Below are 57,116 nucleotides of genomic sequence, written 5' to 3' on the forward strand. Positions count from 1 at the left end.
GAGAGCCGTTCGACCATGGCGCCCCGGAACGGCGCCTCCGCGGAAGCGCTGAGCACCGTGATGTCCGGCTCCAGCGCCGCTCAAGTCGTCTGTCGGAACATGCTCATGTGACTGATAACGCCTCGGAATCGAAGCCTCCCTCCCGCCGCACCGTGCTGCAGGGCGCCACGGCGACAGGCGTCACCGCGATCGTCGGTGTCACCGCCACGTCCTGCGCGCCCACCACGCACTACACCCCCGGCGCCGTGCCCACGGAACCGGTCTCGCTCGGCAAGCCCAGTGACGTGCCGGTCGGCGGCGGAAAGATCTACGCCGACCAGAAGGTCGTCGTCACCCAGCCCAAGAGCGGCGAGTTCCGCGCCTTCAGCGCGATCTGCACGCACCACGGCTGCCTGGTGACGAAGGTGAAGAAGGGCGCGATCCACTGCCCGTGCCACGACACCGACTTCGACATCGCCGACGGCTCGGTGAAGCACGGACCCGCCAAGGATCCGCTGCCCGAACTCAAGCTCACCATCGACGGCGACAAGATGACGGCAGAGTCCAAGTAGCCGAACTCCCCACAGGCCGACCGGCGTCGGCCCGGACCTCACCCCCGTGGTCCGGGCCGGCGCCGCGTCGTTGTGGGCGGCCTCCGGTCGGGCCGGCGGGTCGTCCTGCTCGCCGCGGGCCGGGCCGCCGGGCCGTCCTGCTCGCCGTGGGCCGGCCGTCGCGCTGTCGCGGGCCGGTGCCGGTGTGGGCGAGAACCGCGGGCGGAACGACCCGGCGGGAAGCGGGCCGGTGATACGCGGGTGGACATTGCCCCCACCGCGGGCCCGAAACGGCGCCGCTCCGGCAGCAGGACACCGGGCGGGGCAACCCCGCTGCGGGGCAAGGCCGTTGATACCGGAGCTCGCACGTCTTCGGCCCGGCGGGAAATCCGGAAAATCCCCGCGGAATATCATGTGCGAAGCCGAGAGAATACCCGCAGGCAGGGCGGATTCCGCGGCAGATCGACGGCGAACGGGCATCGTCGAAAATCGAACCGGGCCGCCGCAGTCCGATCGCCGCAGGCGCGGGCCGTCTCTTCGCATGCGTGGTATCGCCGATCGCTTCGCGGACGGCGGGCAACCCGTTGTTGCGGCACGGCGTGATTGCGCTCGACTGCCGGTGTCCACCCCGCTGCAAGCGCCTTTCCCGCCCGGTCGGGCGCCGGCCGGTTCCTCCCGCCGAACGTCAGCCCGCCATGGGCGGGTTGAGGCGGGCGAAGCCCTCCTGGCGGCGGTAGGGGAAGTAGGGGTACGGCGCGTCGCGGGTGCTCACCGCGTCGAGCCGGGCCACCTGCTCGGGCGTCAGCTCCCAGCCGACCGCGCCGAGGTTCTGCCGGAGCTGTTCTTCGTTGCGGGCGCCGATGATCACCGAGGAGACGGTGGGCCGGCGCAGCAGCCAGTTGATCGCGATCTGCGGGACGGTGCGGCCGGTCTCCTCGGCGAGCGCGTCCAGCACGTCCACCACGTCGTACAGCAGCTCCTCGTCCACCGGCGGGCCGTAGTCCGCGGTGGCGTGCAGGCGGCTGTCGGCGGGGAGCGGGGCGCCGCGGCGGATCCGGCCGGTGAGGCGGCCCCAGCCGAGCGGGCTCCACACCAGCGCGCCGACGCCCTGGTCCCGGCCGAGCGGCATCAGCTCCCACTCGTAGTCCCGGCCGATCAGGGAGTAGTAGACCTGGTGGGCGACGTAGCGGGTGCGGCCGTGCCGGTCGGCGGCGTCCAGTGACTTCATCAACTCCCAGCCCGCGAAGTTGGAGACGCCGGTGTAGCGGATCTTCCCGGCGCGCACCAGGTCGTCCAGGGTGGCCAGCACCTCCTCGACCGGGGTGCCGGCGTCGAAGGCGTGCAGCTGGAACAGGTCGATGTGGTCGGTGCCGAGCCGGCGCAGCGCGGCGTCCACGGCGGTGGTGAGCCGGGCCCGGGAGGTGCCGGCGTCCAGCGGGCCGTCGCTGGTGGGCAGGCCGGCCTTGGTGGAGATCAGGACCTGGTCGCGGCGGCCCTTGATCGCCTGGCCGAGGACCTCCTCCGACGCGCCGTCGGAGTAGACGTCGGCGGAGTCGAACATGGTCAGCCCCGCGTCGATCGCGATGTCGAGCAGGCGGCGGGCCTCCCGGGCATCGGTGGCGCCCCAGTTGGCGAACAGCGGGCCGCGGCCGCCGAAGGTGCCGGTGCCCAGCGAGAGGGCGGGGACGACGAGGCCGGATGCGCCGAGGCGGCGGTACTCCATGACAGGTGCTCCTTCACTAACGGGACTGCGGTGCCGTTAAGATGGGGAGACCGTAACACGCCGGGCCGCGCTAATGGAACAGGAGTCCCGTTAATGACATCATCGACCCCCGCCGGCATGCAGAGGCCGGGCGGCCGCACCGCCCGGGTCCGGGCCGCCGTGCTGCGCGCCGCCGAGGACGCGCTCGTCGAGGTCGGGTTCGCCGGGTTCGACCTCGGCGACGTCGCCCGGCGCGCCGAGGTCGGGCGCACCACCGTCTACCGGCGCTGGGGAACCGTCGGCGCGCTGCTCGCCGACGTGCTCACCGGCATGGCGGAGCAGTCGCTGCCGCGCGCCCGCACCGGATCGCTGCACGGGGACCTGCGCGCCAACGCCCGCCTCGTCCGGCGCACCCTGGCCGATCCCCGGCAGGGCGCGCTCTTCCGGGCCGTGCTGGTCGCCGCCGCCGGCGACCCGGCCGCCGCCGAGGCGCTGCACCGCTTCTACCGGGTCCGGGTGGCGGAGTGGGCCCCCTGCGTGACCGAGGCCGTCGAACGCGGCGAGGTGCCGGCCGGCACCGACCCGGAGGAGGTCGTCCGCGCCGTCTCCGCGCCGCTCTACTACCGGATGCTCACCACGGCCGAACCGCTGGACGAGGCCGCCGCCGACCGGGCCGCTGCCGCCGCCGAAGCCGCCGCCAGGGCGGGCGCCTTCCGCGTCGGCTGACCCGATACGCGGTCAACTCCGTTTGTGTCAAAGGGATTTGACCGATGTTGTGGCGGCCCTGTGCCGCGGCTGTACCGCCGCTGTGCCGCCGCTGTACCGCCGTGTCGACGTTTCATGAAGTTCTCATCGACGGGGAGTGGAAGGGCGGTCGCCGGGACAAGGATCGAGGCAACCCCGATCGTCCCGATGATCCCTGGAGGACCACGTGCGCAAGAGGTTGATCGTTTCTGCTGCCAGTGCCCTGAGCCTGTTCCTGGCCGTCCCCGCCTCGGCCTCCGGCTTCCAGCCGGGTGCGGACGGCGTGGGAGACCCGTACCTCCCCACCGCGGGCAACGGTGGGTACCGCGTCTCGCACTACGACATCCGGCTGAAGTACCAGCCCGCCACCGACGAGCTGGAGGGCACCACGACCATCCTGGCCACGACCACCGAGAACCTCTCCCGGTTCAACCTCGACTTCGTGCTGAAGGTCTCCGAGGTCCTGGTCAACGGGCGGCCCGCGACCTTCGCCACCAGCGGCGACCAGGAGTTGGAGATCACCCCGGCCCGGCCGCTGCCCAAGGGGACCCCGGTCACCGTGGTGGTGCGCTACAAGGACGTGCCGTCGGCCGCGACGTTGTACGACTACAGCGCCTGGCACCGCACCCCAGACGGCGGGGTGGTGTCCGGTGAGCCCTACGGCTCCACCTGGTGGTTCCCCAACAACGACCACCCGAGCAACAAGGCGACCTACGACGTCTCGGTGATGGTGCCGAACGGCACCCAGGTGGTCAGCAACGGCGTGCTGACCAGTGCCACGTCGCAGGCGGGCTGGACACGGTTCAACTGGCGCGAGAACAAGCCGCAGGCCACCTACCTGACGACCCTGGCGATCGGGAAGTTCGACGTCACCCAGGACACCTCGTCCAAGGGGGTGCCGATCTACAACGCCTACAGCAAGGACCTCGGGGAGGACGCGGCCGCGGCCCGGGCGAGCGTGGAGCGCACCGGCGAGCTGGTGGACTGGCTGAGCGACTACTTCGGCGCGTACCCGTTCAGCTCGGTCGGCGGCCTGGTGCCCAACATCCCGTCCAGCGGCGCCCTGGAGACCCAGACCCGGATCGTCTACGGCCCCGGCCTGTTCGCGGACGGCTCCAACACCTCGGTCGTCGTGCACGAGCTGGCCCACCAGTGGTACGGCGACAGCGTCTCGCTCTCCCGCTGGAGCGACATCTGGCTGAACGAGGGCTTCGCCGAGTACGCGCAGTTCCTCTGGTCCGAGCACGAGAACGAGGGCACCGCACAGGAGCTGGCCGACTACGCCTACGCCCGCTACCCGGCCGACCACGTGTTCTGGACCGTCAAGCCGGGCGACCCGGGGGTCGATCACCTCTTCGCCTGGCCGGTCTACCTGCGCGGCGCGATGGCCCTCCAGGCGCTGCGCAACACCGTCGGGGACGAGACGTTCTTCCGCATCCTGAAGGGCTGGCCCACCGAGCGCCGGTACGGCAACGCCACCGTCCAGGACTTCCAGGCGTTCGCGGAGCGGCTCTCCGGCCGGAGCCTCGCCGACGTGTTCACCACCTGGCTGTTCACCCTCGGCAAGCCCGCCGTCGGCCCGGTGCCGAACGCCGCCGCGGCTGCGGCGGCGACCGCGCGCCCGAGTGAGGGGGCGCTGCCGGCGGAACCGAAGTCCTGGAAGAAGATCCAGGACGCCAGCTCCGTTCACGCCGACCGGAAGTGACGTCCACACCCCCGGGCGCGGGCCCCGCGCCCGGGGGCGGTGCGGCGGGTCGTCAGGCGCCGGTGGGCGTGACCACGCAGTGGTCGGCGGAGACCTCTTCGAGGTACTTCTCCGCGAGACACTGCCGTTGCTGTCGGGGTTGAGCGTGTCCGGTGGCATCGAGCGCTGGGTGAACGGCGTGCCGGGGTCGGAGATGTAGCCGCCCTTGAGCTCGCCGAAACGGTCCAGCTTGGTGCCGACCGGGACGGTCCACCTGGTCTGGTCGACCTTGCCGTCGAGCCGCTGAAAGCCGCGGTCGGCAGGGTACTCCCAGTCGCCGGTGTCCGCCTTGGCGTACAGCTTTACGAAGTTGGTGGCACTCAGCCCGCTGCGGGGATGCCGCCGGAGGCCCTGTCGGATCACCCGGGTGGGGTAGTGGGCGTAACCCCGGGGGGTGGGGGTCGTTGGTCCGCCGAGTTGCCACCGTTTGTCACCGCTTGCCGACGAGAGAACGGGAGAATGCCGACCTCATGACGACCGCTGTCCGCGGCACCCTGCTGGCCGCCGCTCCGTTGCTCTCACTGGTGCCGTTGATGGCCGACGCCTATGCCCGTACCGGTTCCGACGCGCCGACGACCGATGCCACGTGCGTGTTCAACGGGCACGGGACGTTCGCCGATGCCGTGGAGCCGGGGGGTGTCAGGGTGCCGGTGGCCGACACCTTGGTCGTGACCGGGACGGTGAGCTGCGTGGACCAGGGCGGTGCGCCGGTGGCGTCCGGGAAGTTCGCGCGGACGGTGACGGTGCCGGCGGCGCGGTGCACGGGGGACGAACACGGCGACACCTCCAGCACGACCGTGTACTGGAGCGACACCGCCATCTCCACGTTCGAACTCGACCGGACCGAGGTGGTGAAGGTGAACGGCACCGCCTCACTGGACGTCAGCGGTCATGTCGCCGCGAACAGCGCGCGCTTCGCCGACGACACCGTCCGGGGCCTGGGGACCAGCACCGGCGCCGGCTGCGGGACGTCGGCGGGCGAGCGCGCCGTCGACTCGACGCTCGTGCTCCGCTTCGGCCGCTGAGCCGAGCTGAGCCGAGCTGAGCCGAGCCGAGCCGAGCTGAGCCGAGCCGAGCCGAGCTGAGCGGCGCTGAGCCGAGCGGTGCTGAGCCGAGCGGCGCTGCCGGGCCGCCCGGTCGGGCGGGGTCGGAGGTGGTTAGGGTCGGGGTATGAGTGCTCGCTACCTGCTTCCGTACCCGCCCGAGGAGATCGGGGGTCTGCCCGACGGGCTCGACGCCGTGGTGTGGGACGGGGGTGGGCCGGCGCCGTCGGACGAGGCGGTGCGGGCGGTGGAGTTCTTCTGCCTGCCGTACCTGCGGCATGCCGTCGCGCTTCCGGTGATCGGGCGGCTGCCGGCGTTGAAGGTGGTGCAGACGCTGACGGCGGGGATGGACGATGTGCTGCCGCACGTGCCGGACGGGGTCGTCGCGTGCAATGCGCGCGGGCTGCACGACGCCAGTACGGCCGAGCTGGCGGTGACGTTGATCCTCGCCTCGCTGCGTGGCGTGCCGCAGTTCGTGCGCCGTCAGGACCAGGGGCTCTGGAGGCAGGAGTTCCACCGGTCGCTGGCCGACCGGACGGTGCTCATCCTCGGCTACGGCTCGATCGGGCGGGCGCTCGCCGCGCGGTTGGAGCCGTTCGAGTGCGAGGTCGTGAAGGTCGCGCGGCGCGCCCGGCCCGAGGAACGGGTGCACGGGGTGGGGGAGTTGGCGGAGCTGCTGCCGGCCGCGGACGTCGTGGTGCTGCTGACGCCGCTGACCCCGGAGAGCCGTCATCTGGTGGACGCCGGGTTCCTGGCACGGATGAAGGACGACGCGCTGCTGGTCAACGTCGCCCGGGGGCCGGTCGTCGACACCGCGGCGCTGCTGGCGGAACTCTCCGCGGAGCGGCTGCGGGCGGCGCTCGACGTCACGGACCCGGAGCCGCTGCCCGCCGACCACCCGCTCTGGCGCGCGCCGGGGGTGCTGATCACCCCGCACGTCGGCGGCCCGAGCAGTGCGTTCCTGCCGCGGGCCAAGCGGGTGCTGCGCGAGCAGATCCGGCGCTTCGAGAAGGGCGAGCCGCTCGCCGACGGACGCTGACCCGCGCGGTCTCCGCACGAACCGTCCGGGTGATGCCGGGTGATGCCGGGCGCGCCGAAATCGGCGTACTGGTGCGTAAGTTGTGTTGACGCGGGGGTCGGGCTGGGCAACACTTGCTGGCGGTCGTGTCATGTGCGCGACCACGGCAGATTCGGTCAACCGCACGGCGCCCGGTCACCGGATGGTTGCGGTGACCTGCCCCGCGCTCTTGTCAGGAGGACCCTCCATGGAAGCTCCTACCCTGCAAGCGTCGCCGGCCGGCACCCTCGTCCTCGACGAGGCGTTCGACCTGGTGATCGGCGAACTGGAGCAGCTCGCCCCGGAGTACGCGCCGAGTGCCACGACCTGTGGCCTGCACCTCTACTGCGTTCTGCAGTAGGCGTTCTCCGGGTTCGCCTTCTCTCGAAACAGCCCCCCCGCGCAGCGTCGGGAGCCGAATCCGTTCGGCCCCCGACCGTCGCCGCGCCACTTCTACCGACAGGGGAAACATCGATGGAGACTACGACCGCGCAGCCGCCGCAGGGCGACACCCTCGTCGCCGACGCGGAGTTCGACCTGGTGATCGGTGAGCTGGAGCAGGGCGCGCCGGCCCACCAGCAGTCCACCTGGCCGACCTGCACCCGGATCTACTGCTCCCCCGACTTCTGAGTCGAGGCAGCTGGGCAGCGACGCAGCATCACGCCGCCGCGCGGTGCCGGCCCGGCCGGCCGCGCGGCGGCGTGCATCGACCACCTGACGAGGGGCTGAATGGAACTGCGCGACTTCGGCGGCGCCACCCGCGCGCCCGAACTCCCGTCCGGTACGCGGCGGTTGATGGAGGCGCTGGCCGAGGGTCGGGTGGGCCGGGCGTTCCCGCCGGTGGTCGTCCCCGGGCCGGACGGCACGCTCGCCGTCGACCGCATGCTGGGTGGCCCGTCCGACGCGCGGGCCCTCGCGCATGCGCTGGCCGACGGGCGGTTCGCGCCGCTGCACGAGGTGCTGCGGCGGATCGAGGACTGGTCCGCGGGCGTCGAGGTCGACGCCCGGCAGGTCGATCCAAAGGTGCTGCGGCTGGAGAACGCCGACCTGTTCGGGCCGCTGCTCACCGAGGTGCTGGAGACCTGCGCGGACGGACGGCCCGAGTGCGCCGCGGCCTTCGCGGCCCGGCGGGTGGGCCAGTTCCTGGGCTCGCTGATGCTGTTCCTGGAACGGCTGGCCCGCGACCGGCCCTCCGAGCACCCGGTCACCGGCCTGTGGGCGAGCGGCGAGGAGACCCACAACGGCGGACAGCGGGTGCTGCGCGTCGACTTCGCCGACGGCTCGCGGCTCGCGTACAAGCCGCGACCGGCCACCGGCGAGACGCTGTTCCTGAACGTCGAGGACTCGGTGTTCGCCCTGCTCGACGCGCTGCCCCCGGCGTCCGGCCCGATCCGGCTGCCGACCCTGCGGAGCCGGCCGGGCAGCGGCCCGGACCGGGCCTGCTACTCCTGGCAGGAGTGGATCGAGCCACCGGACGCGTGGGGCGTGCTGCGCGCCGACGGCGGGACGGTCATGCGCGGCGCCGTCCTCGAACCCGGGTCGGCGGCCCGCTACTGGCACCGCGCGGGGTCGCTGGCCGCCGCCGCGTTCGCGTTCGGGATCACCGACCTGATCGACGGCAACGTGCTGATCGGTCAGCGCCCGGAGGACGGCGAACCGCTGCCGTTCCCGGTCGACCTGGAGGCGTACTTCGCCGACCCGAAGCGCCTGTTCGAGACCGGGCTGCTGTTCGACCCCGCAGTCTCCACGCACCACCACGCCGGGCTGGAGAACATCGCGCGCTGGTGCGAACCGGACGGCCCCGCGACCTGCTGGCGCACCCGGCCGGACGGCTCGCTGCGACTGGAACGCCGGACCCGGTCGCTGACCCGGACCGCGACCCGCACGGTGGTCGGCGACACCGAGGGCCGCACCGGGTACGGCCCGCACCTGACCGCCATGCTGCGCGGCATGTTCGACGCCTGGACGCTGATGTGCCGCAACCGCGCCCGGATCGCCGAGTTCCTCGCGGAACGGGCCGCCGGACACGTGCTGCGAGTGATCGCCCGCCCGACGGCCGAGTACCCGGACGGCGGCGAAGTCCCTTTCACCACCGGCGAGTCGGAGCAGCTCGGCCGCGGCGACGTGCCGTACTTCTTCCGCACGGCCGACGGCGGTCCGCTGCTCGCGATGCGGATGCCGCCCGGCCGCGAACTGCGCACCGAACCGGCCGACGCCCCGACGCGGGGCGAGGGAGCCCTGCCGCCCGTCGCCGCCGTCCGCGAAGGCGGGAAACTGGACCTCGCCGGCCTCGGCATCGCCCTGCGCGACGCCGTCGAACACGTCCACGGCGACCTCGATCCGCAGCGGACCGAACTGCACGACCCCGACCGCGGGGTGCGGCTCGTGCTGCGCGGCCCGCGCGAGGGCGAAGCGTCCTTCGACTGGCCGGCGGCCTCCCGCCGCATCACCTACCGCTGGAACGAGACGACGCTGCGGCTGCACATCGACCCGCTCGGCGACCCGCACGCCGACGAGATCCGCGACCGGCTGCTCCGGCTGGGCCGGCTCGACGCCTCACTGCGCACCCCCTGGGCCGCCGGGGGCTTCACCGACCCCGAGCTGGAGGCGAAACTCGACCGGCTGACCGGCACCGGGATCGCCTGGCTGCGCGGCGTGGTCGCCGAACACGGCTGGCCCGGCCGGAGCCTGGTCGGCGCGGAGGCCGCCGCGGCGGCGAGCGCCCTGCTCCAGCACCACACCGGCGACCTCGTGTTCCTGCGCGCCTGCCTCACCCTGATCGAGGCCGCGGCCGAACGCGGCGACATGCTCCGCAGCGACGTCGCCTACCTCACCGACTCGCTGCGCCGGGCCGAGGGCGGCCGCCAGCTGTACGGCACCAAGTTCGAACGGGCGCCGGGCGGCGAACTGCGGCCCTGCCCGATCGAGGACGCGGACCGGGTGGACGAGCGCCGCGCCGCCGCCGGCCTCGGCCCGCTCGCCGACTACGCCGCCCTGCTCGCCGCGAAGTACCCGGCGCCCGAGCCCGAAGGAGCCCGGGCGTGACCGCCGCCGCCGACCGGACCGGACCGGCCCTGGCCCGCGTCTGGGGCAAGGAACCCGCCCTGCTCCCGGCGGCCGCCCCGGCGGACCCGGCGCACCTGCACCGCACGATCGTCGCCGCCTGCGAGCCGTTCCGGGCCGGCACGGTGTTCCGGGCCCTGCCGCAGGTCCGCCTGCAGACCCCGTTCGGCTGGCTCGGCGCGCCCGGCCGGCTGCTGCCCGACGCCGCCGAGAGCGCGGCCGACCACCGGGCCAGGCTGCGCCGCGAACCGCCCGGCAGCGGGACGGACGCCGGCTACCTGCTGAGCGTCCGTCAAGGCCTGCACCTCGACGCGGCGCTGTGGTCGGCGGTCCGCGACGCCCTGGCCGAACTCTGGCGGCACGTCGGCCGACCGTGCCTGCCGGTCGAGGCCGAGCTGACCGAGGGGGACGACTTCACCCGCGTCCGGGGCCTCGCCGCCCCCTCCGGACACGCCGTGCTGACCTGGGTGACGGCCGGCGTCCTGGAGGCCGAACTGCACGGGGAGGACAGGGAGTTGCGCGTCCTGCGGGCCACCGCGGGCGAACTGCTGTACTGGCCGGAGGGCACCCGCTGGCGCGAGCGCCACCTCGACGGCTGCCTGACGCTGCGGATCTCCGTCCCCCGCGCGCAGCACCTGGCGACCGGCGCCGTCAAGGACCTGCTGGCCGAGGAGGTCCGGGGCCGGCTGGCGTACGACGGCACGGTGCCGCACCTGCCCTGGCCGCCGCCCGCCGACCGGCCGCCCGGCCCGGCCGCGCCGGTGAGCGCCGTCGGCGAGGCGATCCGCGCAGCCGCCGGGGGCGAGGAACTGGCCGCCGCCCTGCGCGTCCGGTGGGCGGCCTGGTGCTCCTCGGCCGGGCTGGACCCGGTGCCCGAGCCGCGCGCCGACGTCCCCCTCGCGCCCGGGCAGCGGCTGCGGGTGGTGAGCGACATCGTCCGGGTGCCGGACGGGCCCGGCCGGTGGATCTGGGCCGTCAACGGGCACGCCTTCCCGATCGGCGGGGCCGCCGGGGAACGGATCGCCCGACAGCTGGAGCCCGGCCGCGAACCGACGGTCGGCGAACTGTGCCGGGCGGTCGGCGCCGATCAGCACAACGGCGCCGTGACCGCCCTGCTGCGCACGCTCCACCGGCTGCGCGGGATCGACCTGACGGACGGCGGGAGGACGGACGGATGACCACCACACCCGTGAGCGACCTGGACGTCGTCCGGGGCCCGCTCGACTGGGACGAGTTCGCCGCACGCCACTGGGACCGGCGCCCGGTGCTGATCAAGGCCGTCCGCCCGGCGCCGTTCGAGCTGCCCGAGGTCTTCGCCGCCGCCACCCTCGCCACCCGTCCGGCCGGCCCGTACCTGCTGCCGCCGAACGCCCAGTTCGCCGTCGGACGCTTCCAGCAGACCGAGCCCGCCGACTGGTTCCCGCGCGCCGAGGACGGCGCCTTCGACGGCTACCGGCGGCGGCTGGACGGCGAGTTGGCGGCCTTCTCGGCGGAGCGGCGGTACGCGCTGGTCGTGCACGCCTTCCACGCCTTCCACGCCGGGCAGTGGGAACGCCAGCGGGCGTTCCTCGAACCGCTGTGGGAGCGCGCCGGGCTGCCGCTGTCGGGGGCGATCACCACGCTCTTCCACGGCAACTACGAGCACACCCCGGTCGGCGTCCACCAGGACCGCTTCGCCACCTTCATGTTCGCCGTCGAAGGCCGCAAGCGGATGCGGTTCTGGCGCCGCCGCCCGTGGACCGAGCCGGTGACCACCAAGCTGGACTACCGGGCCCACCTGGCCGACTCGTTCACCGCCGAGCCGGAGCCAGGCGACCTGCTGTACTGGCCCGCGGACTACTACCACGTCGGCGAGAGCGTCGACGGCCGCGCCGCGACCAGCGTCAACGTCGGCGTGCCGCGCGGCGAGCACCGCGCGGTCTACGACGTGGAGGACCTGCTGCTGGGCAGATCCCCGGACGCGATGGTCGACCCGGACGCCGCCCTGGTGCGGCTGCCCGCCGCCACCGCGCCGCTGTCGGCGCCCGAACCGCCGGCGGACGGCGCGCTGCCCGAAGCGCTGGAGCAGACCCTGCGCGTCTTCCGCGGGTACCTCGACCCCGACCGGATGCGCGAGCAGGTCGCCGCCGCCTCGCTCGCCACCTGGAGCGCATCCGGCCTCTGCCCCGCCCCGCCGCCCGGGACGCCCCGCCCGCTGGCCGACACCACGACGGTCCGGGCCCGCGCCCGGGTGCTGTACGAGCCGCTCGGCACCGCCCTGCTGTGCGCCGCCAACGGGCACGTGCTGCGCAGCCCGCTGACGCGACAGCAGGCGGAACCGCTCCTGCACCGCCTCGCCGCACGGACGCCCGTCCCCGTCGGCGAGCTACTGGCAGGCCTGCCGCCGTCCGCCCGCGAGGACGGCCGCAACCTGCTGGAGACGCTGGAGTCCTTCCGTGCACTGACCCGCGACCGGTGAGCGGGCGCCGGCCCCTCGCGAGCAGCCCGTGAGGGGCCGCCCGCGGGGGGAGGCGGTCAGCCCTTGATCGCGCCGGCGGTGAGGCCGGAGGCGAGGCGGCGGTGGACGGCGAGGAAGAACAGGACGACGGGGAGGGCGGTCAGGGTGGCGCCGGCCATCAGGCCGCCGTAGTCGGTGCCGAAGCTGGTCTGGAAGGAGACCAGCCAGATGCTGACGGTCTGTTTGGTCGGGGTGGACAGCAGGATGTAGACGAGGACGTACTCGTTCCAGGCCTGGACGAGGGCGAACACGGAGGTGGCGACGATGCCGGGGGCGAGCAGCGGGAGGACCACCCGGCGGAAGGCGCCGAGGCGGGTGCAGCCGTCGATCATGGCGGCCTCCTCCAGTTCGACGGGGATGCCGGCGATGAAGCCGCGGAGCATCCAGACGGTGAAGGGCAGGGTGAAGACCAGGTAGGTGAGGACGACGCCGACCAGGCTGTCGGTCATGCCGGCGTCGTTCAGGAGCAGGTAGAGCGGGATGATCAGGGCGGTCAGCGGGACGGTCTGGACGATCAGGATCACCACCACGAAGGCCTTCCGGCCGACGAAGCGGAACCGTGCCAGGGCGAAGGCGGCGAGCGCGCCGACCACCAGGGACAGCACGACGGTGCCGAGCCCGATGACCGCGCTGGAGCGGACGTTCGCCCAGAAGGTCTCGCTGTGCAGGGCGCGGGAGAAGTTGCCGAGGGTGGGTCGGCCGGGCCAGAACTCCGGTGGCACGCTGAGGATTTCGGTGGCCGGGCGGAAGGCCGTGAGCACCATCCAGTAGACCGGGAAGCCGATCACCGCGGCGACCAGCAGCCCCAGCAGGTCGTGGCCCGGCGAGCGCTGTCGTCTCATTCGACCTCTCCCGTCCGGAACATCTGACGCAGGTGGACCACCGATCCGGCGAGCAGCAGCACGACCGTCACCAGGGCGATCGCGGCGCCGACGCTGTACCGGTTCACGGCGAAGGACTCGATGAAGGAGTAGACGCCCAGCAGGTAGTACTCCCGTTCGGGCTGGCCGCCGCGCATCATCCAGACCTGGTTGAAGACCCCGAAGTCCCAGATCGCCGACAGCGTGGTGACCATGACGAGCACCGGCCTGATCGTCGGCAGCGTGATGTGCCGCATGATCTGGAACGGCCGGGCCCCGTCGAGGACCGCCGACTCCTCCAGTTCGGGCGGGACTTGGGCGAGGGCGGCCCGCAGGGTGATGGCGGCGAACGGCAGCGAGCCCCACACCACGACGGCGACGATCACGGCGAAGCCCTGCCAGGGGTCGGTGAACCAGTTGTGGCGGGACATGTCGACGCCCGGCAGCCGGGAGAGCAGCCAGTTCACCACGCCGTAGTCCGCGTCGAAGAGCCAGCGGAAGATCGACGAGGCGACCATGACGGGCATCGCCCAGACGGTGACCAGCATGCCGGCGATGGTGGCGCGCACCCACGGCGAGACGCGGTGCATCAGCTGCGCGGTGAACAGCCCGCAGAGCACGGTGAGGGCGACGCACACGGCGGTGAAGACCACCGTGCGCGCCACCACCGTCCAGAAGAACCCGTCGCCGAGGATCCTGCGGAACTGGTCCAGCCCGGCCCACGGCGGCGAGGAGCCGCTGAACAGCTGCTCGCGGGTCATGTCCTGGAAGGCGAGCACGACCATGTCGACCAGCGGGTAGCCGAGGACGAGGACGAGCGCCAGGACGGTGGGGCCGATCAGCAGGTAGGGCAGCAGGTAGGGCAGCAGGCGGTGCCGGCGCCGCCCGCGCCGGTCAGCGCTCATTGATCACTTCGTCGATCCGCTTGTCGGCCTCCGCGGTGGCGTCCTGCACCGAGGCCTTGCCGTTGGCGATCCGCTCCAGCATCTCGGGCAGCACGTTGGACTTCTCCACCGAGGTCCAGCCCGGCGCGAACGGGGTCATCCAGCCGCCGGTGGCGGCGGCCCGGGCGGCCGGGCCGTTGATGCCGCCGGCGGCGACCTCGGCCAGCTGGGCGGTGTTGTTGGGCAGGGTGTTGGCGGCGATCAGCGCCTGCTGCGACTGCCGGTCGGTGAACAACTTGATCCAGTCGGCGGCGAGTTGCTTGCGCGCCGACTTGGCGGGCACGGCCAGCGTGGAGCCGCCGAGGAACGGCGGCAGGAGCTTCCCGGACGGGCCGGGGAACGGGAAGGTGGCGAACGTGTCCTTCAGCTTCGGGTCGCCGCCGGAGAGCGGGTCGGCGGCGGAGTCGGCCTCCCAGGTGTTGCCGTAGAAGACGCCCACCCGGCCCTGGGCGACGACGCCGGGCTGGTCGCCGTTGTCCTTGGCGCGGTCGCCGACGTAGTAGGTGTCGATCAGACGCTTCCACTCGGTCAGCCCGGCGACGGACTTCGGCGAGGACAGCGACGCCTTCCAGTGGTCGCCGTCCTTCACCGCGATCTCGCCGCCCGCGTCCTTCACGAACGCCATCGCCGCGTACCAGTACCGGCCCGGCAGGTACAGGGCGGAGAAGTTCGGGTCCTTGGCGCCGTACGTGGCCTTCAGCCGGTCCAGCGCGGAGAGCAGCTCCGGGTACGTCTTCGGCGCGCCCGTGACGCCCGCCTCGGCGAAGTAGTCGGTGCGGTAGATGCCGACCCGGGCCCCGACGTAGTACGGCACGCAGTAGGTCTTCCCGTTGGCGCGGCAGGCGTCGGCGAGGGCCGGCAGCCAGGCGTCCGACTGCTCGTACCCGGCCGGGTCGAGGGCGGAGAACGCGCCGTTGACGATGTAGTTGGTGGTCTCGCTGTTGCCCATCTCCACCACGTCGGGCACGTTCTTCCCGGCGAGGACGGCGTCCAGCTTCTGGTTCTTCGTGGTCCACTGCTGGTACTGCACCTCGACCTTGACCCCGGGGTGGGCCTTGGCGAACCGGTCATTGGTGGACTGGACCAATTCCGGCCAACTCTCCTGGGCGTCCACGGCCAGCCACACCGTCAAGGTGCCGCCGGCGTCGGAACCGCCTCCCGGGCCGGAGCTGCATCCGGTGGCGGCCAGGGCCAGGAGTGCCGTGAGTGCGAGGGGGCGGAAGCGCGCGCGAATGGTCATGCGGGTCTCCAAAATCACTGTGGGGGTAGTGATGTGAGTACCCATCAGATCCCTGCTCTTTACAGAGGTCTAGACATTTGGCCGGAAGATTGCGCTGGGCGTCCGCAGCGGTCCGGTCGCACGGTCTCGGCGGAGACGTTGCGCCGGGGCGGTACCGGTTCGGAGACTCGCAGTGTTGTCCGTCGAGGCTTTTCCTTCTCGTCCTCAGGAGCATGATGAACACTCGTCCTTCCCCCCGACTGGCCGCGGGCGCGGCCCTGGTCACGGTGATCCTGTGGGCCTCCGCCTTCGTGTCGATCCGCAGTGCGGGCGCGGCGTACTCGCCGGGCGCGTTGGCGCTGGGGCGGCTGCTGGCCGGGTCGCTGATGCTGGGGGTGTTCTGCCTGGTGCGGCGGGAGGGGCTGCCGCCCCGCTCGGCGTGGCGGGGCATCCTGGTGTCCGGGGTGCTCTGGTTCGGCCTCTACATGGTGGTGCTGAACTGGGGTGAGCGTCAGGTCGACGCCGGGACCGCCGCGTTGATCGTCAACGTCGGGCCGCTGCTGATCGCGCTGCTGGGCGTCCGGCTGCTGGGCGACCCGATGCCGCCGCGGCTGTTCGCGGGGCTGGCGGTGTCGTTCGCGGGCGCCGTGACCGTGGGGCTGTCGATGTCGGGCGGCGGCGGCTCGTCCATACTCGGCGTCGCGCTGTGCGTGGTCGCCGCGATCACCTACGCCTCCGGCGTGGTCTCGCAGAAGCCGGCGCTGCGGACGGCGAGCGCGCTGCAGGTGACGACGTTCGCGTGCTTCGTCGGCACGGTCGCCTGCCTGCCGTTCGCCGGGCAGCTCGTCCACGACGCGTCCGCCGCGCCGCTGTCCGCCACGCTCAACATGGTCTACCTGGGCGTCTTCCCGACCGCCGTCGCGTTCACCACCTGGGCCTACGCCCTGGCCCGGACCACCGCGAGCCGGCTGGCCGCGACCTCGTACGCGGTGCCCGCGCTGGTCGTCCTGATGTCCTGGCTGTTCCTCGGCGAGGTGCCCGCGCTGCTGACGCTCGGCGGCGGCGTGCTCTGCCTGGCGGGCGTGGCGGTCTCGCGCTCACGGCCGCGACGGGTGCCGGCGGCGGAGCCCGCGAGCGCTGAAGACCCGAGCTGAAAGAACTCCGCCGGCTCGGCAGGCTCCCGAACCCGCCGCACCGGGCGCCCGGGGCCCGTACCGGTACGCGGTGCGGGCCCCGGCGGCGGCCGTGACAGCCTGGTGCGGTGAACGACGTCCTCCACGCCGCCCTGTCCCGCGCGGCCGGCCACCAGCAGCGGTTCGAGCACCGCTTCGCCGCGTACTTCGACTCCCTGACCGACCCGGACGGCGGGACGCCGACCGCGCCGCCGCACGGCTCGTACCCCGCCGACGCCCTCGCCCTGGTGCGGGAACTCTCCCTGCGCGGCGGCAAACGACTGCGGGTGGCCCTGCTGCACGAGGCCGCCGCCCTGGTCACCGACCGGGCCGTGCCCGGGCTGGACGCCGCCGCCGTCAGCATCGAACTGCTGCACACGCACGGGCTGATCCACGACGACATCATCGACGACACGCCCGTGCGCCGGGGCGGCCCGTCCACCTACTACGCCTACCGCAGCCGCTTCCCCGAGCGGCCCGACACCGCACTCGCCCTCGCCGTCCTCGCCGGGGACCTGGCCGCGTTCCTGTCCGTGCGCGTCCTGCTCACCGGCGCGCTGCCCCCGGAGCGGGCCCTCGCCATGGCCGCCGTCACGGCCGACGCCGGGGCCGCCGCCGTCAACGGGCAGATCCTCGACCTGGAACGCGACTTCCGCCCCGACGCCGGCACCGAACTCCTGCACACCGTCACCGAGTTCAAGTCCACCCGGTACTCGGTGCTGGCGCCGCTGCGCCTCGGCCTGCTCGCCGCCGGCGCCGAACTCGGCCCGTACGAGCAGGAGTTGCGCGACTATGCGGGCGCGGTGGGGATCGCCAACCAGATCCACGACGACTGGCTGGACCTGTTCGGCGACCCGGACACGCTCGGCAAGCCCGTCGGGACGGACATCCGGGCCGGCCGCCGCAACTACGTCGTGCACGCCCTGCTGGCCGCCGCCGACGAGCGCGGACGCGCCGAACTGGAGGCCGTCCTCGGCGACCCGGACTGCGACGACCGGGACCTCGACCGGATCCGCCGCACCGCCCGCGCCCACGGCGTCGACCGCGCGGTGCGGGCCGACGCCGACCGCCACGCCCGGGAGGCCGCCGCGCGGGCCGCGGGCTGGTACGGGCACTGGCGGCGGGACGCGGTGGCGTTCTTCGCGCACCTGCCGGCCTGGTCCGTCGCCCGCGAGCGCTGAGCCCCCGTCAGCCGGCGGGGTGCAGGCCGCGGGTGAGCTCGGCCAGCGGGACGGGGGCGCCGAGGATGTGCTCGGCGGCGCGGTGGCCGGAGAGGAGGGCGCCGTGCACGGTGGCGGGTTCGTGGCCGTAGGTGGCTTCGCCGGCGAAGTGGAGGGCGCCGTCGACGGGGGTGGCCATGGCGTCGTGGTCGGCGTGGGAGGAGCCGGTGGCGACGTACGAGTAGGAGCCGAGGGCGAGCGGGTCGGAGGCCCAGCGGGTGATCCAGTGGGCGACGGGGGCGGGGACGGCGTCGCCGTGGATGCCGCGCAGGGCGTCCAGGACGGAGGCGACGATCTCCTCGTCGCTCTGCTGCTCGATCGCGCGGGCCAGGTCGCCGCCGGCGAAGGTGAGCAGCATCGGGTGGCCGCTGACCGCGGAGACGTCGTACCAGGAGTGCCAGGGGAGGCTCGGGCGGCCGTGCTGGCGGATCGCGTAGACGTCGTCGGGCCAGAAGCGTTCGGGGAAGCGGAGGAAGACCTTGTTGAAGGCCCCCATGCCGAGGCGGGCGATCGGGCCCGCGACGGTGTCGGGCAGCGCGGGGGTGAAGGCGATCGCGCCGGCCTTCAGGACGCCGAGCGGGACGGTGACGATCGCCCGGGCGGCCTCGAACTCGCCGCCGTCGGTGGTGACGCGGACGCCGGACGCGGACCGGTCGACGGCGGTCACGGTGGTGTTCAGACGGATGTCGAGGCCGTCCGCGAAGGCGCGCGGGACGGCGTCGTAGCCGCCGGGGAAGATCACCTCGTCGCCGTCGATGGCGTCCTCGTCGAGGGCGTGCGCGGCGACCTGCTCGATCTCCGCGCCGCACTGCTCCTCGGTGCGGTGCCGGTAGAACACCCGGACGCGGTCGGCGCGTTCGGCGTCCCAGCCGGTCCTGGCGAGGGTGCGTTCGGCGGCGTCGGCGTAGCTCTCGTCGTCGCCGGAGCCGGCGATGGTGTCGAGGAAGAGCGCGTCGGCGGTCTCGACGTCGGCGAGCCACTGCGCGGTGGCGGCCCGGTCGAAGCGGCGGCGGGACTCGTCGTGGTCGGCGATCGGCCGGCCGCCGGCCTGGAAGCTGCCGACGGTGAACTCGACGGTCTCCAGGCCGAGTTCGGCGACGATGTCGGTGAGCGGGTTGTCGGTGAGGCCGTGGATCCAGGAGGCGCCGCGGTCGACGGAGAACCCGGCCGTGCGGTCCGTCCACATCCGGCCGCCGACGCGGTCGCGCGCTTCGAGGACGACCACCCGCTGTCCGGCGGCGTGCAGGAGGCGGGCGGCGGTGAGGCCGGCGATGCCCGCGCCGACGACGATCGTGTCCAACATCTTCACTGCTCCAGGGAGTTCGGGGGCCGCGGGGGCTCGGGGAGAACCGTGGGGGAAGGCCGCCGGGGTCAGTGGGCGTGGCCGAGCTGGGTCAGGGCCAGGTCGAGGGTGTCGGCGAAGAAGTCCGCGGCGGCGGTGTCGAGGCACAGCGGGGGCTTGATCTTCAGGATGTTGAGGTGGTCGCCGGTGGGCTGGACGACCACGCCGAGGTCGAGCATGCGGTCGCAGAGCTCGGCGGTCTCCTCGGTGGCGGGCTCCAACGTGCCCCGGTCGCGGACGAGTTCGAGCCCGAGGTAGAGGCCGGAGCCGTGCACCGCGCCGACGATCCGGTGCCGGTCGGCGAGCGCCCGGAGCCGGTCCTTCAGGTGGTCGCCGACACGGACGGCGTTGCCCTGGAGGTCCTCGTCGCGCAGCGCGTCCAGCACCGTCAGGCCGACCACGCTGGAGACCGGGCTGCCGCCGGTGGAGGAGAAGAAGTAGCCCTGCTCGCGGTACCGGTCGGCGATCTCCTTGGTGGTGACGACCGCGCCGAGCGGGTGCCCGTTGCCCATCGCCTTGGCGACGCAGACGATGTCGGGCACGACCTGCTGCTGCTCGAAGCCCCAGAACCAGTGCCCGAGCCGGCCGTAGCCCGCCTGCACCTCGTCGGCGACGGCCAGGCCGCCGTGCCGGCGGACCGCCGTGTACACCGCGGCGAGGTAGCCGTCCGGCAGCGCCACCCCGCCCGCGTTGCCGTAGAAGGTCTCGCTGACGAACGCGCCCGCCGGGCGGCCGGCGGCGGCCAGGGCGTCGATCGCGGCGACGGCCTCGGGGGCGTAGCGGGCCGCGTCCGCGCCGCGGCGGCGACCCCGGTAGGAGTTCGGCGAGTCCACCGTGTGCACCCAACTCGGCCGGGTGGCAAGGGCGTTGGGGTTGTCCTGGAGGGAGGTGGAGACGGCGTCGGAGGCGTACGTCCAGCCGTGGTAGGCCTCGCGGAGCGCGACCACGTCGGGCTGCCCGGTGGCGCCGATGGCCAGGCGCAGGCCCAGATCGACCGCCTCGGAGCCGGAGTTGACCAGGAACACCGTGTCGAGGGGGTCGGGCAGCAGGGCGGCGAGGCGCTCGGTGAACTCCACCACCGAGGCGTAGTGGAAACGCGAGTTGGTGTTCAGCCGGCGCAGCTGACGGGCCACCGCCTGCTCCACTCGCGGGTGGGCGTGGCCCAGCGGGGTGACGTTGTTGACGATGTCGAGGTAGGCGCGGCCGTCGGTGGACATCAGGTGGTGGCGCCAGCCCCGTTCGATCCGGGGCGGGGCGTCGTAGTAGTGCCCCTGCACCGTGGCGAACACCGCGCCGCGCCGCTCCAGCAGGTCGTCCGGCCCGTTCGCCGGGGCGTCGGGGGTCAGGCCGAGCAGTGGGGCGGGGTCGGCGGTGAGCGGCAGCCAGCCCGCCGCGTACTCGGGGCGCACCAGCGGCGGGACGTCCGGGGCGTCGGCGTCCCGCAGCGCGAGGCGGACGGTGGCGCCGGCCGGCAGGCGGACCAGGTCCGCGCCCGCGTCGAGCTGCGCGCCTTCGGCCACCAGCGGGGTCGTCCCGGGGGCGAACGACAGCGTCAGAACCCGTGCACCGCAAGTGAGTTCGAGCCTTCCTGGCCCGGCGGACAGCACCCGGCCGGCCTCGGGGGCCTGTGCGACGGCGGCCGGGCCGAGCCACAGGTCGACGCCGGTGGCGACGGTGGCGGGGGAGACGGCGGACAGCGCGGGCGTCCGGGAGAGGCGGGCGCCGCCGTGCGGGGTGCGGACGGCCGCCGGGCCGCCGGCCAGCGCGGCGGCCGCCGCCCGGTCCTCGACCCCGGCCTCCAGCCAGGCCCCGCCGTCCATCGCGTCGGCGTCGGTGGACAGGTCGAGGACGGCGAATCCGTCGGCCGGGACGTCGCGCAGCAGGGGGTGCGCGGGCGGAGCGACCGGGGCGGGCGCGGCGGCGAAGCCCGTCGCGTGGGCGACCAGGTGGGTCATCACCGCCAACGGCAGGCGGGTGGCCTGCTCGAACACCCGCCACTCCCGGTCCAGCGCGGCCGTGGCGTACGCGTTGTCGGCGTCGACCGCCGCCTGCTGCCGCCCGCTGACCACCAGCACGGCCGCGCGCAGCACCACGAGCGGCCAGAGCGCCCCGGCCTCGGCGGCGGACAGCGGCCGGACGGCGTGGAAGGCCCGGACGGCGGGCAGCACCCGGTGGGGCTCGAAACCGTCGTGGTGGAGCATCGAGGAGAGCTGCACGGCGAGCTCGGCGACCGCCCAACTCGTCGTCAGATCACCGAAGTCGATGATCCCGTCGGGCAGCGGCGGACAGCTGCCGGGGCGGCGGATCAGGTTGTCGTCGGTGAGGTCCAGGTGCACGGCCTGAAGCGGCAGGCCGTCGGCGAGCGCCTCGACGCGCGACCAGGCCTCGGCGGTCGCCGCCAGTACGGCGTCCCGCCGCTCGGGCTCGGCGACGTGCTCGGCGAGCCTGGCGACCACCCGGTCGGCGTGCCGCAGGTCCCACTGCAGGACGCGGTCCAGGCCCGGGTGGCGGAAGTACCGCAGCGTGGCGCTGACCTTTCCGGCGAGCGAGCCCATCGCGGCGACGGTCGTCGCGGACAGGTGCCGGGGGCCGGACAGCGCCCCGCCCGGCAGGTGGCGCAGCAGCCGGGCCGTCGTCTCCGCGCCCCCGACCCGCACCGCGGCGCGGCGCGGGGCGCCGTCGGAGTGGTGCAGCACGGTGGCGACCCGCAGCTCCGGGTGGGCGGCCGATATCAGGTCGGCGGCGGCGTCCTGCGCCTCGACCTCCAGCGCGCCGAAGGCCGGATTGGCGATCTTCAGGACCGCGAGGGCGGCCCCGTCGGCATCGCGCAGCAGGAAGTTGGCGTCCTGCTGGCTGCCCAGCGGCTCGGCACGCCCGGGGAGGCCGAGCCGCCCGGCGGCGAGGAGTTCGGCCTCGGCGGGGGTGACGACCGGCACGGGAAGCGCGTCCTCGGCGAAGAAGTCGACGGTGCGGTGCTCGGGGTGGGGCATGGCGAGGTCCTCGGCGTGGTGCGGGATCGGGGCGGCGGGAGGGAGGGGGAGGGGCTAGCTCACGTGCCAGAGGAAGCGGTGCGTGTGGATCGCGAAGTACGGGAAGTTCTCGACCGCGGCGACGCCCTCGACGGCGCGCACCACGTCGTTGACGAAATCCAGCAGGTCGTTCGGGCGGTCGCACACCACCTCGACGAACAGGTCGAAACCTCCGGCGGTCAGTACCGCGTACACGACCTCGTCGTGCCGGGACAGCTCGTCGGCCACCGCCCGGGGGTCGCCGTCGACGTGCAGGCCCAGCAGGGCCATCGACTGGCGGCCCATGGTCATCGGGTCGGTCACCCCCACCACCTGCACCGCCTTGGCGTCGATCAGCCGCTGCACCCGCTGCCGGGCGGCGGACGGCGACAGCCCGACCTTCGGCCCCAGCTCGGCGTAGGGGATCCGGCCGTCCACCTGGAGCTCCCGCAGGATGGCCCGGTCGATCTCGTCCATGAAGCACCTCTCCGCTGCGGAAACAGCAGGCCGGAACGCTGTGAGGGACACCATGCCGGATTCGGACGCTCGAATCAACGGTTCGGACGATCGAATCGAGCGTGGGGGCGCGCGGATCGAGCGCCGGTCGAGCGGTGTGGAATCTCAACTACCAAGGAAAGCGGCGGACTTGATCCAGTCCGGTGCCCGGAGCCGCCCGTTTGCACCTGCCGGACGGGCGGTTGCGTTGGGTGGAACGCGCAGGTGGGCCGGAGCGGGACGGCCGTCACGGGGAGCAGCCTGAGCTACCCGAACCGGCCCGCGCACCCGAACCGGCCGCCCCCGGCGACGCGCGCCAGCACCCCCCGCCGGGTGCGTCCGGTTCGGGCGCCGGGAGGCGGGTCTCGTGCGGACGTCCGTTCGGGTGGTTCCGGTGGCCGGGCGGCGGCGCGGACCGCGCGTTGCCGGCCGCCGGGTGGGAGGCGGTCAACGGGTATGGCATTGTGCCGAATCGGGTCCGTCGCGGAGGCGTGGACCGGCCGGCGCACCGACACCCGAGACCAGGAGCCCAGATGACGACCTCTCGCGAGACCGACCGCCCCCGCCCGCTGTCAGTGACGAGCACGGGCGGCGCCGCGGATGTCTGGTTCCAGGTGCACCGGCGGGCCCGGCCGCCCAGGCTCCGGCTGCTCTGCCTGCCGCACGCCGGGGGAGCCGCCACGTTCTTCCAGGGCTGGTCCCGGCTGCTGCCCGACGACGTCGAGGTGCTGGCCGTCCGTTACCCGGGCCGGCAGAGCCGCCTGCTGGACCCGTTCGCCCCCGACCTGCCCACTCTCGCCGCCGACATCCACGCCGCCCTGGACCCCTACCTGGACCGGCCGTTGGCGCTGTTCGGGCACAGCATGGGCTCCGCCGTCGCCTACGAGATCGCGCTCCGGCTGGAGGACCGCGGCCACGCCCCGACCCGCCTCCTCGCCTCCGGCCGGGTCGCCCCGCACCGGGCCGCCCCCTCCGACCGGCACACCCGCGACGACGAGGCCCTGATCGACGCCGTCCGCCGCCACGGCGGCCCCGGCGTGTCGGTCTACGAGGACCCCGAGCTGCGCGAACTCACCCTCCCCGCCCTCCGCGCCGACTACCGCCTGATCGAGACCTACCTCCCCCGCGACCCCCGGCCCCTCCGCACCCCCATCACCGCCTACGCCGGCGCCACCGACCCCGACTGCACCCCGGCCGGCGTCCACGCCTGGTCCGAACTCACGGCCCCCGGCCGCTTCGACCACCGGTGGTTCCCCGGCGGCCACTTCTACCTCACGCCGTCCGAACCCGAACTCCTCGCCGACATCGCCACCCGCCTCGGCTGATCCCGCCCCGGCAGATCCTGCCCCGGCCGATCCCGCGACGGATCACCCGCCGCCGGTCAGCGCCGTGATCGCCGCCGTGACGGTGGCGCGCAGGCGGCCGGGGTCCGCGCCGGCGCGGGAGCGGAGGTTGACGCCGTGGGCGAGCAGGGCCAGCACGTCCGCGGCGGTCTCCGGGTCGGCGTCGTCGGCGAGTTGACCGTTCCGCCGGGCCGCGAGGAGGGCGGTGTGCAGGGCGGTGCGCAGGCGTCGGTGCTGGCGCTCCAGGACGGCGCGGACGGCCGGGTCGGCGTTCTCGGCGCCCGCGTGGGCGTTGGAGACCATGCAGCCCCAGCGGGCGAACTCGCCGGTGCAGCGGGTGTCGATCAGCCGGGCGAAGAACGCGTGGACGGCGGGCAGGCCGCGCCCGTCCTCCTCCAGCGGGCCGAGCAGCAGCTGCGACCGGCCGTGGGCGTAGCGTTCCAGGGCCGCGCGGTACAACTCCTGCTTGCCGCCGAACGTCGCGTACAGGCTGGAGCGGCTGAGGCCGGTGGCCGCCACGACGTCCTGGACGCCGGTGGAGGCCGCGCCCTGCCGCCAGAACAGCCGCATCGCGGTGTCCAGCGCCGCGTCCGGATCGAAGTGCTTGACGTCCGGCACCCTCGCCACCCCCTTCTTGGACCGATGATTCCAAGATATCCCGCGCCGGTCTTGACCGGAGGAGCACCGTCACCACTATCTTGGAATGACCGTTCCAGGATGTGCCACAGGAGGAGACCCATGAGCGTCAACGCCGAGCTGCGCGCCTTCTACGACAGCCGCCGCGAGCAGATCCCCGCCGACGTCCGTGCCGTGATGCAGGAAGCCGCTCAGGAGCTGGCCGATTCCGGTCGGGCCGAGCGGGCCCTGACCGTCGGCGACCGGGCCCCCGGTTTCACGCTGCGCTCGGCCACCGGCCGCAGCGTCGATTTGGCCGAACTCCTCGCGGACGGGCCGGTGGTGCTCACCTTCTACCGCGGCGCCTGGTGCCCGTACTGCAACATCGCGCTGCGCTCCCTGGGGGAGCACCACGAGGCCGTCACCGCCCGCGGCGCCCGCCTGGTCGCCGTCTCGCCGCAGAACCCGGACGACTCGCTGACCCTCGCCGAGAAGCACGAACTGGCCTTCGACGTGCTCAGCGACCCCGGCTGCGACACGGCGAAGCAGTACGGCCTGGCCTTCGACGTGCCGGACGCGCTTGCCGCCGTCTACACCCGGATGGGCATCGACCTGGACCGCTACCACGCCGGCCACCCGCGCACCCTGCCGATCCCGGCGACGTACGTCATCGACCGTGCAGGCACGATCCGTTGGTCCTTCGTCGACCCGGACTACATCACGCGGGCCGAGCCGGCCGACGTGCTGGCCGCGCTCGACGGGCTGAACTGACCGGGCGTTCCGCGACCCGGCAGTCCGTCCACGAGCGACGGTTCCTTGTGCACACCACCTGACGGGCAATCGTCACATCGGGCACGTTCTACCGGCGGCGGACGGGCGTTCGCACGGCGCACCCGCTCCGGGTGCGCCGAAACCGCGCCGGGGATTCCGGTTGTGTCCGCAGAGTGGTCGCGCGGTGACCGAGTGGTCGGCGCGGGAAAAGGGCGGAGCGGGTCATTCCGGAGGATTCCTAGCGAGCCGCGGCCTGCGGGATGCGTCTCGCTCCGTCGAGTTCCGGCAATGCCAAAAGGATCGGCAGGTCGAGCGCCGTCACGTCGCGCAGCTGCACGTCCGTGCTGTACGCCCGGCCGCCGCGGGCCCGCACCGCCCAGCCCGACCCGACCAGCCTGGGCGGGCGGATCAGCAGCTGCCCGGGGGAGTCGTCCTCGGTGGCCACGGCGGCGGCCCGGATGAACCACAGGCCGTCGGGCACCTGGAGCCGGAACGGGCGGGCCTCGTCCAGGACGTCGCAGGCCTGCGGGTAGCCCTCCACGATCGGCGTGTTGAACGCGCCCACGTACACCCGGACCGGGCCGACCTCGGACGGCGGGAAGTACAGCTGCCCGGTGACGACCGACAGGCCGTGGCAGCTCCGGGCGGCCGGCGGGGTGAGCGGCGGCAGGTCGTCGCCCTGCGCCAGCGAGCGGTAGCGGGTCGGCGAGACCCCGACGCTGCGGGTGAAACGGCTGGTGAACGTGCCCAGGCTGTTGTAGCCGACCCGGTAGGTGATGTCGGTGACGCTGTCCGGGGTCTCCAGCAGGTGCCGCTTCGCCATGTAGATTCGGATTGCCGTGAGGAAACGCCCGGGTGACGTGCCGGTCAGCTGATTGAACATGCGGCAGTAATGGAATTTGCTGTAGGCGGCAATTTCAGCCAACTGCTCCAGGGAAATTGGATTTGCATGGTGCTGCCACATGACATCAATGCTGCGCTCAATCGCCGCCGCAATCGGCATTCGGATCTCCCCCGCCTGGGCTCGTTGGTGTCTCGCTTGCCGTGGATCCGTGGTCCATCTCTGGTCTTCGTGGGCCGTGCCTCGGCCGCTCCGGCCCGGTGCGGGCCCTGCCGGGGGGCTCGACCGGCCGGATGTGGCGCAAGACACATCGTTTTGCCAAAGGGGGACTCTCGCACCTTCTGGATTGCGGTGTGGTCCACAGTGTCGGAACTCGGCCATCTGTGGCGCAGACCCGTACGTCCCTGAATGTCCGGGGCCCGGAACGGGGCGGCACGCATGGAGAAGCACACGCCGGTGACGCGTTCGGAAAATGGACGCGGAACCGGATTGAACACGCCTCACCGGGGAAGGGAATGCCGACATGACCGCAATGCAGGACGTCTGCGTGGACCTGGCTGCAGAAGGCTCCGAACTGGCCCGGCTGGTGGCCGGACTGTCGCCCGGGCAGTGGTCCGAGCCGACCCCGGCCGCGGGCTGGACGGTCCGGCACCAGGTGGCACACCTGGCGCTGGTCGCCCGCCTGATCGACCTCGCCGTGCGCGAGCCGGCCGCGTTCACGGCCGAGACCGCGCCCGTCCGCGACGACCTGGACGCCGGCCTGACCACCCTGCTCGCCGCCCACCTCGCCGAGCCCGTCCCCGAGTTGCTGCGGCACTGGGCCGAGTGGCGCGCCGCCGCGGAGAAGGGCCTCGCCGCGACGCCCCGGCGCGAGGAGGTGCCCTGGCTGGTCGGCCCGCTGCCCGCGAGCGTGCTCGCCGCGGGCGGGCTGATGGAGCTGTTCGCCCACGGCCAGGACATCCGCGACGCCCTGGGCGTCCCGGTCGACCTCACCGACCGGATCGGCCACATCGCCTACCTCGGCACCCGCACCCGGGACCTCGCGTACCGGGTCCGCGGCCTGGAACCGCCCGCCGAGCCGTTCCGGTTCGAGCTGACCGGCCCGTCCGGCGTCGCCTGGGCGTTCGGCCCGGAGGACGCCGAGCAGCGGATCTCCGGCCCCGCCGCGGACTTCTGCCTGCTCGTCACCCGCCGCCGGCACCGCGACGACCTCGCGCTGACCGCCGTCGGCGCGGTCGCCGACCACTGGCTGGGCATCGCGCAGACCTACGCCGGCCGGCCCGGACCGCCGCCCCGGCGCATTGGGCAATATCGCGTATAGATGGGCCGGTCGGCGGCCTGGTTTCCTCGCTGTCGGGCCGGTTCGGGCCCGACCGCCACGAGGGACCTGGAGGTACCGTGCCGGAACACCGCACGAGTGGGTGGCTGCTGGCCCGTCGGGCCTGCACCACCGCGGCCATCGTCACCGGACACCTGATGGCCGCCCTGCCGCACCTGGGAACCCGGGGCGGTCGGGCCCGGCTGGCCCACCGCGCGCCGCGGCTGCTGACCGCGCTCGGCCCGTTCTTCGTCAAGGCCGGGCAGCTGGTCAGCACCCGCCGCGACCTGCTCCCCGCGCACGTGTGCGACGCGCTCGCCGGACTCGCCGACGACGTCCGCCCGCCGAGCCGCGCCGACGTCGCCCGCACCCTCGCCGAGGCCGGACTCGCCGACGCCTACGCCGAGTTCGAGTGGGAGCCGGTCGCCTGCGGCAGCATCGCCAGCGTCCACCGCGCCCGGCTCGCCGACGGCACCGAGGTCGCCGTCAAGGTCCAGCGCCACGGCATCCGCCCGGTGCTGGAGGCCGACCTGCGGCTCGCCCTGCTCGGCGCCCGCGCCGGACGGGTGCTGCCGAGCATGCGCGACCTGCCCGCCGAGGAGATGATCGGCCAACTCGGCGGCGCCGTCCTGCACCAGCTCGACTTCCTTGCCGAACGCGACTCGCTGCTGCTGCTGCGCGCCAACCTCGCCGACCATACCGACCTGCGCATCCCCGCCCCCGTCGACGGCCTGTGCGGGCCCCAGGTGCTCACCATGGAGTTCGTCTCCGACCTGGGCCGTTTCCGGCCGCTCGGCATGACCATGGAGCGCCGCCGCGAAGTGGTCCGCGACGTGCTGCGGGCCGTCTACCGGATGCTCTTCGTCGACGGCCTGGTCCACTGCGACCTGCACCCGGGCAACCTCTGCCTGGACGGCAAGGGACGGGTCGTCGTCCTCGACGCCGGGTTCGTGGTCCGGCTGCCCGACGCCGTCCGGCGCTCCTTCGCCGGCTTCTTCCTCAACATGGCGCAGGGCAACGGCCCCAAGTGCGCCGACATCGTCCTCGAAAGCGCCGCCCGACTGCCCGAGAACCTCGACCGGGAGGCCTTCCGGACCGCCGTGACGGAGCTGGTGGACGAGGCGTTCGGGGCGCTCTCCAAGGACTTCGAACTCGGCGCGTTCGCCCCCCGCCTGTTCCAGCTCCAGCGCGACCACGGGGTGTTCGCCGCATCGGAGTTCGCCTTCCCGCTGCTGTCGCTGCTGGTGCTGGAAGGCATGATCAAGGAGTTCGACTCCGAGGTCGACTTCCAGGCCGAGGCCGTCCCCGTGCTGATGGCGTCCTTCGCCAAGGACGTCCAGGTGGACGCCGAACGCCGCACGGAGGCCGAGCACTCGCAGGACCGGGCGTGAACGCCCCCGCCGACCCCGTCGGCCCCGCCGCCCACGCCGGCCGGACCACCCCCGCCCCCGTCGTCGCCGTCACCGGCGGCACCGGCTTCCTCGGCGCGCACACCGTCGCCGCCCTGCTCGCCGCCGGGGCCCGGGTGCGGCTGCTGGTCCGCGACCCGGCCCGGGTCGCGCCCGCCCTCGCCCCGCTCGGCCTCGACCCCGACGCCGTCCGGACGGTCGTCGGCGACGTCACCGACGCCGACGCCGCGCGCCGGGTCTGCCAGGGCGCCGACGCCGTGCTGCACCTCGGATCGGTGTACTCCTTCGACCGCCGCCGCCGCGAGGACATCGCCCGCACCAACGTGCTCGGCACCGAGACGGTGCTGCGGGCCGCCGTCCGCTCCGGCGCCGGCACGGTGGTGCACGTGTCGACGGTCGGCGCGCTGATCCCCAGCGCCGACCCGGAGCTGCATGCCGACAGCGCCGTCGGCCGGCCCGCCGAGCCGTACCTCGCCAGCAAGGCCGCCTGCGAGCACGTCGCCCGGCGGCACCGGCACGAGGGCGCGCCGGTGCGCATCGTCTACCCGCCGGCGCTGCTCGGCCCGCACGACCCCCGGCTCGGCGACCAGACCGGGCGGCTGCGCGACGCGCTGCGCGGCCTGATGCCGCTCTGGCCCACCGGCGGCTTCCCGCTCGGCGACGTCCGCGACACCGCCGCCGTGCTGGCCGGCCTCGCCACCGCGCCCGCCGCCGACACCCCCGACCGGATCTTCGCCCCCAACCACTGGCTCTCCACCGCCGACTACCTGACGGCGCTGCGCGCCGCCACCGGCCGCGCGCTGCCCGCCGCCCGGCTCCCCGGCCGGGCCATGCTGCCCGCCGCCCGCCTCGCCGACGTCCTGCAGCGCGGCTGGCCCTGGCACATCCCGGCCGAGTACGGCGCCGCCTACACCTGCGTCCACGCCGTGCCCGTCGCGAAGACCGCCACCGCGGGCGGCCCGGCGCCCCGCCCGGTCGAGGAGACGATGGCCGAAACCGCCCACTGGCTGTACCGTGCGGGATTCCTGACGCAGCGACAGATCGGCCGCGCGGCCGAGCGCACCACCCGATGACGGCGGCACCGCGCCGCACTCCGGACCCCGAGGAGACGAACGTGACAGCGGCACCCGACCAGCACGACCCGGCCGAGCAGCTCGCCGCCTACCGGCGCAGCCGGGAGGCGATATCCGCCCTGGCGGCGGCGCTGCCCGACCCGGCCGCCGTCACCGTGCCCGCCTGCCCGGACTGGAGCGTCCGGGACCTGCTCGGACACCTGGTGCACATCTGCCAGTCCTTCGTCGCCCAGGAGGACAGCCAGATCGACCTGGCGCCGCTGTCCGGCGTTCCGGCGGACGAACTGCTCGACCGCTGGGCCGAGTTGGACGCCGAGCTGCCCGCCGCGCTGGAGCGCAGCCCGGAGCTGCGGCGGCGGATCATGCTGCTGGACGTGGTCTCGCACGAGATCGACCTGCGGCTGGGCCTGGACCTGCCCGTGGAGCCGACCGCGCACCCCGGGTTCGAGGGCGCGCTCGACCTGTCCACGATCGGCTTCGGCCTGGCGGTGAACGGCGGCGGGCTTCCGGCGCTGCGGATCGAGACCCCCGGGCAGAGCTGGGTGGTCGGCGAGGGCGCGCCCGCGGCGACGGTCCGCGGGCCGGCGGTGGACGTGTTCCGGTCGCTGACCGGCCGCCGCACCCGCCCGCAGATCGAGGGCCTGGAATGGTCCGGCGAACCGGCCGACCGCTGGGCGCAGGCGTTCGCCTGGGGCCCGTTCGCGCCGCCCGCCGCGGAGGTGGAGCCGGTCCTCGGACGCTGAGCACCGGAAACGACGAACGGGCGGAACCGCCGGTCAGCGGTCCCGCCCGTTCGTCCTGCGCGGGCCCCTCACGCGCCGCTCAACGAGGGGACGCGCACCGCGGCCGCCTCCGGGGCGGGCCGCTGCGGGGAGTCGAGCCCGGGCAGGGCCAGCAGGATCGGCAGGTCCAGCGCGGTCAGCGGACGGGCGGTCAGCCGGACGGGCGGCAGGTCGTGGCCGTGGCGCACGCTGAGCTCCGGCCCGGAGGCGACCAGCAGCGGGCGCCGCTCCCACGGCGGGGCGGGGAAGTCGCTCGCGGCGACCACGGCCGCCCGGACGAACCACACGCCCTCGGGGACGCGCAGCGTGAACTGGCCGGAGCCGTCGAGGATTTCGCAGGCGACCGGGCGGCCCTGCACGATGGGTTCGCGGAACGCGCCGATGTAGATCCGCACCGGACAGCCGGTGTCGGGCGTGCGGATGCTGCCGCTCACCGAACAGGTGCGGCGGCCGTCGTGCGCGGCGCCGGTGCGCTCGGTCAGGCCGGCCCGGGCGAGGGTCCGGTAGCGGGCGGGGGAGAGGCTGACGGAGCGGGTGAAACGGCTGGTGAAGGTGCCGAGGCTGTTGTATCCGACGCGGTAGGAGATCTCGGTGACGCTGAAATCGGTCTCCAGCAGCATGGTCTTCGCCTGGTGCAGGCGGACGGCGGAGAGGAATCGGCCCGGCGAGGTCCCGGTGAGATTTCGGAACACCCGGGAGAAGTAGAACTTGCTGAGGATCGCCGTATTTGCTATCTCGTCGAGCGAGAGCGGCTCCTCGTATCTGTTCCACATGGTCTCGATGGCGCGTTCGACGGCGATCTGCACAGCGAATCTCCAAGTTCGTCGATGAATCGGTGACAGCCCTCCGGAGGATTCCGAGGGATGTGACCTTCTCCCTCGGCTGGGGATGTGCCTATTTCCGGAGACGAAAGCGGGAGCGTGTGTACATCGGTGGATCCGCGTCTTTCGACGTGCGGGGGAGAAAACGGAACGGGAAATGCGCCGGAACGCCGACCGGCCCCCGCCGAAGTGGCCGGGGCCGGCGGGCGCCGGAGTTCAGTGGTCGGACAGCAGTTGCCCGACCCGCCGCCGGGCGGCCAGCAGGCTCGCCCAGGCGCAGGCCGCGAGGATCTGCCGGTCGTCGGCGCCGGCCTGCCGGGCGGCGGCGATCACCCGCTCGTCGACCCGGTAGGAGGCCAGCGCGGTGAGCAGCGCCAGCTCGGCGAGCGGCCGCTGCTCGGGTGGCAGCGCCGTCAGCGGCTCGTCCAGCCAGGCCCGGCCGAGGCCGGGGTCGGCGCCGTCCCAGCGGGCCACCGCGGCGGCCACCGGCTCGCGGACCGGGCCGGGCAGCTGCTCGGCGGCGGTCCGGTCGACGGCCGCCGCGGCGCGGGCCAGCGTGTCGGCGATCCGCGGGTCGGCGGCGGCCCAGTCCAGGTCGGACGGCAGTTCGGCGGGCGGCAGCAGGGACAGCGAGGTGCCCGGGGCGGTGGTCGTCCCGGCGGAGGAGCGCATCAGGCCGACCAGCACCCGCAGCACCGGCCCCAGTGCCTGCGCGGGGGCGTTCGGCGGCAGCGGCATCGGGCCGAGGAAGATGTTGACCATGCGGTTGAGGTACTGCAGGCAGAGCGCCGTCCCGGCCAGCTCGGGGAGCAGCTCGGGCGGGAACGGCGGCTTGCCGCCGTCGCGCACCCACGCCGTCAACTCCTCGGTGGCGGGCCCGGATCGAGGCCGGCGGCGGGAGACCGGCCGTGCCGACAGCGAGTCGAGCATGCCGCTGTGCACGGTGATGCAGAACGGGCACCGGTTGCCCGCCGAGACGGCGGCCGCGACCGCCTCCTTCGCCGCCCTGGGGGCGCGTCCCTCGGCCAGCATCGTCTCGCGCAGGACCGTCCAGCACGCGGCGAGCAGCGAGGGGACGGGGCCGTGCAGCGCCACCGGCGGGGCCAGCACCCCGAAGTCCCGCTCCAGTTCGCGGTAGACCCGCGCCGTGTCGCCGGCCGCCGCGCCGAACGACACCGTCCCGACGTGCCGGACCTGGAGCAGGGACAGCCCCCGCAGGGGCGCCTGGACGAGCCGCCGCGCGGCGCTCACGACTCGGCCCCGGCCCGGGCCCGAGGGCCGCCGCGATGCGTCCGTCTTCCGTCCCCCGCAGGCATTCGCGCGATCTCCCTCGGCTCGTCGGCGGCGTGCGCCGGTGCTACACCCGATCGTGACATTCGGAGCGGGCGCGTCCTTCTTCGTCCTTGCGGAGGTGTGCCCCGGCTCACGGACGCCGAAGCGCGGAACCGGGGCCCGGGAGGCCTACGGGATCGGGAAGAACGCCCGGACGAAGCGCTCGAACAGCGCGTCGCCGATGGTCCAGCGCATCCGCGGCAGCAGCCGGGACGGCACCCCGATCCGGTAGCGGATCCGCGGGTGTTCGCTGGTGACGGCCTTCTCGATCACCTTCGCCACGGTCTCCGCGCGCACCGCCATCCGGCCCCGGCCGGTGGGGTTCTCGGTCTCCCGGTAGGCACCGTGCCAGTCGACGAAATACTTCCAGAAGTCGTCGTACAGGCCGGTCCGTTCCTGCCCGGTCATGCCGAGGTCGGCGACCGACATCGGCACGAACCCGCCGAGCACCGGCGACGGCTCGATCAGCACCACCTTGATGCCGTCCCGGGCCACCTCCAGCCGCAGCGAGTCGCTGACCGCCTCCAGGGCGTGCTTGGTGGCCTGGTAGTAGCCGCGGCCGGGGGTGGCGAACTGGCCGAAGATCGACGACATCATGACGACCCGGCCGCCGCCCTGCTCCCGCATGCCGGGCAGCACCAGCTGGGTCAGCCGGCACAGCCCGAACAGGTTGGTCTCGAACTGGCTGCGCACCTCGTCCAGCGGGGTCTCGCCGATGGTGCCGTTGAGGCTGTACGCCGCGTTGTTGATCAGGGTGCCGACCGCGCCGTGCTCGGCGGTGATCTTCTCCACGGCGGCGGTCATCGACTCCTCGTCGTTGACGTCCAGGTGCAGCACCCGGATGCCCTCGGCGGCGAGGTCGGCCAGCGCCTCGGGGCGGCGGGCGGTGGCGTACACCGGCAGGCCGGCCCGGTGCAGCCGCAGTGCCGCGGCCCGGCCGGTCCCGGAGGACTTGCCGGTGCTGGAGGAGGCGCCGGTCAGCAGGATCGCGCGCGAGCGCCCGCTCACGTGCCCTCCGCCAGGCGCTCGGCGGAGACGGTGGCGTCCTCCGGCTGGGAGGCGATCCGGCTGCGGGTCACCGAGTTGCCGAGGCCCAGGCCGTCCACCAGGCGGTTGATGAAGGCGAACAGGGCGGCGGTGAAGACCGCCTCCAGCATCTCCTCGTTGCTCCAGCCGGCCGCCTCGGTGGCGGCCCAGTCCTCGTCGGTGATCCGGAACGCGCCGGTGCCGACCTTGGTGACCAGGCGCATCAGCACCTTGGTGCGCTCGTCGATCGGCAGCTCCTCGACGGAGCCGGAGTTCTGGATCGCGTCGGTCAGCTCCTGCGGGCCGCCGAACTGGGCGAGGAACCAGTTGTGGGTGCCGACGCAGTAGGGGCAGCCGTTGACCTTGGAACTCCAGGCGGAGATCATCTCGCGGGTCGCGCGGGGCAGCACGCCGTCGTTGAAGACGCCGCCGTAGCCGGTGATCACCACTTCCAGCAGGTCGGGGCGGCTGGAGACCAGCCGGAACATGTCGGGAACGAAGGGGATGCCCATCCGCGACTTGATCGCGTCGTACAGCTCCTTCGTGCGGCCCTCGGCCTGGTCCTCCTCGATCAGCGGGACGCGGACCGTGCTCAGCACGTTCGGATCGGTCATGGTGCTCGCCCTCCCATTCGACGGTGCGGCCGTCCTGCGGGAATGTGCTCGGAATTCCGGCGGGGAAAGCGCGGAATTCCGTCCCGGGCGGGCGGCGGCGGGGTTTTTCCCATGGTGGCAGGAATGGAGCCCTCCACTCGTCTCCCAAATTGCCCTGACTTCCGCGGGGGAGCCGGCCGGTCGGGAGACCCCGCAGGCCGGGAGGCCGGGAGGCCGGGAACGGCGACGGCCGCCGCGGTGCGCGGGGCACCGGGGCGGCCGTCGTCACGGGCGCAGGGGGGTCACTCGGCGCGCAGCCAGTCCGCCAGCCGCTCGCCGATCATGATCGAGGTCAGGTTGGTGTTGCAGTTGACGATCTGCGGCATGATCGAGGCGTCGGCCACGTACAGACCCTCGGTGCCGTGCACCCGCAGCCGCTGGTCGACGACCGAGCCGGCGTCGTCGGCGGCGCCCATCCGGGCCGTGCCGACCGGGTGGTAGCCGCTGTCGAGGCTGGTGCGGACGTACTGCTCGACCATCGCGTCCTTCTCGATCAGCCGGTCGCTCAGCACGATGAACCCGTCGCCCTCGGAGGCGATGCCGGGGTGGTTGGCCAGCTCCCAACAGGTGCGCACGCCCTCGACCATCTTCTCCACGTCGCGTTCGGTGGAGAGGAAGTCCAGCTGGATCTCGGGCCCGGCCGCCGGGTCGGTGGAGGTCAGGCGGAGCCGGCCGACCGACTCGGGCTGCTGGTCGACCACCATCACGCCGAAGATCATCGGCGCCTGGGCGAGCATCTGCAGCTCGGGGAAGAGCGTCAGGTCGAAGTGGTTGACCATGTAGTACTGCATGTCGTTGAAGTCGGCGGAGCCCTTGGAGGTGGTCCGCACCATCGCCTGCAGGAACGGCACGTCGGTGGGCATGCCCTCCTTGGGGCGCAGGAAGACGCCGGTGCGCGGGTGGTCCTGGAGGTGGGCGCCGACGCCGGGGCGGTCGAGCCGCACCCGGATGCCCAGGCGGGTCAGGTCATCGGCCGGGCCGATGCCCGAACGCATCAGCAGCGTGGGCGAGTTGACCGCGCCGGCGGACAGCACCACGCGGTGTGCGCGGAGCTCCTCCGGCACCCGGCCGGCCGGGCCGGCCAGCACGCCGACGGCCCGGTCGCCCTCGAACAGCACCTCGTGCACCAGGGTGTCCCCGACGACCGTCAGGTTGGGACGGGAGCGCACGTCGGGGGTCAGGTACGCCATCGCGGTGGAGACCCGCAGGCCGTCGCGGCGGTTGGACGGGATCGGGCCGATGCCGGTCGCCTCGGGGTGGTTGTGGTCGGTGACCTCGGGGAATCCGGCTGCCAGGCTGGCCTCGGTGAAGGCGATCTCCATCGGCGACATGTCCTGCGTCCGGACCCGGCGGATCGGCACCGGGCCGTTGTTGCCGTGGTACTCGTCGGCGAAGTTCTGGTCGTCCTCCAGGCGCCGGTAGTACGGCAGGACCTGCTGGTACGTCCACGCCGGGTTGCCGCCCGCGGCCCACCGGTCGAAGTTCTCCGGGACGCCGCGCAGCGCGATCGTCGCGCCGACCGCGGAGGAGCCGCCGGTGATCTTCCCGCGCGGGAAGATGATCCGCCGGCCGTCCAGGATCTCGGCGCGGTACCGCCAGTCGTGCGCGTGCATCGACATCGCGTTGCCGTTGACGATCTCGCGCGGAATGTCGGCCGGATCGGGAAAGTCGGGGCCCGCCTCGACGAGGAGCACGGAACGGCCCGGGTCCTCGCTCAACCGGGCCGCGAGGGTCGCGCCGGCCGAGCCGGACCCGACGACTATCACGTCATACGTGTGCACCATGGATTACCTCGCCAGACGGGGGATTCGAAGGGGCCGATCTCACCCGAGTTTCACAGCGCATCCGCGCCGGGTCTTCTCCGAGAGTGCCCGACCGGCCGTCCGGGATATTCCGTGTACCGCGCCCGGTTCGCCGTTCGAACCCTGGCAACGTCAGAGAAGCAGACTTTGCGGAGGGCGGACATCCTCAAGTGTCAGGTCCGCATGGCGGATAGCCGACGAATTCGTTCGGGCCGGCCACGGACGCCCTTTTCATCGTCGCCCACGGGAGGGAATTGGAATGTCGCAACAACGGCGATTCCGCAGACTCGTACCCGGGTTGGTCACCATTTTGGTGGCTGCCTCGATGTTCTTCGTCATCCGTTCCTCGGTGGCGGTCGCGGGCGGTGACGATGCGGCCGCGGCATACAAATTCAAGGAGATGCCGATCGCGATGCCGCCGGGCTACGAGTCGCGGCCGATGAACACGATCCGCAAGGTGAACCCGGCCTACGAGAAGATCCGCGCCTGGATCTCCTCGGTCGGCGCCAGCATCGCCATCAACGACGTCACCGGCCACGGCCGCGCCGACGGCATGTGCATCGTCGACACCCGCACCGACTCGGTGATCGTCTCCTGGACGCCGACCGCCCCCGAGGCCGACCGGTTCACGCCGTTCGTCCTGGACGGCAAGCCGCTGCCGATGGACGACACCATGGCGCCCACCGGCTGCACGCCCGGCGACTTCAACGGCGACGGCCGCACCGACTTCCTGGTCACCTACTGGGGCCGCACCCCGGTGCTGTTCATGGCCAAGGCGGACGCCGCCACGCCGAGCCACGACTCGTACGTACCACGCGAGTTGGTGGCCTCGGAGAGCCTGGACGGCCGCTACCACGGACCGCGCTGGAACACCGACGCCGCGTACGTCGGCGACCTGGACGGCAGCGGCCACCCGTCGATCATCATCGGCAACTACTTCCCCGACTCGGACGTGCTCGACCCGCAGGGCATCCGCAACGTCCAGATGAACGACTCGCTGTCCAGCGCGAAGAACGCCGGCGGCGACCACGTGCTGCGCTTCCACGACTCCGCGACCGGCAACGAGCCGGACGCCCGGTTCGTCGAGGAGAAGGACGCCATCCCGTTCGACGCCTCCACCGGCTGGACGCTGGCCATCGCCGGCGCCGACCTGACCGGCTCCGGACTGCCGGACATCTACATCGCCAACGACTTCGGCCACGCGCACCTGCTGCACAACGTCTCCACCCCGGGCCGGATCCGCTTCGAGGAGGCCACCGGCGAGCGCACCGCCACCACCCCGAAGTCCTTCGTGCTCGGCAAGGGCTCGTTCAAGGGCATGGGCGTCGACTTCGGCGACGTGGACGGCAACGGCAGCTTCGACATGATGGTCAGCAACATCACCGTGGCGTGGGGCCTGGAGGAGAGCAACTTCCTCTGGATCAACCAGGCCAAGGACCAGGCCGACATGAAGAAGAAGCTCTCCGCCGGCATCGCCCCGTTCACCCAGGAGGCCGCCGACCAGGGCGTCGCCTGGACCGGCTGGGGCTGGGACGCCAAGATGGGCGACTTCCTCAACAACGGCAAGCAGAACATCCTGCAGGCCGACGGCTTCGTCAAGGGCGACATCGACCGCTGGCCGTGGCTGCAGGAGATGGCCATGACCAACGACGACCTGCTGTCGAACCCGAAGATCTGGCCGAACGTCGGCCCCGGCGACGACCTGGCCGGCGACGAGACGATGGCCTTCTACGCCCGCACCGCCAACGGCAAGTTCGCCAACATCAGCAAGCAGCTCGGCCTCGACGTGCCGATCCCGACCCGCGGCATCGCCACCGCCGACACCACCGGCAGCGGCGCCCTCGACTTCGCCATCGCCCGCCAGTGGGGACCGCCGGCCTTCTACGCCAACCAGGCCCCGGCGCTCGGCCACCACCTGACGCTGAACCTGTTCCGGCCCGCCACCGGCGCCACCGCCGGCCAGCACCTGGCCAACACCGGCTCGCCCGCCTACGGCGCCACCGTCACCGTCACCACCCCCGACGGCAAGAAGCAGGTCGCCCAGCTCGACGGCGGCGGCGGCCACGGCGGCTACCGCAGCTTCGAGGTCCGCTTCGGCCTCGGCGACCAGAGCGGCCCCGTCACCGCCGACCTCTGCTGGCGCGACGCCGCCGGCGTCATGCACACCAAGACCCAGCAGCTGACCGCCGGCACCCACACCCTCATGCTGACCGACGACATCAAGGAGGTGGCGGCCCGATGACCGCGACCGACATCTCCGGCGCGGCCACCGCCGCCGTCCGCCCGCACGCCGCCCCGAAGAAGAGGCAGCCCAACCGCGACCCGCGCTACCTGGCGCTGCGCAACTTCGCCCTCTCGATGTCCGTCTTCAACATCTTCGGCTACACCCTGCTGGGCTTCGAGCAGCCCTGGCTGTGGCCGCTGATCTGCGCACCGTTCGCCTACGTTGTCGAGATCGTCCTGGAGATGGTCAGCGCCTGGGCGCAGGAGCGCACCCCGCGCTTCCGCGGCAACGGCGTCCGCGGCCTGTACGAGTTCCTGCTGCCGTCCCACATCACCGCCCTCGCCGCGAACATGCTGCTCTACGCGAACGACCGGCTGCTGCCGATCCTGCTCGCCGTGTTCATCGGCGTCGCCGCCAAGCACGCCCTGCAGGCCCCGGTGTACGGCCGGATGCGGCACTTCATGAACCCGTCGAACTTCGGCATCACGATGGCGCTGGTGATGTTCGGCTCGTGGGTCAGCATCGCCCCGCCGTACGAGTTCACCGAGAACGCCAACACCTTCTTCCGGATCGGCATCCCGCTGATCATCACCACCGCCGGCACCGTCATCAACGCCATGCTGACCAAGCGCGTCCCGCTGATCGTCGGCTGGCTCGGCGGCTTCGTCATCCAGGCGCTGCTGCGGCACTGGATCTGGGACGTGGCGATCTTCTCCGCACTCGGCCCGATGAGCGGCGTCGCGTTCGTGCTCTACACCAACTACATGATCACCGACCCGGGCACCACGCCCAGCAAGGGCCGCAACCAGTTCATGTTCGGCGCCTCGGTGGCCATGGCCTACGGCGTGCTGATGCTCTTCAACGTGGTCTACACCCTGTTCTTCGCCACCACCCTGGTCTGCGGCCTGCGCGGCGCCGGCTGGTGGGTCGCGCACTTCCTGAACAAGCGCAAGCAGGCCGACGGCGTCCTCGCCGGCCCGACCGGAGAGACGGCGGCCCCCGGGCGGCCCATGGGCAACGAGGCGGTGGCGGCGTGACGGACCGACAGCTCCGACCGGCCCGGGACGGCGAGGAGCCGACCGGCCGCGGACGGATCGCGGTGGTCGGCATGGCCTGCCGCTACCCCGACGCCGAGTCCCCCGAACAGCTGTGGCAGAACGTGCTGGCCGGCCGCCGGGCGTTCCGCAAGCTCCCCGACGTCCGGATGCGCGCCGAGGACTACTACTCGCCCGACCCGGCCGCCCCGGACCGCTTCTACAGCGCCAAGGCCGCCGTCATCGAGGGCTTCGAGTTCGACCGGGTCCGCCACCGCGTCGCCGGCAGCACCTTCCGCGCCACCGACATGACGCACTGGCTGGCCCTGGACACCGCCGCCCGCGCCCTGGAGGACGCCGGCTTCCCGTTCGGCGAGGGCCTGGAGGACGCCAACACCGGCGTCATCATCGGCAACACCCTCACCGGCGAGTTCAGCCGCGCCAACCTGATGCGCCTGCGCTGGCCGTACGTGCGCCGCACCGTCGGCGCCGCCCTGCGCGAACAGGGCTGGGACGACGAGCAGTTGGGCGAGTTCCTGGACGGCCTGGAGGGCCGCTACAAGAGCGCGTTCCCGCCGATCGGCGAGGACACCCTGGCCGGCGGCCTGGCCAACACCATCGCCGGCCGGATCTGCAACCACTTCGACTTCAAGGGCGGCGGCTTCACCGTCGACGGCGCCTGCTCGTCCTCGCTGCTGTCCGTCTCCACCGCCTGCGACGCGCTGATCGACGGCCGGATGGACGTCGCGGTGGCCGGCGGCGTCGACCTCAGCATCGACCCGTTCGAGGTCATCGGCTTCGCCAAGACCGGGGCGCTCGCCACCGGCGAGATGCGGGTCTACGACAAGGGCTCCAACGGCTTCTGGCCCGGCGAGGGCTGCGGCATGGTCGTCCTGATGCGCGACGAGGACGCCCGCGCCCAGGGCCGGTTCCGCTACGCCACCATCCCCGGCTGGGGCTACTCCTCCGACGGCAAGGGCGGCATCACCCGCCCCGAGGCCAGCGGCCACCGGCTCGCCCTGGCCCGCGCCTACCGCGCGGCGGGCTTCGGCATCGAGACGGTCGGCTACTTCGAGGGCCACGGCACCGGCACCGCCGTCGGCGACGCCACCGAACTGCGCGCCTTCTCCGAGGCCCGCCGGGCGGCCGGCGCCGAGACGCCCGCCGCGCTCAGCACCGTCAAGGGCAACTTCGGCCACACCAAGGCCGCCGCCGGCGTCGCCGGGCTGCTCAAGGCGATCCTCGCGGTCCGCCACCAGGTCATCCCGCCCGCCACCAGCCACGTCGACCCGCACCCGGAACTCACCGGCCCCGCGCCGGCGGTGCGCGTCCCCGACCGCGCCGAACTGTGGCCCGACGGCGCGCCGATCCGGGCCGGCATCTCCTCGATGGGCTTCGGCGGCATCAACGCGCACGTCGTCGTCGAGCACGCCGACGGCGTCCTGCGCACCGCCGTGCCCACCGTCGCGCACCGCCTGGTCGCCTCCCGGCAGGACGTCGAACTCTTCCTGCTGGACGGCGCCGACCCGGACGAACTGCGCGCCAAGGCGACCCGGCTCGGCGAGTTCTGCGCCCAGCTGTCGTACGCCGAACTCGGCGACCTCGCCGCCACGTTGGAACGCGACCTGGCCGACCGGCCGCTGCGCGCCGCCGTGCTGGCGGCCTCGCCCGACCAGGCCGTCGAGCGCTTCGCCGCGCTGACCGCGCTGCTCGACTCCGGGGCCCGCTCCGCCATCGGCACCGCCCAGGGCATCTACCTCGGCAGCGCCGGCCGCGCCCCCCGGATCGGCTACCTGTTCCCCGGCCAGGGCGCCGGCCGGCGCGGCGACGGCGGGGCGCTGCGCCGCCGCTTCGCCGCCGTCGAGGAGCTGTACGCCCGGCTCGGCCTGCCCGTCGACGGCGACCAGGTCGCCACCGACGTCGCCCAGCCCCGCATCGTCGCCGCCTCGGTGGCGGGCCTGCGGGTGCTGGAGACGCTCGGCATCGAGGCCGCCCGCGCCACCGGCCACAGCCTCGGCGAACTCACCGCCCTGCACTGGGCGGGCGCCATGGACGAGGAGACGGTGCTGCGCGCCGCCGCCGCCCGCGGCCGGATCATGGCCACCGCCAGCGACGGCGGCGGCGCGATGGCCGCCCTCGCCACCACCCCGACGCTCGCCGAGGCGCTGATCGTCGGCGAGCCGGTCGTCATCGCCGGCTACAACAGCCCCGGCCAGACGGTGGTCTCGGGCCCGGCGGCCGCGGTCGAACGGGTCTGCGCGCTCGCCGAACGCCAGGGCGTCGGCGTGGGCCGGGTCCGGGTCTCGCACGCCTTCCACTCCCCGGCCGTCGCGCCCGCCGCGGCCGGCCTCGCCGACCACCTCGCCCAGGAGGCCTTCGCCCCGGTCGGCGAGGGCCTGGTCTCCACCGTCACCGGCGGCCTGCTGCCCGCGGACACCGACGTGGTGGACCTGCTGACCCGCCAGGTCGTCCAGCCGGTGCGCTTCACCGAGGCGCTGCAGGCGATGGCCGGACAGGTCGACCTGCTGATCGAGGTCGGCCCCGGGCAGATCCTCAAGTCGCTGGCCGGCGAGATCCTGCCCGCCGTGCCCGCCGTCGCCACCGAGGCCGACGCGACCTCGCTGGGCGGGCTGCTCGGCGCCGTCGCCGCCGCCTGGACGATGGGCGCGCCGGTCCGCCATGAGCAGCTGTTCGCGGACCGCTTCACCCGGCCGCTGCCGCTCGACAAGCAGTTCCGGTTCTTCGCCAGCCCCTGCGAGGTCGGCGGCGAGGAGTTCGTGCTGGAGCAGACCGCCCCGCGCAAGGCCGTCGCCGCCGAGGCCGGCCCCGCGGCCGGCCTTGCCGGGGAGGGCGCCTCCAGCCTGGAGGTGCTGATCCGGCTGGCCGCCGAACGGGCCGAACTGCCGGTCGAGACCGTCGACCCGTCCGCCAACCCGCTCGACGAACTGCACCTGAGCTCCATCACGGTCGGCCAGATCATGAACCAGGCCGCCCAGGAACTCGGCATCGTCGCCCCCATGGTCACCACCGCCTTCGCCACCTCCACCCTCGGCCAACTCGCCGAACTGCTGGACGAGTTGGCGGAGCAGTCGCCGGACGCCGGCCGCCAGCCGGCCGCCGCGCCCGGAGTGGCGCCCTGGGTGCGCCCGTTCGAGGTCGACCTGACCGAGACCGCCCCGCCCGCCCCCGCCGCCGGACCCGGCGGCCACTGGGAGGTCTTCGCCACCGACCGGCACCCGCTGGCCGGCCCGCTCGCCGAGGCCCTCACGGCCACCGGCCCCGGCGACGGCGTCCTGCTCGCCCTGCCCCGCGACTGCGACCAGCGCCACCTCGGCCTGATGCTGGACGCCGCCCGCGCCGCCCTCGACCCCGCCCGCCGCTCCGCCGGCACCCGCCTGGTCGCGGTCGGCGACCGCCGGGGCGCGGCCGGCCTCGCCAAGACCCTGCACCTGGAGGCCCCCGACATCCCCGTCACCGTCGTCACCCTGCCCGTCACCGACGACCTGCCGGCCGACGACGCCGAGCGGATCGCCCGGCGGATCGCCGCCGACACCGCCGCCACCACTGCGTTCAGCGAGATCCACTACGACGCCGACGGCACCCGTCGCGTCCCGGTGCTGCGCGCCGTCGACCTCCCCGTCGACCCCGACCACCAGGCCCTCGGCCCGCAGGACGTGCTGCTGGTCACCGGCGGCGGCAAGGGCATCACCGCCGAGTGCGCCCTCGCCCTCGCCCGGGCCAACGGCACCGCGATCGGCCTGCTGGGCCGCTCCGACCCCGCCCGCGACACCGAACTCGCCGACAACCTCGCCCGGATGGCCGCCGCGGGCGTCCGGGTCCACTACGCCCGCGCCGACGTCACCTCCGCCGACCAGGTCAAGGCCGCCGTCACCGAGATCACCCGCGAACTCGGCACCGTCACCGGCGTCCTGCACGGCGCCGGCCGCAACGAGCCGCAGGCCCTCGCCACCCTCGACGAGGCGTCGTTCCGCCGCACCCTCGCCACCAAGATCGACGGCGTGGAGGCCGTCCTCGCCGCCGTCGACCCGGCCGCGCTGCGCCTGTTCGTCACCTTCGGCAGCATCATCGGCCGGGCCGGCCTGCGCGGCGAGGCCGACTACGCCACCGCCAACGACTGGCTCACCGAACTGACCGTCCGCTTCCAGCAGGACTACCCGGACTGCCGCTGCCTGGCCCTGGAGTGGTCGGTCTGGTCGGGCGCGGGCATGGGCGAGCGGCTCGGCGTGCTGGAGGCGCTGGTCCGCGAGGGCATCGAACCGATCCCCGCCGACGACGGCGTCGCCCTGCTCGGCCGCCTGCTCGCCACCCCCGCCACCGCCCCCGCGCTGGTCGTGATGGGCCGGGCCGGCGGACTTCCCACCATCGCCCTGGAGCGGCGCGAACTGCCGCTGCTGCGCTTCCTGGAGCGCCCGCAGGTGCACTACCCCGGCATCGAGCTGGTGGTGGACGCCGAACTCACCGGCGGCGGCGACCGCTACCTGCCCGACCACCTCCTCGACGGCGACCTGCTCTTCCCCGCGGTCCTCGGCATGGAGGCCATGACGCAGGCCGCGACCGCCCTGACCGGCCGTCAGGACACGCCGGTGCTGGAGGGCATGGAGTTCCTGCGACCCATCGTCGTCCCCGTCACCGGCGCCACCACCCTGCGGGTCGCCGTCCTCGCCACCGGCCCCGACACCGTCCGGGTGGTGCTGCGCAGCGGCGAGACCGGCTTCCAGGCCGACCACTTCCGGGCCACCCTGCGCTTCGGCGCCGAGCGGTCCGCGGCCGACCCCGCCCCCGTCACCGACGAGGTGCCGACCGTCCCGCTGACGCCCGGCGAGCTGTACGGCCCGGTGCTGTTCCAGGGCGACCGCTTCCAACGGCTGCTCGGCTACCGGGACCTGGCGGCCAAGCACTGCCTGGTCGAGATCGACGACACGCCGCGCACCGACTGGTTCGCGGGCTTCCACCCGGGCGACCTGCTGCTCGCCGACCCGGGCACCCGCGACGCGATGATGCACACCATCCAGGCGTGCGTCCCCGAGGCGACCCTGCTGCCGGTCAGCGTGGAGCGGCTGCACCTGGCCGACGCCGCCGCCGCGCGCGACGGCCGCCGACTGTTCCTGGACGCCCGCGAGCGCTCCCGGGACGGCGACAGCTACCTGTGGGACCTGGAGATCCGCGACGAGGCGGGCCTGCCGGTCGAACAGTGGGAGGGCCTGCTGCTGCGGGCGGTGCGCAAGCAGGACGGATCCGGCCCCTGGCTGCCCGCGCTGCTCGGCCCGTTCCTGGAGCGGCGCGTGGAAGCGGCGCTCGGCCACCCGGTGCGGTGCGTGGTGCTGCCCGGCGGCGAGGGCTCCGGGGAGTCGGTCGCCGACCGGCGTCGGCGCACCGCCGAGGCCGCGAGCTGGGCGCTCGGCCGGACCACCGAGGTGCACCACCGCCCCGACGGCCGGCCCGAACTCGCCGACGGGCGGCGGATCTCCTCCTCGCACGCGGCGGGCGTCACCTTCACGGTGGTCGCGGACGAGACCGTCGCCTGCGACGTCGAGGCCGCCGTCGAACGGACTGTCGAGGAGTGGGACGGCCTGCTCGGCCCGGACGGCTCGGCGCTGGCCGCCCTGCTGTCCGCCGAACGCGGCGAGCCGTACGGCACCGCCGCCACCCGGGTGTGGGGCGCGGTGGAGACGCTGCGCAAGGCGGGCCACGCGGTGGCCGGCCTCAGCCTCGGGGACGCCTCCGGGCTCCCGGCGGGCTGGGCGGCGCTCAACGGCGGCACGCACCGGATCGTGAGCTTCGTGACGGCCCTGGACGGCGTCGCCGACCCGGTGGCCTTCACCGTCCTGACCGGAGGAGCCCGATGACCGTGTCCGACTACTTCGAGTACCGCCACCTGGTGGGCTTCGAGGAGACCAACCTGGTCGGCAACGTCTACTACGTCAACTACCTGCGCTGGCAGGGCCGTTGCCGAGAGATGTTCCTGCTGGAGAAGGCCCCCGAGGTGCTCGCCGACGTCCGCGCCGACCTCAAGCTGTTCACCCTCAAGGTGGACTGCGAGTTCTTCGCCGAGATCACCGCGTTCGACGAGCTGTCGATCCGGATGCGGCTCGCCGACCTCACCCAGACCCAGGTCGCCTTCACCTTCGACTACGTGCGGCTGGCCGCGGACGGCGCGGAGTACCTCGTCGCGCGCGGGCAGCAGCGGGTGGCGTGCATGCGCGGCCCCAACACCGACACCAGACCGACCAGGGTGCCCGAGCCGCTGCGGCTCGCCCTGGAGCCCTACGCCGTCACCGCGACGGCGCCCTCCCTGACCGGCACCACCACCGTGGGGTGATCGCCATGTCCTCGTTCCCGTCCGCGTCCGCGTCCGCGCCGCTGCCCGGCGCGCTCGACCTGCCTCCGCTTCCCGCGCACGCACCCGAGGCCGACCTGGGCGACCCCCGGGCGCTGCGCGGAGTGCTGGGGCGCTTCGCCACCGGGGTGACCGTCCTCACCGCCGGGCGCGACGTCCCGTGCGGGATGACGGCCAACTCGTTCACGTCCGTCTCGCTGGAACCCGCGCAGGTGCTGGTGTGCGTGGTGAAGTCGGCGGCGATCCACGCGACCGTGCTGGCCGAGGGGTCGTTCGCGGTGTCGGTGCTCGCCCGCGACCAGGAGTGGGTGGCGCGGCACTTCGCCGACAGCCGGCGCCCGCGCGGGCTGCGGGAGTTCGAGGGCATCGGCCACCGGCGCGGCCACTACACCGGAGCGCCCGTCCTGGACGACGTCCAGGCGTGGCTGGAGTGCCGGCTCGGCGACGTCCACGAGGGAGGTGATCACACCATCTTCGTCGGCACGGTCCTGGGGGCAGGCCGATCGGCCGGCGGGGATCCGTTGCTGTACCACGGAGGCGGATTCGCCAGGCTCGCCGGCTGACGGCGCACCGGGCCACGACAGCGACGCCCGGCCGGGAACCTCCCGGCCGGGCGTCCGGCTGTTCCCCGGCGCGGAACCGACCGCACGAAGGGGCCCGGACCATGAGCGGTCCGGGCCTCTTCGTGCCGTCGGTTCAGTCGCGCGGGAGGACGGTCATCGGCAGGCCGCCCCTGATCCGCAGGGTCAGCATCGGCTCGGCCCGCACCCGGTGCCCGGCCGGCACCGACAGCCGCAGCCGGCGCAGCAGGACGGCGAGCACCACGGTGGCCTCCAGCATGCCGAGGCCGCTGCCGACGCAGACCCGGGGGCCCGCGCCGAACGGGATGTAGGCGTAGCGGTGGCGGCCCGCCGCACGGCCCTTGGCGAACCGCTCCGGGTCGAAGCGGTCCGGGTGCTCCCAGAACTCGGGGTGCCGGTGCAGGGTGTACGGGCAGAGCACGACGTCGGCGCCGGCCGGCACCCGGTAGCCGCCGATCTCGTCCGCGGCGAGCGCCTTGCGGGGCAGCAGCCACACGGCCGGGTACAGGCGCATCACCTCCTGCAGGACCATCGAGGTGTAGCTGAGCCGGTGCATGTCCTCGAAGGTCGGCAGCCGGTCGCCGAGCACGTCGTCCACCTCGGCGCGGACCCGGTCGCCGACCTCGGGGTGCCGGTCGAGCAGGTACAGCGTCCAGCCGAGGGTGCTGGCGGTGGTGTCGTGGCCGGCCAGCAGCAGGGTGACCAGTTCGTCGCGCATCCTGGCCCGCCGCGCCACCGGGTCGCGTTCGCCGGCGGTGGCGTCGACGAGCCGGGACAGCACGTCGTCGCGGGTGCCGTCGGAGGCGGGCCGGCGCTCGCGTTCCTCGGCGAGGTCGGCGACGATCCGGTCGAGCTCGGCGCGGGCCCTGCGGAACCGCAACTGGAGTGGCAGCGGCACCCACGAGGGCACCGAACTCAGGCTCATCATCTCGAAGATGGCCTGGTCCTGGACGATCTCGAAGGCCTCGCCGATCGACTCGTAGGCGCCGAGGTCGGCGTCCAGCAGGGAGCGGCCGAGGACGCCCAGGGTGAGCGAGGTCATCTCCTGCCGCATGTCGACCGGCCCGGTGCCCGCGGTGCGGCGCAGCCGCTCGGCGAGCAGCGCCGCCTCCTCGGCGATCACCTCGGCCTGCCGGGAGATCCGGCGGGCCTGGAAGACCGGCTGGATCACCTTGCGCTGGGCGCGCCACAACTCGCCCTCGCTGGTCAGCAGGCCGTCACCGAGGGCGCGCCGGGCGTGCACCAGGCCGATGCCCTTGTGGTAGTTGGCGCTGTTGTCGGTGAGCACCCGGCGGACGTGGTCGGGGTGGTTGAAGAAGTACAGGGTCTTCGGGCCGAGCGGCAGCCGCACCGCGTCGCCGTACTCGGCGGCGGCCTCCGTCATCACGGACAGCCGGTCGGAGGCCATCCTGGCCAGCAGCACCGGGGTGGCCGCGCGGGACGGCCCGGGCGGACGTCGGTGCGCCGCGGCGCGCCGCCGGGCGGCGGCGGCCGGGGCGGGTTCGGCGGCCGTCACGTGCGGGCCCCGGGGGCGCCGCTGACGATCCGGTCGGAGATCGCCTGCCGCCACACCTCGTACGCGGGCACCGCGCCGTCCACGACGGGCCGCGGCCGGGCCTGCGTGCAGACGGTGACGGCCTGCTGCGGGGTGAGGCCGCAGAGCACCGCGGCGGCCGCCTCGGCGTGCTCGGTGAGCAGCCCGGACTCCACCCGGGCGGTGGCGGCGAACGCCGCGCCCTGGGCGAGCTGCGGCCGGTGCTCGCCGGCCCGCTCCAGCAGCAGCCGCAGCTCGGCCTCGGTGGCGCCGGCGGCGTAGCAGGCGGCCAGTCCGACGCCGGCCCACAGGTCGGCGTGCCGGTCGGGCTGGTAGCCGTCGAGCAGGTCGGCGACGACGGCCGGGTCGGTGCCGCCGATGAACCACAGGGCACGGCCGATGCCCTGGTCGATGGCGTGCCCGGCGTAGCGCCGGGTCTCGTCGCCGGGCCACGGGAACGCGGTCTCCCGGTGGTGCTCGTGCACGTACCGCGCGGTGCGGAAGTACGCCTGGTGGAAGCCGTAGCCGTCCAGGGCGAGCCAGCGCAGCAGCGGGTCGGCGGGGGCGATCGCCGCCCAGCGGAAGCGGGGGAGCCGGGCCATCGCCCAGCCGACGCCGACGTGCACCATGTAGTCGTGCGGCGCGCCGTGGCCCGCCAGGAACTCGGCGACCCGGCCGCTGCCGGGCAGCGGCAGGCCGTCCAGCATGGCCAGGCCCATCCCCGCGCCCTCGTACGCGAAACCCCGGTAGCGCACCGGTATCCGCTCCAGCAGCCGGTGCGCCTCGTTCTGGTCCGCCGACTCGACGGCGATCGCGTACCCGTCGAGGAACGAACCGCCGACGGTCTCCAGGTTGGTCCGAGCCGCGTCGTCCTTCAGGTGAAAACCCCGGGTGGACAACTTCGTCTCGTTGTGACTCGGTGTCAACAGGCGTCGCCTAACCGCCCGCCAGCCTCCGCTCATCAGTGCCTCCAGCCCGCCGCGTGCCCGGATGGCCGCAGCTGTCTCCGAGTTACATGCTTCGGGGCCGGGCGACGTGGGACTACTTCCACCGTGCCGATGCCGGGCAACACGGAAGTAGTCGTTCGGCCGGGTCGATCCACGACACTCTGTGACGCCCCGCGCGCTCCGGTCCTGACGCCCTCGTAGGGCCGGCCACCCGTGAGTTGAGGAGACCCCGCGTGACCGACACCACCACGGGCCGGACGGTGAAAGCGCCGCCACGTGCCACCTCGCTATTCGTCAACGGACTGTTCCCACGTCGCCCCGCCCTGGTCGTCCTGCTGGGACTGCTGGGCGGACTGCTGCTCGCCTGGGCCTGGTCCTCGAAACTGGCCGACGACGAGATCGGCTTCACCACCGCCAACCAACTGCTCGGCCACGACGCCAGGAACACGCCGCTGACCGGCGTCGCCGCCGGCGTGCTGTTCGCGTTCGTCTCCGGCCTCGCCGGCTCGTTCACCGCGTGCAACGTGGCGGTGTTCGGCGCGGTCGGCCCGCTGGTCGGCCAGATGAGCCTGACCCGCCGTCAGCGGCTGGCGCACGCGCTGCGCCCGCTGGGCTGGCTGACGGTCGGCATGCTGCCGGTCTCCGCCGGCTACGGGGTGCTGGTCGGCCTGGCCGGCACCCACCTGCCGCAGTTCTCCACCAGGTCCGTGCCCGGGACGCTGTCGCCGCGGATGCTCCAGGCGATGATCGTCTTCGGGGTGATCGGCCTGGTGATGCTGGTGATCGGCCTGGCCGCCGCCGGCGTGCTGCCCGACCCGCTGGCGCGGGTGGCCCGCCGCTTCCCGAACGCCCCGCTGGTGCTGATCGGCGCACTGGTCGGCGGCTTCCTGATCGGCCGCCCCTACCCGCTGTTCCGCAACCTGTTCCGGCATGCGGCGACCGAGCACAACCCGCTCTACGGGGCGGTGGCGTTCTCGCTCCAGTCGATCGGCAACATCCTGGTGATGGCGCTGCTGTTCCTGCTGCTGTCCTTCGGACTGGGCCGGCCCGTGCAGCGCTGGCTGGCCACCAAACCCGGCCGGGCGGCGGCGCTGACCGCGACGGCGTTCCTGGTCGCGGGCGCGTTCACGGTCGTCTACTGGGACGTCCGGCTGCTCGGCAACCTCGGCTACCTGTGGTGGCCGAAGGCACCCTGGAACGTGTAGCCGCTCAGCTCATGACGGTGGGCCCGGGTCTCTCCACGAGACCCGGGCCCGCCGTGCGTCCGGGCCTGTGCGTCCGGTCCGTGCGTTCAGGTCCGTGCGTTCAGGTCCTTCTGTTCTGTTCAGACCGGGCGCTGCGCCGCCACGGCGAGCGACTCCCGGGCGCGGGCCGGGTCGTCGCCCGCGCCGAGGATCATGCCGCAGACCTGCGCCTCGAAGCAGACGTCCGCATTGAGCGGCTCCACCAGGTAGCCGCCGAGGTCGAGGGTGACCAGGCCGTGCAGCGCGATCCAGAGCTGATGGGCCACCAACTCCGGTTCGGAGGGCAGGAACCGCTCGGCGGCCACGCACCGCTTGACCGCGCCGACCAGGGCGTCCAGCGTGTAGCGGCCGTGCTGCCGGTCGGCGTCGGTGAGCGAGAAGCCGCTGAGGCCGGAGCCGCCGAACATCACGTTGTAGAGGTGCCGGTGCTCGCGGGCGTTGGCCCGGTACGCCCAGCCGAGGGCGACCACGTCGGCGACCGGGTCGTCGGTCTCCTCGACCGCCTCCAGCCGCCGGTTGAGCAGCGTGAAGCCCTCCCGGACCACCGCCCGCACCAGGTCGTCCATCCCGCCGAAGTGGGTGTACACCGCCATGGTCGAGGTGCCCACGGTGGCCGCCAGCTTGCGGGTGGACAGCGCGGCCGGTCCTTCTTCGCTGAGCAGCTTCGCCGCGGCCTCGATCAGCTGCGCACTGAGATTGGGGTCGACCTTTCGTGGACTCACCCTTGACAGTATGTCAGCCGCCTGTGAACCTAATCAATGACGGCGTTATATAACGGTGCTATCGACGGAGGGGGCAGCTATGCCCGGCACCACCGGCCACACCCACACGAGCCACCGCCACAGCACGACCCACCTGCTCGAAGCCGGCTACCGGCCGGTCCCCACCGAGACCGCCCACACCGACCTGACCGTCCGCGGCACCCTGCCGCCGCAGCTCGACGGCACGTTCCTGCGGATCGGCCCCAACACCCGCGGCGAGCACGACCCCGCCGTGCAGCACGCCTTCGCCGGCACCGGCATGGTGCACGCCCTGCGCCTCGGCGGCGGTCGCGCCCACTGGTACCGCAACCGCTGGCTGCGCGACGGCGCGCTCGCCCGCGAACTCGGCGAACTGCCCACCCCCGGACCGCTGCACGGCCTCGACGGCCCGGTCAACGCCAACCTGGTCCGGCACGCCGGCCGCACCCTGGCCGTCACCGACGGCGGCGCGCTGCCGCTCGTCCTCGACGCCGACCTGCGCACCCGCGCCCGCACCGACTTCGACGGCACGCTGCCCGGCGGATTCTGCGCCCACCCGCTGACCGACCCGGTGACCGGCGAACTGCACGGCGTCGCCGTCGACCCGGCCGGCGACCGGGCGCTCGTGCTCACCGTCGACGTTGAGGGCCGGGTCCGCGACGCGCTGCCCGTGCCGGTCAAGGGCCGCCCGTGGATGCACGCCTTCGCCCTCACCGAGCGGCACACGGTCCTGTTCGACCTGCCGGTCGCCCACGACCCCGCCGAGGCCCGGGCCGGCTCGCCCGTCCCGTACACCTGGCAGCCCGACCGCGACGCCCGGATCGGCATCGTCCCCCGCGACCGGCCCGGAGCCGCCGCACTCTGGCTGGACGTTCCGCCCTGCTTCGTCTTCCACCCCGTCAACGCCTTCGAGGACGCCGACGGCCGGATCACCGTCGACGTGATCCGCCACGAGCGGGCCTTCGACCGCGACCGACTGCACCCCAGCGAGTCCGCCCCCACGCTGTGGCGGTGGACCCTCGACCCCCGCGAGGGCGCCGTCGTCGAACGCCAACTCGACAGCCGCGTCCAGGAGTTCCCGCGGATCGACGAACGGCGCACCGGGCTCCCGTACCGCTACGCGTTCACCGTCGAACTCGTCCCCGACCAGGGCGCCGCGCTCGGCGGCCCCGCACTGCTGCGGCACGACCTCGCCACCGGCCGCACCGACCGGCACGCCTTCGGCGACGGCCGGCAGGGCGGCGAGGCGGTCTTCGTCCCGCGCGACGCGCTCGCCCCGGAGGGCGACGGCTGGCTGCTGACCCTGGTGTACGACACCGCCACCGACCGCAGCGAACTGCTGGTCCTGGACACCGCCGACTTCACCGGCCCGCCGCTCGCGACCGTCCCCCTCCCGGCACGGGTGCCGCACGGGTTCCATGTGCAGTGGGTGTCGGCGGAGTGGTGAGTGGTGCGGGCGGGCGGTGCGGTGTCGCGGTGTCCGTCAGCAGGACGCGGCCGAAGAGCGCGGCCTGCGCCGGGTCGGGCGGGCCGGTGGCTGCGGCGACGGTCCGCCACAGCGCTGCCGAGTGCCGGGTCGCCGGCCGCCACCGACCGCAGCGAACTGCTCGTCCTGGACACCACCGACTTCACCGGCCCGCCGCTCGCGACCGTCCCCTTGCCGGGATGGGTGCCGCACGGGTTCCACGCGCAGTGGGTGCCGGCGAAGTGGTGAGCGGCGTGGCGGCGGTGACCGGTGTGGGCGGGCGCTGTGCCGGGTCGCCGGCCGCTGCTGTCGGCCGCAGCGAGCTGCTGGTCCTGGACACCGCCGACTTCACCGGCCCGCCGGTCGCGACCGTCCCCCTTGTTGGCGCGGGTGCCGCACGGCTTCCACTCGCAGTGGGTGCTGGCGGAATGGTGACCGGTGCGGTGGCGGTGAGCGGTGTGGGCGGGCCGGTGGCCGCCGCGACGGTCCGCCACAGCGCTGCCGAGTGCCGGGTCGCGGGCCGTCGCCGACCGCAGCGAGCTGCTGGTGCTGGACACCGTCGACTTCACCGGCCTGCCGGTCGTGACCGTCCCCCTGCCGGGACGGGTGCCGGCGGAGTGGTGAGCGGTGCGGGCGGGCGCAGTGCCGTCGCGGCACCCGTCAGCAGGACGCGGCCGAAGAACGCGGCCAGCGCAGCGTCGGGCAGGCCGGTGGCCGCCGCAACCGTCCGCCACAGCGTCTCCGCGTGCCGGGCCGCGGCCACGCGGATCACCGGGTCGCCGGCCGCCGCCGCGTGCAGCTGCCACTGGAAGGCGAACGGGCTGCCCGCGCCGACCATGCGCCGCCAGGCCCGCTCCCCGGCCCGCAGCGCGGCGACGCCGCGGGCACTGCCGGCCGCGGCCGTGAACGCCCGCGCGGCGTCGTCGGTGGCCAGCTCGGCGGCGGCCAGGAACACCGCGCGCTTGGTGGCGAACAGCCGGAACAGGTAGGGCTGCGACACCCCGGCCAGGCCTGCGATCGCCGCCGTCGTGGCGGCGTGGAAGCCGTCGCGGGCGAACACCCGCACCGCCACCCGCACCACCGCGTCCCGCCGCTGATCCGCCGTCATCCGCATCGGCGCACCACCTCCCGCGCCGAGCGTCGCCCGACAGACGCCGCCGCCGCTTCTTCGAGCGTGCCGAGCACCCGCCGCCCCGCGCCGTGCCGCTGCCCCGCGAGGCCTGCCCGCACCCGGCGCCGTTCCCGAAGCACCCAGCAAGGAGCCCGCACCCGGGTGGACCGCGCGTGCCCGCAGGGCGACGGCTTGCCGCCCGGGTCGGGCGCGTCCGCCGGTCGCTGATGCGCAGTGCCTCGTTCTTGAACGCTCCGTTCCGGCAGCGCCTGCCCGCAGGCTGATGCCCGGCGGCAGCTCGGCGATGATCCGCCCCGCCCCCGTGCCGTCAAGTACTGCCGTCCGCCGTCTGCCGTCTGCCGTCTGCTGCCCGCCGTCTGCCGTCTGCCGTCTGCTGCCCGCCGTCTGCCGTCTGCTGCCCGCCGTCCGCCGTCTGCCGTCTGCCGTCCGCCGCCTGCCGCCTGCCGTCCGCCGCCTGCCGTCCGCCCTCCGCCGTCCGCCACCTGCCGTCCGCCCTCCGCCGCGCCCGCGCGCGTCAGCGATCGCGGGGGACCCCCCGGTCGTCGAGCTCGGTCGGGAGGCCGAACGCGGCGTACACCCGGGGGTCCTGGAACACCGAATTGCGGCTGATGCCTTCGGCGGTGACGGTGAACACCTGAAGGGTGTGCAGCAGGTAGCCGCCGTCCGTGCGCCGGTACGCGGCGAAGCCGGGCTGGCCGCCGTTCGCGCCGACCTGCTCCAGCCGCCAGTCGGTGCCGGCCTTCTCGAACACCCAGTCCATGAAGAGCCCGTAGTTGTCCCGTCCGGTGAACCAGTTGAGCATCGGCGGCATCTCCATCAGGACGTCCTCGGTGAGCAGCCGTTTCAGGCCCGCCACGTCGGCGTTCTCGAAGGCCTTCATGTAGCGGTCCACCCAGGCGCGTTGCTCGGCGGCCGAGGGCTCGGCGAGGCCCTCGGGCGCGACGCCCGCCTCCGCGAGGCGGGCCCGCGCCCGCTGCAGGGAGCTGTTCACGGCAGCCACCGTGGTGCCGAGGATCTCCGCCGTCTCGGACGCCGGGAAGCCGAGCGCCTCGCGCAGGACGAGCGCGCCGCGCTGACGGGCCGACAGGTGCTGGAGGGCGGCGGCGAAGGCCAGCCGCAGGCCGCTGCGGCCGATCGCGGTGTCCGCCGGGTCGCCGGTGCCGAGCCACGCGTCCGGGAACGGCTGCAGCCACGGCACGTCGTCGCCGAGGACCAGCGCCCGGAGCGGCTCGGACTCGGCCACCAGCCCGGACGGCAGCGGTCGCCGGGCCGCGCCCTGCAATGCCGTCAGACAGGCGTTGGTGGCGATCCGGTACAGCCAGGTGCGCAGCGAGGCCCGGGACTCGTCGTACTGCTCGCGCGCCCGCCAGGCCCGCAGGCAGGTGTCCTGGACGAGGTCCTCGGCGTCGTGGACGGTGCCGAGCATCCGGTAGCAGTGGGCCAGCAGCTCCGGCCGGTACGGCGCGAGGCGCCGCTCGAACTCGTCCTCCGCCGTCACCGCGCGCCCCTCCCGGCCTTCCCCGCCCGCGCGGGGTCGGACGGGACCCTACCGCGCCGCCGCGCCTCGGACCGGCCGTCGGAAATCTCTCTCCGCCGCCGCGATGAGTTCCGGGAACGCCGCCGGTAGGTATTCGCGACTCCGTCGGAACAGCCCGGCGGACCGGCTCCGAAGGAGACCCCCGTGACTGTCGCCCGTGCCGAGGACGAGGCCGCGATCGACGCCGTACTGGACGCGATCTACCGGGCCTGGGAGGCCAACGACGCCGACGCGATCGTCGCCCACTACACCGAGGACGCGACCGCCGTCCTGCCCGGATCGCTGCGCGACGGCCGGGAGGCGATCCGGGCGGCGATGGCCCAGGGGTTCGCTGGGCCGCTCAAGGGCAGCTCGACCTGGAACCGCCGGCTCGGCATCCGCTTCCTCGGCGACTGCGACTGCGACTGCGACTGCGACGGCGACTGCGACGGCGACAGCGGCAGCGACGGCGACAGCGACAGCAACTGCGCCGCGATCGTCGTCGCCGAGTCCGGAATCCTGTTCGCCGGGGAGAGCGAAGTCCCCGAGGCCCGCAGGGTCAACGCCACCTGGGTCCTGGAGAAGAAGAACGGTTCGTGGCGCGTCGCCGGCTACCACAACAGCGCACGGCGGAGCTGATCTCCGTGCACTGACTGTTCGTCAACTTTCTGTTCGTGAAAGAGTTATGGCCATGTTGTGAGGTTTTCGGTGCGGTGTTGGCCTGCTTCGGGGAGCCTAGCGTCGGCGCCCCCGGGCGGGCTTCTCCCTGAATGCTTCGGGGTCTTCGCGCGGGCGGCCCGGGCGTTCCCCCACTCCCCGCTCCTCGACCGAGAGGTTTCAGGATGACCCGCACCGGAACCCGCCCCAGAGTCGTCGTGGTCGGCGCCGGCCTGGCCGGCACCGCCACCGCCATCCGCATGCTCCGCTTCGCCCGCCGCCCGGTCGAGATCGTCCTGCTGGAGCGGCGCGCCGACTACCGCTCCGCCGGGGTCGCCTACCACCGGGACGGCAACCCCTGGGACTACGTCTTCAACATCCAGGCCGGACGGATGTCGGTGTTCCGGGAGGACGTCCTCGACTTCGTCCACTGGGCCAACAGCGAGGCGGACCGCGCCGATTGGCCGCCGCAGTGGGCCGACCACGAGTTCACCGAGCCGGGCCCCGCGCCCCGGCGGATCTTCCAGGACTACCTGGAGCAGCGCCTCGTCGAGGCCGCCCGCGAGGCCGCCCCCGGCGTCCTGCTCACCGAGACCGACGGCGACGCGATCGACCTCGAACTCACCTCCGGGGGAGTCGATCTGACGATCCGTCAACAAAACGGTGAGCGCGTGTTCCCCGCCGCACACGTGGTGCTCGCCACCGGCCTGGAGCCGAAGGAACTGCCGTTCGCCACCGACGTGCTGGAGCACCCCCGGTTCGTCCGCCACCCCTACTCGGCGGACGGCGTGGCCCGGCTGGAGGCGCTGCCGCCCGAGGCCGAGGTGGTGGTGGTCGGCTCGGTGCTCAGCGCCTACGACTCGGCGGGCCTGCTGCTGCGCCAGGGCCACACCGGCGCCATCAGCCTGGTCTCCCGAACCGGCACGATGTTCCGCTCCTACCCGGGCGGCCACGAGCACGGCGTGGTCGAACTCTCCTGTCCCAGCTCACTGCTGGAGCCGTTCCGGGGCCGCGAGGAGTTCCTCGACCGGGTCCGCGCCGAGTGGACGGCGGCCTGCGCGACCGTCACCCGCGAGTTCCCGGACATCGCGCCCGAGGTGGTCGCCGAACGGGTCGCCAAGGCCTGGGAGCCCCACCTGCCGGCCGCGATGGACCGGATTCCGTCAGCCGAACTGCGCTCCCTGCTGGACGAGTTCGGCACGCTGATCGCCGCCCTGCGGGTCGCCGCCGTGCAGTACACCATCGAGGTCATCGAGCA

Annotated in this window: 47 protein-coding genes and 1 pseudogene (1 of these 48 cut by a window edge); 28 read left to right on the forward strand and 20 right to left on the reverse strand. The window is 73.6% G+C overall.

Features of this window, described 5'->3' with window-relative positions; genetic code table 11:
- Positions 1-107: 107 nt before the first annotated feature.
- A complete protein-coding gene (locus ACFV4P_RS14705) occupies positions 108-551 on the forward strand; it encodes a Rieske (2Fe-2S) protein (protein ID WP_073812868.1) in 444 nt (147 codons plus the stop codon).
- Between the two features lie 664 nt (positions 552-1,215).
- On the opposite strand, the gene ACFV4P_RS14710 is transcribed toward ACFV4P_RS14705, so the two are convergent.
- The gene (locus tag ACFV4P_RS14710) at positions 1,216-2,253 is read right to left on the reverse strand and encodes an aldo/keto reductase (RefSeq protein WP_380470984.1); all 1,038 of its coding nucleotides are present in this window, start codon (positions 2,251-2,253) and stop codon (positions 1,216-1,218) included.
- 93 nt (positions 2,254-2,346) lie between these two features.
- Here ACFV4P_RS14710 and ACFV4P_RS14715 point away from each other — a divergent pair, with 93 nt between their 5' ends.
- Positions 2,347-2,958: a TetR/AcrR family transcriptional regulator C-terminal ligand-binding domain-containing protein gene (locus ACFV4P_RS14715; protein WP_380470986.1), complete on the forward strand. Its 612-nt coding sequence runs from the start codon at positions 2,347-2,349 to the stop codon at positions 2,956-2,958.
- Between the two features lie 205 nt (positions 2,959-3,163).
- Positions 3,164-4,681, forward strand: a complete 1,518-nt coding sequence (locus ACFV4P_RS14720; protein WP_380470988.1) for a M1 family metallopeptidase — start codon at positions 3,164-3,166, stop codon at positions 4,679-4,681.
- Positions 4,682-4,831: 150 nt separating this feature from the next.
- On the opposite strand, the pseudogene ACFV4P_RS14725 reads toward ACFV4P_RS14720, so the two are convergent.
- Positions 4,832-5,083: pseudogene (locus ACFV4P_RS14725) on the reverse strand (glycohydrolase toxin TNT-related protein); the annotation flags it as partial.
- Positions 5,084-5,190: 107 nt separating this feature from the next.
- On the opposite strand from ACFV4P_RS14725, the gene ACFV4P_RS14730 reads away from it, so the two are divergent.
- The 7 genes from ACFV4P_RS14730 (at position 5,191) to ACFV4P_RS14760 (ending at position 12,341) form a co-directional block, all read left to right on the forward strand.
- The gene (locus ACFV4P_RS14730; RefSeq protein WP_380470990.1) at positions 5,191-5,745 is read left to right on the forward strand and encodes a hypothetical protein; all 555 of its coding nucleotides are present in this window, start codon (positions 5,191-5,193) and stop codon (positions 5,743-5,745) included.
- Between the two features lie 145 nt (positions 5,746-5,890).
- On the forward strand, positions 5,891-6,802 hold the full coding sequence (locus ACFV4P_RS14735; RefSeq protein WP_380470992.1) for a 2-hydroxyacid dehydrogenase: 912 nt from the start codon (positions 5,891-5,893) through the stop codon (positions 6,800-6,802).
- Positions 6,803-7,028: 226 nt separating this feature from the next.
- Positions 7,029-7,181, forward strand: coding sequence for a hypothetical protein (locus ACFV4P_RS14740; protein WP_380470994.1), 153 nt, complete (start codon positions 7,029-7,031; stop codon positions 7,179-7,181).
- A 113-nt stretch (positions 7,182-7,294) separates the two neighbouring features.
- Positions 7,295-7,450 carry a hypothetical protein gene (locus tag ACFV4P_RS14745; protein ID WP_380470996.1) on the forward strand — a complete coding sequence of 52 codons (156 nt, stop codon included), beginning with the start codon at positions 7,295-7,297 and terminating at the stop codon, positions 7,448-7,450.
- Between the two features lie 99 nt (positions 7,451-7,549).
- A complete protein-coding gene (locus ACFV4P_RS14750; RefSeq protein ID WP_380470998.1) occupies positions 7,550-9,865 on the forward strand; it encodes a DUF4135 domain-containing protein in 2,316 nt (771 codons plus the stop codon).
- Positions 9,862-11,061 (forward strand): hypothetical protein, encoded by a 1,200-nt coding sequence (locus ACFV4P_RS14755; protein ID WP_380471000.1) that lies wholly within the window; start codon positions 9,862-9,864, stop codon positions 11,059-11,061. The genes ACFV4P_RS14750 and ACFV4P_RS14755 overlap by 4 nt, the downstream gene beginning before the upstream one ends.
- On the forward strand, positions 11,058-12,341 hold the full coding sequence (locus tag ACFV4P_RS14760; RefSeq protein ID WP_380471002.1) for a JmjC domain-containing protein: 1,284 nt from the start codon (positions 11,058-11,060) through the stop codon (positions 12,339-12,341). Before ACFV4P_RS14755 ends, ACFV4P_RS14760 begins: the two co-directional genes overlap by 4 nt.
- Before the next feature lie 56 nt (positions 12,342-12,397).
- Here the strand turns inward: ACFV4P_RS14760 and ACFV4P_RS14765 are convergent, their stop codons facing one another.
- The 3 genes from ACFV4P_RS14765 to ACFV4P_RS14775 are packed head-to-tail and all read right to left on the reverse strand — an operon-like array spanning position 12,398 to position 15,424.
- On the reverse strand, positions 12,398-13,222 hold the full coding sequence (locus tag ACFV4P_RS14765; RefSeq protein ID WP_380471004.1) for a carbohydrate ABC transporter permease: 825 nt from the start codon (positions 13,220-13,222) through the stop codon (positions 12,398-12,400).
- The gene (locus ACFV4P_RS14770) at positions 13,219-14,145 is read right to left on the reverse strand and encodes a carbohydrate ABC transporter permease (RefSeq protein ID WP_380471006.1); all 927 of its coding nucleotides are present in this window, start codon (positions 14,143-14,145) and stop codon (positions 13,219-13,221) included. Before ACFV4P_RS14770 ends, ACFV4P_RS14765 begins: the two co-directional genes overlap by 4 nt.
- Positions 14,135-15,424, reverse strand: a complete 1,290-nt coding sequence (locus ACFV4P_RS14775; RefSeq protein ID WP_380471008.1) for an extracellular solute-binding protein — start codon at positions 15,422-15,424, stop codon at positions 14,135-14,137. The genes ACFV4P_RS14770 and ACFV4P_RS14775 overlap by 11 nt, the downstream gene beginning before the upstream one ends.
- Positions 15,425-15,639: 215 nt before the next feature.
- Between ACFV4P_RS14775 and ACFV4P_RS14780 the strand changes: the two genes are divergently transcribed.
- Both ACFV4P_RS14780 and ACFV4P_RS14785 read left to right on the forward strand, forming a co-directional pair.
- Positions 15,640-16,557, forward strand: a complete 918-nt coding sequence (locus tag ACFV4P_RS14780; RefSeq protein ID WP_380471009.1) for a DMT family transporter — start codon at positions 15,640-15,642, stop codon at positions 16,555-16,557.
- Positions 16,558-16,664: 107 nt separating this feature from the next.
- The gene (locus ACFV4P_RS14785) at positions 16,665-17,756 is read left to right on the forward strand and encodes a polyprenyl synthetase family protein (protein WP_380471011.1); all 1,092 of its coding nucleotides are present in this window, start codon (positions 16,665-16,667) and stop codon (positions 17,754-17,756) included.
- A 7-nt stretch (positions 17,757-17,763) separates the two neighbouring features.
- Here ACFV4P_RS14785 and ACFV4P_RS14790 read toward each other — a convergent pair whose 3' ends face one another.
- The 3 genes from ACFV4P_RS14790 to ACFV4P_RS14800 form a co-directional block, all read right to left on the reverse strand.
- Entirely contained in the window at positions 17,764-19,098 is a 1,335-nt protein-coding gene (locus tag ACFV4P_RS14790) for a flavin monoamine oxidase family protein (RefSeq protein WP_380471013.1), read from the reverse strand.
- A 68-nt stretch (positions 19,099-19,166) separates the two neighbouring features.
- Positions 19,167-22,127 carry an aminotransferase gene (locus ACFV4P_RS14795; protein ID WP_380471015.1) on the reverse strand — a complete coding sequence of 987 codons (2,961 nt, stop codon included), beginning with the start codon at positions 22,125-22,127 and terminating at the stop codon, positions 19,167-19,169.
- A 54-nt stretch (positions 22,128-22,181) separates the two neighbouring features.
- Entirely contained in the window at positions 22,182-22,622 is a 441-nt protein-coding gene (locus ACFV4P_RS14800) for an Lrp/AsnC family transcriptional regulator (protein WP_380471017.1), read from the reverse strand.
- A gap of 551 nt (positions 22,623-23,173) precedes the next feature.
- Between ACFV4P_RS14800 and ACFV4P_RS14805 the strand changes: the two genes are divergently transcribed.
- On the forward strand, positions 23,174-23,965 hold the full coding sequence (locus tag ACFV4P_RS14805) for a thioesterase II family protein (protein WP_380471019.1): 792 nt from the start codon (positions 23,174-23,176) through the stop codon (positions 23,963-23,965).
- A 42-nt stretch (positions 23,966-24,007) separates the two neighbouring features.
- Here the strand turns inward: ACFV4P_RS14805 and ACFV4P_RS14810 are convergent, their stop codons facing one another.
- Entirely contained in the window at positions 24,008-24,601 is a 594-nt protein-coding gene (locus ACFV4P_RS14810; protein WP_380471021.1) for a TetR/AcrR family transcriptional regulator, read from the reverse strand.
- A 120-nt stretch (positions 24,602-24,721) separates the two neighbouring features.
- Between ACFV4P_RS14810 and ACFV4P_RS14815 the strand changes: the two genes are divergently transcribed.
- Complete coding sequence (locus ACFV4P_RS14815; RefSeq protein WP_380471022.1) at positions 24,722-25,369, forward strand: peroxiredoxin-like family protein; 648 nt, start codon at positions 24,722-24,724, stop codon at positions 25,367-25,369.
- 238 nt (positions 25,370-25,607) lie between these two features.
- Here ACFV4P_RS14815 and ACFV4P_RS14820 read toward each other — a convergent pair whose 3' ends face one another.
- Entirely contained in the window at positions 25,608-26,735 is a 1,128-nt protein-coding gene (locus tag ACFV4P_RS14820; protein ID WP_380471024.1) for a helix-turn-helix transcriptional regulator, read from the reverse strand.
- Between ACFV4P_RS14820 and ACFV4P_RS14825 the strand changes: the two genes are divergently transcribed.
- The 4 genes from ACFV4P_RS14825 to ACFV4P_RS14840 all read left to right on the forward strand — a co-directional run bounded on the left by ACFV4P_RS14825 (position 26,734) and on the right by ACFV4P_RS14840 (position 30,753).
- The gene (locus ACFV4P_RS14825) at positions 26,734-27,531 is read left to right on the forward strand and encodes a TIGR03084 family metal-binding protein (RefSeq protein ID WP_380471026.1); all 798 of its coding nucleotides are present in this window, start codon (positions 26,734-26,736) and stop codon (positions 27,529-27,531) included. The genes ACFV4P_RS14820 and ACFV4P_RS14825 overlap by 2 nt on opposite strands.
- 77 nt (positions 27,532-27,608) lie before the next feature.
- Complete coding sequence (locus tag ACFV4P_RS14830; RefSeq protein ID WP_380471028.1) at positions 27,609-28,919, forward strand: ABC1 kinase family protein; 1,311 nt, start codon at positions 27,609-27,611, stop codon at positions 28,917-28,919.
- Entirely contained in the window at positions 28,916-30,010 is a 1,095-nt protein-coding gene (locus tag ACFV4P_RS14835; RefSeq protein ID WP_380471030.1) for an SDR family NAD(P)-dependent oxidoreductase, read from the forward strand. Before ACFV4P_RS14830 ends, ACFV4P_RS14835 begins: the two co-directional genes overlap by 4 nt.
- Positions 30,011-30,051: 41 nt before the next feature.
- Entirely contained in the window at positions 30,052-30,753 is a 702-nt protein-coding gene (locus ACFV4P_RS14840) for a maleylpyruvate isomerase family mycothiol-dependent enzyme (RefSeq protein WP_380471032.1), read from the forward strand.
- A gap of 68 nt (positions 30,754-30,821) precedes the next feature.
- On the opposite strand, the gene ACFV4P_RS14845 is transcribed toward ACFV4P_RS14840, so the two are convergent.
- From ACFV4P_RS14845 to ACFV4P_RS14865, 5 genes are all read right to left on the reverse strand, one after another.
- The gene (locus ACFV4P_RS14845; RefSeq protein WP_380471034.1) at positions 30,822-31,598 is read right to left on the reverse strand and encodes a helix-turn-helix transcriptional regulator; all 777 of its coding nucleotides are present in this window, start codon (positions 31,596-31,598) and stop codon (positions 30,822-30,824) included.
- Between the two features lie 231 nt (positions 31,599-31,829).
- Entirely contained in the window at positions 31,830-32,864 is a 1,035-nt protein-coding gene (locus ACFV4P_RS14850; protein ID WP_380471036.1) for a carboxymuconolactone decarboxylase, read from the reverse strand.
- A 210-nt stretch (positions 32,865-33,074) separates the two neighbouring features.
- Positions 33,075-33,953, reverse strand: a complete 879-nt coding sequence (locus ACFV4P_RS14855) for an SDR family NAD(P)-dependent oxidoreductase (protein ID WP_380471037.1) — start codon at positions 33,951-33,953, stop codon at positions 33,075-33,077.
- Entirely contained in the window at positions 33,950-34,585 is a 636-nt protein-coding gene (locus ACFV4P_RS14860; protein WP_380471039.1) for a carboxymuconolactone decarboxylase family protein, read from the reverse strand. Before ACFV4P_RS14860 ends, ACFV4P_RS14855 begins: the two co-directional genes overlap by 4 nt.
- Before the next feature lie 281 nt (positions 34,586-34,866).
- A complete protein-coding gene (locus ACFV4P_RS14865; protein ID WP_380471041.1) occupies positions 34,867-36,408 on the reverse strand; it encodes a GMC family oxidoreductase in 1,542 nt (513 codons plus the stop codon).
- A gap of 277 nt (positions 36,409-36,685) precedes the next feature.
- Between ACFV4P_RS14865 and ACFV4P_RS14870 the strand changes: the two genes are divergently transcribed.
- Genes ACFV4P_RS14870 through ACFV4P_RS14890 form a run of 5 tightly spaced genes read left to right on the forward strand, consistent with a single transcriptional unit; the run spans position 36,686 to position 46,605 of the window.
- Positions 36,686-38,668: an ASPIC/UnbV domain-containing protein gene (locus ACFV4P_RS14870; RefSeq protein WP_380471043.1), complete on the forward strand. Its 1,983-nt coding sequence runs from the start codon at positions 36,686-36,688 to the stop codon at positions 38,666-38,668.
- Positions 38,665-39,687 (forward strand): enediyne biosynthesis protein, encoded by a 1,023-nt coding sequence (locus tag ACFV4P_RS14875; RefSeq protein WP_380471045.1) that lies wholly within the window; start codon positions 38,665-38,667, stop codon positions 39,685-39,687. Before ACFV4P_RS14870 ends, ACFV4P_RS14875 begins: the two co-directional genes overlap by 4 nt.
- Positions 39,684-45,551, forward strand: a complete 5,868-nt coding sequence (locus tag ACFV4P_RS14880) for an SDR family NAD(P)-dependent oxidoreductase (RefSeq protein ID WP_380471047.1) — start codon at positions 39,684-39,686, stop codon at positions 45,549-45,551. The genes ACFV4P_RS14875 and ACFV4P_RS14880 overlap by 4 nt, the downstream gene beginning before the upstream one ends.
- Before the next feature lie 2 nt (positions 45,552-45,553).
- Positions 45,554-46,024 (forward strand): thioesterase family protein, encoded by a 471-nt coding sequence (locus ACFV4P_RS14885; protein WP_073813063.1) that lies wholly within the window; start codon positions 45,554-45,556, stop codon positions 46,022-46,024.
- 5 nt (positions 46,025-46,029) lie between these two features.
- Positions 46,030-46,605 (forward strand): flavin reductase family protein, encoded by a 576-nt coding sequence (locus ACFV4P_RS14890; RefSeq protein ID WP_380471048.1) that lies wholly within the window; start codon positions 46,030-46,032, stop codon positions 46,603-46,605.
- 133 nt (positions 46,606-46,738) lie between these two features.
- On the opposite strand, the gene ACFV4P_RS14895 is transcribed toward ACFV4P_RS14890, so the two are convergent.
- Entirely contained in the window at positions 46,739-48,031 is a 1,293-nt protein-coding gene (locus tag ACFV4P_RS14895; RefSeq protein WP_380471430.1) for a cytochrome P450, read from the reverse strand.
- A gap of 104 nt (positions 48,032-48,135) precedes the next feature.
- Positions 48,136-49,119 carry a DUF1702 family protein gene (locus tag ACFV4P_RS14900; protein WP_380471050.1) on the reverse strand — a complete coding sequence of 328 codons (984 nt, stop codon included), beginning with the start codon at positions 49,117-49,119 and terminating at the stop codon, positions 48,136-48,138.
- Positions 49,120-49,337: 218 nt separating this feature from the next.
- Here ACFV4P_RS14900 and ACFV4P_RS14905 point away from each other — a divergent pair, with 218 nt between their 5' ends.
- The gene (locus tag ACFV4P_RS14905; protein WP_380471052.1) at positions 49,338-50,309 is read left to right on the forward strand and encodes a hypothetical protein; all 972 of its coding nucleotides are present in this window, start codon (positions 49,338-49,340) and stop codon (positions 50,307-50,309) included.
- 119 nt (positions 50,310-50,428) lie between these two features.
- Here ACFV4P_RS14905 and ACFV4P_RS14910 read toward each other — a convergent pair whose 3' ends face one another.
- Positions 50,429-51,070 carry a TetR/AcrR family transcriptional regulator gene (locus ACFV4P_RS14910; protein ID WP_380471054.1) on the reverse strand — a complete coding sequence of 214 codons (642 nt, stop codon included), beginning with the start codon at positions 51,068-51,070 and terminating at the stop codon, positions 50,429-50,431.
- Positions 51,071-51,149: 79 nt separating this feature from the next.
- Between ACFV4P_RS14910 and ACFV4P_RS14915 the strand changes: the two genes are divergently transcribed.
- Both ACFV4P_RS14915 and ACFV4P_RS14920 read left to right on the forward strand, forming a co-directional pair.
- A complete protein-coding gene (locus ACFV4P_RS14915; RefSeq protein WP_380471056.1) occupies positions 51,150-52,535 on the forward strand; it encodes a carotenoid oxygenase family protein in 1,386 nt (461 codons plus the stop codon).
- A gap of 21 nt (positions 52,536-52,556) precedes the next feature.
- Positions 52,557-52,802: a carotenoid oxygenase family protein gene (locus tag ACFV4P_RS14920; protein WP_380471432.1), complete on the forward strand. Its 246-nt coding sequence runs from the start codon at positions 52,557-52,559 to the stop codon at positions 52,800-52,802.
- 316 nt (positions 52,803-53,118) lie between these two features.
- Here the strand turns inward: ACFV4P_RS14920 and ACFV4P_RS14925 are convergent, their stop codons facing one another.
- Both ACFV4P_RS14925 and ACFV4P_RS14930 read right to left on the reverse strand, forming a co-directional pair.
- A complete protein-coding gene (locus ACFV4P_RS14925) occupies positions 53,119-53,661 on the reverse strand; it encodes a TetR family transcriptional regulator (protein ID WP_380471058.1) in 543 nt (180 codons plus the stop codon).
- A gap of 538 nt (positions 53,662-54,199) precedes the next feature.
- Complete coding sequence (locus ACFV4P_RS14930; RefSeq protein WP_380471060.1) at positions 54,200-55,183, reverse strand: sigma-70 family RNA polymerase sigma factor; 984 nt, start codon at positions 55,181-55,183, stop codon at positions 54,200-54,202.
- A gap of 183 nt (positions 55,184-55,366) precedes the next feature.
- Between ACFV4P_RS14930 and ACFV4P_RS14935 the strand changes: the two genes are divergently transcribed.
- Together ACFV4P_RS14935 and ACFV4P_RS14940 are read left to right on the forward strand one after the other, a co-directional pair.
- Positions 55,367-55,840, forward strand: a complete 474-nt coding sequence (locus ACFV4P_RS14935) for an SgcJ/EcaC family oxidoreductase (RefSeq protein WP_380471062.1) — start codon at positions 55,367-55,369, stop codon at positions 55,838-55,840.
- Positions 55,841-56,043: 203 nt separating this feature from the next.
- Positions 56,044-57,116, forward strand: partial view of an FAD/NAD(P)-binding protein gene (locus ACFV4P_RS14940; RefSeq protein WP_380471064.1) — the 5' portion only. It continues 775 nt past the right edge of the window; 1,073 of the gene's 1,848 nt are visible here — the first part of the coding sequence; the start codon lies at positions 56,044-56,046; the stop codon falls past the right edge of the window.

It is taken from the genome of Kitasatospora sp. NPDC059795, assembly GCF_042732175.1.
Classification (GTDB): Bacteria; Actinomycetota; Actinomycetes; order Streptomycetales; family Streptomycetaceae; genus Kitasatospora.

Coding starts and splice junctions, on each gene's coding strand:
- ACFV4P_RS14710 (WP_380470984.1), bottom strand. CDS start 2,253: ATGGAGTACCGCCGCCTCGGCGCATCCGGCCTCGTCGTCCCCGCCCTC.
- ACFV4P_RS14715 (WP_380470986.1), top strand. CDS start 2,347: ATGACATCATCGACCCCCGCCGGCATGCAGAGGCCGGGCGGCCGCACC.
- ACFV4P_RS14730 (WP_380470990.1), top strand. CDS start 5,191: ATGACGACCGCTGTCCGCGGCACCCTGCTGGCCGCCGCTCCGTTGCTC.
- ACFV4P_RS14735 (WP_380470992.1), top strand. CDS start 5,891: ATGAGTGCTCGCTACCTGCTTCCGTACCCGCCCGAGGAGATCGGGGGT.
- ACFV4P_RS14740 (WP_380470994.1), top strand. CDS start 7,029: ATGGAAGCTCCTACCCTGCAAGCGTCGCCGGCCGGCACCCTCGTCCTC.
- ACFV4P_RS14745 (WP_380470996.1), top strand. CDS start 7,295: ATGGAGACTACGACCGCGCAGCCGCCGCAGGGCGACACCCTCGTCGCC.
- ACFV4P_RS14750 (WP_380470998.1), top strand. CDS start 7,550: ATGGAACTGCGCGACTTCGGCGGCGCCACCCGCGCGCCCGAACTCCCG.
- ACFV4P_RS14760 (WP_380471002.1), top strand. CDS start 11,058: ATGACCACCACACCCGTGAGCGACCTGGACGTCGTCCGGGGCCCGCTC.
- ACFV4P_RS14765 (WP_380471004.1), bottom strand. CDS start 13,222: ATGAGACGACAGCGCTCGCCGGGCCACGACCTGCTGGGGCTGCTGGTC.
- ACFV4P_RS14770 (WP_380471006.1), bottom strand. CDS start 14,145: ATGAGCGCTGACCGGCGCGGGCGGCGCCGGCACCGCCTGCTGCCCTAC.
- ACFV4P_RS14775 (WP_380471008.1), bottom strand. CDS start 15,424: ATGACCATTCGCGCGCGCTTCCGCCCCCTCGCACTCACGGCACTCCTG.
- ACFV4P_RS14780 (WP_380471009.1), top strand. CDS start 15,640: ATGAACACTCGTCCTTCCCCCCGACTGGCCGCGGGCGCGGCCCTGGTC.
- ACFV4P_RS14790 (WP_380471013.1), bottom strand. CDS start 19,098: ATGTTGGACACGATCGTCGTCGGCGCGGGCATCGCCGGCCTCACCGCC.
- ACFV4P_RS14795 (WP_380471015.1), bottom strand. CDS start 22,127: ATGCCCCACCCCGAGCACCGCACCGTCGACTTCTTCGCCGAGGACGCG.
- ACFV4P_RS14800 (WP_380471017.1), bottom strand. CDS start 22,622: ATGGACGAGATCGACCGGGCCATCCTGCGGGAGCTCCAGGTGGACGGC.
- ACFV4P_RS14805 (WP_380471019.1), top strand. CDS start 23,174: ATGACGACCTCTCGCGAGACCGACCGCCCCCGCCCGCTGTCAGTGACG.
- ACFV4P_RS14815 (WP_380471022.1), top strand. CDS start 24,722: ATGAGCGTCAACGCCGAGCTGCGCGCCTTCTACGACAGCCGCCGCGAG.
- ACFV4P_RS14825 (WP_380471026.1), top strand. CDS start 26,734: ATGACCGCAATGCAGGACGTCTGCGTGGACCTGGCTGCAGAAGGCTCC.
- ACFV4P_RS14820 (WP_380471024.1), bottom strand. CDS start 26,735: ATGTCGGCATTCCCTTCCCCGGTGAGGCGTGTTCAATCCGGTTCCGCG.
- ACFV4P_RS14860 (WP_380471039.1), bottom strand. CDS start 34,585: ATGACCGATCCGAACGTGCTGAGCACGGTCCGCGTCCCGCTGATCGAG.
- ACFV4P_RS14865 (WP_380471041.1), bottom strand. CDS start 36,408: ATGGTGCACACGTATGACGTGATAGTCGTCGGGTCCGGCTCGGCCGGC.
- ACFV4P_RS14870 (WP_380471043.1), top strand. CDS start 36,686: ATGTCGCAACAACGGCGATTCCGCAGACTCGTACCCGGGTTGGTCACC.
- ACFV4P_RS14875 (WP_380471045.1), top strand. CDS start 38,665: ATGACCGCGACCGACATCTCCGGCGCGGCCACCGCCGCCGTCCGCCCG.
- ACFV4P_RS14890 (WP_380471048.1), top strand. CDS start 46,030: ATGTCCTCGTTCCCGTCCGCGTCCGCGTCCGCGCCGCTGCCCGGCGCG.
- ACFV4P_RS14895 (WP_380471430.1), bottom strand. CDS start 48,031: ATGGCCTCCGACCGGCTGTCCGTGATGACGGAGGCCGCCGCCGAGTAC.
- ACFV4P_RS14900 (WP_380471050.1), bottom strand. CDS start 49,119: ATGAGCGGAGGCTGGCGGGCGGTTAGGCGACGCCTGTTGACACCGAGT.
- ACFV4P_RS14915 (WP_380471056.1), top strand. CDS start 51,150: ATGCCCGGCACCACCGGCCACACCCACACGAGCCACCGCCACAGCACG.
- ACFV4P_RS14925 (WP_380471058.1), bottom strand. CDS start 53,661: ATGACGGCGGATCAGCGGCGGGACGCGGTGGTGCGGGTGGCGGTGCGG.